At 53.9% G+C, this 54,768-nt stretch carries 58 protein-coding genes and 1 other RNA gene (2 of these 59 running past the window's edge); 38 read left to right on the top strand and 21 right to left on the bottom strand.

Features of this window, described 5'->3' with window-relative positions; translation table 11 throughout:
* Together AB9F26_RS10615 and AB9F26_RS10610 are read left to right on the top strand one after the other, a co-directional pair.
* Nucleotides 1–733 carry the 3' portion of a tRNA1(Val) (adenine(37)-N6)-methyltransferase gene (locus tag AB9F26_RS10615; RefSeq protein ID WP_369754803.1) on the top strand. It extends 20 nt beyond the left edge of the window, so 733 of the gene's 753 nt are visible here — the last part of the coding sequence; the start codon falls outside the window, past its left edge; the stop codon is at nucleotides 731–733.
* A gap of 130 nt (nucleotides 734–863) precedes the next feature.
* A complete protein-coding gene (locus AB9F26_RS10610; RefSeq protein WP_082802223.1) occupies nucleotides 864–1,031 on the top strand; it encodes a YdcH family protein in 168 nt (55 codons plus the stop codon).
* Here AB9F26_RS10610 and AB9F26_RS10605 read toward each other — a convergent pair.
* From AB9F26_RS10605 to AB9F26_RS10590, 4 genes are all read right to left on the bottom strand, one after another.
* A complete protein-coding gene (locus tag AB9F26_RS10605; RefSeq protein WP_369767990.1) occupies nucleotides 1,028–1,879 on the bottom strand; it encodes a DMT family transporter in 852 nt (283 codons plus the stop codon). The genes AB9F26_RS10610 and AB9F26_RS10605 overlap by 4 nt on opposite strands.
* A 225-nt stretch (nucleotides 1,880–2,104) precedes the next feature.
* On the bottom strand, nucleotides 2,105–2,827 hold the full coding sequence (locus tag AB9F26_RS10600) for a beta-ketoacyl-ACP reductase (RefSeq protein ID WP_335583760.1): 723 nt from the start codon (nucleotides 2,825–2,827) through the stop codon (nucleotides 2,105–2,107).
* 76 nt (nucleotides 2,828–2,903) lie between these two features.
* On the bottom strand, nucleotides 2,904–4,079 hold the full coding sequence (locus AB9F26_RS10595) for an acetyl-CoA C-acetyltransferase (RefSeq protein ID WP_335583759.1): 1,176 nt from the start codon (nucleotides 4,077–4,079) through the stop codon (nucleotides 2,904–2,906).
* Nucleotides 4,080–4,225: 146 nt separating this feature from the next.
* Entirely contained in the window at nucleotides 4,226–5,065 is an 840-nt protein-coding gene (locus AB9F26_RS10590; RefSeq protein WP_335583758.1) for an EAL domain-containing protein, read from the bottom strand.
* Between the two features lie 116 nt (nucleotides 5,066–5,181).
* Here AB9F26_RS10590 and AB9F26_RS10585 point away from each other — a divergent pair, with 116 nt between their 5' ends.
* Complete coding sequence (locus tag AB9F26_RS10585) at nucleotides 5,182–5,751, top strand: DNA-3-methyladenine glycosylase I (RefSeq protein ID WP_369754798.1); 570 nt, start codon at nucleotides 5,182–5,184, stop codon at nucleotides 5,749–5,751.
* 5 nt (nucleotides 5,752–5,756) lie between these two features.
* Here the strand turns inward: AB9F26_RS10585 and AB9F26_RS10580 are convergent, their stop codons facing one another.
* Nucleotides 5,757–6,305 carry a TlpA family protein disulfide reductase gene (locus tag AB9F26_RS10580; protein WP_369767989.1) on the bottom strand — a complete coding sequence of 183 codons (549 nt, stop codon included), beginning with the start codon at nucleotides 6,303–6,305 and terminating at the stop codon, nucleotides 5,757–5,759.
* Between the two features lie 27 nt (nucleotides 6,306–6,332).
* Here AB9F26_RS10580 and argH point away from each other — a divergent pair, with 27 nt between their 5' ends.
* Genes argH through AB9F26_RS10560 form a run of 4 tightly spaced genes read left to right on the top strand, consistent with a single transcriptional unit; the run spans nucleotide 6,333 to nucleotide 8,399 of the window.
* On the top strand, nucleotides 6,333–7,748 hold the full coding sequence (gene argH / locus AB9F26_RS10575; RefSeq protein ID WP_369767988.1) for an argininosuccinate lyase: 1,416 nt from the start codon (nucleotides 6,333–6,335) through the stop codon (nucleotides 7,746–7,748).
* Nucleotides 7,749–7,892, top strand: a complete 144-nt coding sequence (locus AB9F26_RS10570; protein WP_335583754.1) for an argininosuccinate lyase — start codon at nucleotides 7,749–7,751, stop codon at nucleotides 7,890–7,892.
* A 25-nt stretch (nucleotides 7,893–7,917) separates the two neighbouring features.
* Nucleotides 7,918–8,082 carry a hypothetical protein gene (locus AB9F26_RS10565; protein ID WP_369767987.1) on the top strand — a complete coding sequence of 55 codons (165 nt, stop codon included), beginning with the start codon at nucleotides 7,918–7,920 and terminating at the stop codon, nucleotides 8,080–8,082.
* Nucleotides 8,082–8,399, top strand: coding sequence for a DUF2834 domain-containing protein (locus AB9F26_RS10560; RefSeq protein ID WP_369754795.1), 318 nt, complete (start codon nucleotides 8,082–8,084; stop codon nucleotides 8,397–8,399). The genes AB9F26_RS10565 and AB9F26_RS10560 overlap by 1 nt, the downstream gene beginning before the upstream one ends.
* A 3-nt stretch (nucleotides 8,400–8,402) precedes the next feature.
* On the opposite strand, the gene AB9F26_RS10555 is transcribed toward AB9F26_RS10560, so the two are convergent.
* Entirely contained in the window at nucleotides 8,403–8,774 is a 372-nt protein-coding gene (locus AB9F26_RS10555; protein WP_369754794.1) for a VOC family protein, read from the bottom strand.
* Between the two features lie 146 nt (nucleotides 8,775–8,920).
* Between AB9F26_RS10555 and lysA the strand changes: the two genes are divergently transcribed.
* Nucleotides 8,921–10,186: a diaminopimelate decarboxylase gene (gene lysA, locus AB9F26_RS10550; RefSeq protein WP_335583750.1), complete on the top strand. Its 1,266-nt coding sequence runs from the start codon at nucleotides 8,921–8,923 to the stop codon at nucleotides 10,184–10,186.
* A 37-nt stretch (nucleotides 10,187–10,223) separates the two neighbouring features.
* Entirely contained in the window at nucleotides 10,224–12,806 is a 2,583-nt protein-coding gene (locus tag AB9F26_RS10545; protein WP_369767986.1) for a TIGR02302 family protein, read from the top strand.
* Nucleotides 12,807–12,823: 17 nt separating this feature from the next.
* Here the strand turns inward: AB9F26_RS10545 and AB9F26_RS10540 are convergent, their stop codons facing one another.
* Nucleotides 12,824–13,672: a zinc-ribbon domain-containing protein gene (locus tag AB9F26_RS10540; protein WP_335583748.1), complete on the bottom strand. Its 849-nt coding sequence runs from the start codon at nucleotides 13,670–13,672 to the stop codon at nucleotides 12,824–12,826.
* A gap of 163 nt (nucleotides 13,673–13,835) precedes the next feature.
* On the opposite strand from AB9F26_RS10540, the gene AB9F26_RS10535 reads away from it, so the two are divergent.
* The 4 genes from AB9F26_RS10535 to AB9F26_RS10520 are packed head-to-tail and all read left to right on the top strand — an operon-like array spanning nucleotide 13,836 to nucleotide 16,763.
* A complete protein-coding gene (locus tag AB9F26_RS10535; RefSeq protein WP_335583747.1) occupies nucleotides 13,836–14,507 on the top strand; it encodes an ATP-binding cassette domain-containing protein in 672 nt (223 codons plus the stop codon).
* Nucleotides 14,504–15,409, top strand: coding sequence for an ABC transporter permease (locus AB9F26_RS10530; protein WP_039001854.1), 906 nt, complete (start codon nucleotides 14,504–14,506; stop codon nucleotides 15,407–15,409). Before AB9F26_RS10535 ends, AB9F26_RS10530 begins: the two co-directional genes overlap by 4 nt.
* Nucleotides 15,406–16,146, top strand: a complete 741-nt coding sequence (locus AB9F26_RS10525) for a lysophospholipid acyltransferase family protein (protein ID WP_335583746.1) — start codon at nucleotides 15,406–15,408, stop codon at nucleotides 16,144–16,146. The genes AB9F26_RS10530 and AB9F26_RS10525 overlap by 4 nt, the downstream gene beginning before the upstream one ends.
* A gap of 11 nt (nucleotides 16,147–16,157) precedes the next feature.
* Entirely contained in the window at nucleotides 16,158–16,763 is a 606-nt protein-coding gene (locus AB9F26_RS10520) for a pyridoxamine 5'-phosphate oxidase family protein (protein ID WP_335583745.1), read from the top strand.
* A 5-nt stretch (nucleotides 16,764–16,768) separates the two neighbouring features.
* Here AB9F26_RS10520 and AB9F26_RS10515 read toward each other — a convergent pair whose 3' ends face one another.
* The gene (locus AB9F26_RS10515; protein ID WP_335583744.1) at nucleotides 16,769–17,731 is read right to left on the bottom strand and encodes an acetyl-CoA carboxylase carboxyltransferase subunit alpha; all 963 of its coding nucleotides are present in this window, start codon (nucleotides 17,729–17,731) and stop codon (nucleotides 16,769–16,771) included.
* Between the two features lie 173 nt (nucleotides 17,732–17,904).
* On the bottom strand, nucleotides 17,905–18,864 hold the full coding sequence (locus AB9F26_RS10510; protein WP_369767985.1) for an L-malyl-CoA/beta-methylmalyl-CoA lyase: 960 nt from the start codon (nucleotides 18,862–18,864) through the stop codon (nucleotides 17,905–17,907).
* A 266-nt stretch (nucleotides 18,865–19,130) separates the two neighbouring features.
* On the opposite strand from AB9F26_RS10510, the gene dgcN reads away from it, so the two are divergent.
* The 3 genes from dgcN to AB9F26_RS10495 are packed head-to-tail and all read left to right on the top strand — an operon-like array spanning nucleotide 19,131 to nucleotide 21,981.
* Nucleotides 19,131–20,132 carry an N-acetyltransferase DgcN gene (dgcN, locus tag AB9F26_RS10505; RefSeq protein ID WP_335583742.1) on the top strand — a complete coding sequence of 334 codons (1,002 nt, stop codon included), beginning with the start codon at nucleotides 19,131–19,133 and terminating at the stop codon, nucleotides 20,130–20,132.
* A 9-nt stretch (nucleotides 20,133–20,141) separates the two neighbouring features.
* The gene (gene dgcA / locus AB9F26_RS10500; RefSeq protein WP_335583741.1) at nucleotides 20,142–21,107 is read left to right on the top strand and encodes an N-acetyl-D-Glu racemase DgcA; all 966 of its coding nucleotides are present in this window, start codon (nucleotides 20,142–20,144) and stop codon (nucleotides 21,105–21,107) included.
* A gap of 10 nt (nucleotides 21,108–21,117) precedes the next feature.
* A complete protein-coding gene (locus tag AB9F26_RS10495; RefSeq protein ID WP_369767984.1) occupies nucleotides 21,118–21,981 on the top strand; it encodes a D-amino-acid transaminase in 864 nt (287 codons plus the stop codon).
* A gap of 37 nt (nucleotides 21,982–22,018) precedes the next feature.
* Here the strand turns inward: AB9F26_RS10495 and AB9F26_RS10490 are convergent, their stop codons facing one another.
* The gene (locus AB9F26_RS10490; protein ID WP_369754786.1) at nucleotides 22,019–22,351 is read right to left on the bottom strand and encodes a DUF1244 domain-containing protein; all 333 of its coding nucleotides are present in this window, start codon (nucleotides 22,349–22,351) and stop codon (nucleotides 22,019–22,021) included.
* Between the two features lie 211 nt (nucleotides 22,352–22,562).
* Between AB9F26_RS10490 and pyk the strand changes: the two genes are divergently transcribed.
* The 9 genes from pyk to mscL all read left to right on the top strand — a co-directional run bounded on the left by pyk (nucleotide 22,563) and on the right by mscL (nucleotide 30,006).
* Nucleotides 22,563–24,011, top strand: a complete 1,449-nt coding sequence (pyk, locus tag AB9F26_RS10485) for a pyruvate kinase (protein WP_369767983.1) — start codon at nucleotides 22,563–22,565, stop codon at nucleotides 24,009–24,011.
* Between the two features lie 32 nt (nucleotides 24,012–24,043).
* On the top strand, nucleotides 24,044–24,265 hold the full coding sequence (locus AB9F26_RS10480) for a hypothetical protein (protein WP_039001862.1): 222 nt from the start codon (nucleotides 24,044–24,046) through the stop codon (nucleotides 24,263–24,265).
* A gap of 119 nt (nucleotides 24,266–24,384) precedes the next feature.
* Complete coding sequence (gene rpmI / locus AB9F26_RS10475; protein ID WP_039001863.1) at nucleotides 24,385–24,585, top strand: 50S ribosomal protein L35; 201 nt, start codon at nucleotides 24,385–24,387, stop codon at nucleotides 24,583–24,585.
* Nucleotides 24,586–24,597: 12 nt separating this feature from the next.
* Nucleotides 24,598–24,960 carry a 50S ribosomal protein L20 gene (gene rplT / locus AB9F26_RS10470; protein ID WP_039001864.1) on the top strand — a complete coding sequence of 121 codons (363 nt, stop codon included), beginning with the start codon at nucleotides 24,598–24,600 and terminating at the stop codon, nucleotides 24,958–24,960.
* 130 nt (nucleotides 24,961–25,090) lie between these two features.
* Nucleotides 25,091–26,164 (top strand): phenylalanine--tRNA ligase subunit alpha, encoded by a 1,074-nt coding sequence (pheS, locus tag AB9F26_RS10465; RefSeq protein WP_335583737.1) that lies wholly within the window; start codon nucleotides 25,091–25,093, stop codon nucleotides 26,162–26,164.
* Nucleotides 26,161–26,604 (top strand): ASCH domain-containing protein, encoded by a 444-nt coding sequence (locus tag AB9F26_RS10460; protein ID WP_369767982.1) that lies wholly within the window; start codon nucleotides 26,161–26,163, stop codon nucleotides 26,602–26,604. The genes pheS and AB9F26_RS10460 overlap by 4 nt, the downstream gene beginning before the upstream one ends.
* 2 nt (nucleotides 26,605–26,606) lie before the next feature.
* Nucleotides 26,607–29,018 (top strand): phenylalanine--tRNA ligase subunit beta, encoded by a 2,412-nt coding sequence (pheT, locus tag AB9F26_RS10455; RefSeq protein WP_369767981.1) that lies wholly within the window; start codon nucleotides 26,607–26,609, stop codon nucleotides 29,016–29,018.
* Nucleotides 29,019–29,035: 17 nt separating this feature from the next.
* Nucleotides 29,036–29,485: a YtoQ family protein gene (locus AB9F26_RS10450; protein WP_335583735.1), complete on the top strand. Its 450-nt coding sequence runs from the start codon at nucleotides 29,036–29,038 to the stop codon at nucleotides 29,483–29,485.
* Between the two features lie 83 nt (nucleotides 29,486–29,568).
* Nucleotides 29,569–30,006 carry a large conductance mechanosensitive channel protein MscL gene (mscL, locus tag AB9F26_RS10445; protein ID WP_335583734.1) on the top strand — a complete coding sequence of 146 codons (438 nt, stop codon included), beginning with the start codon at nucleotides 29,569–29,571 and terminating at the stop codon, nucleotides 30,004–30,006.
* A gap of 51 nt (nucleotides 30,007–30,057) precedes the next feature.
* On the opposite strand, the gene ald is transcribed toward mscL, so the two are convergent.
* Nucleotides 30,058–31,173 carry an alanine dehydrogenase gene (gene ald, locus AB9F26_RS10440; RefSeq protein ID WP_335583733.1) on the bottom strand — a complete coding sequence of 372 codons (1,116 nt, stop codon included), beginning with the start codon at nucleotides 31,171–31,173 and terminating at the stop codon, nucleotides 30,058–30,060.
* A gap of 134 nt (nucleotides 31,174–31,307) precedes the next feature.
* On the opposite strand from ald, the gene AB9F26_RS10435 reads away from it, so the two are divergent.
* The 3 genes from AB9F26_RS10435 (at nucleotide 31,308) to AB9F26_RS10425 (ending at nucleotide 33,644) form a co-directional block, all read left to right on the top strand.
* Nucleotides 31,308–31,766 carry an Lrp/AsnC family transcriptional regulator gene (locus AB9F26_RS10435; RefSeq protein ID WP_039001871.1) on the top strand — a complete coding sequence of 153 codons (459 nt, stop codon included), beginning with the start codon at nucleotides 31,308–31,310 and terminating at the stop codon, nucleotides 31,764–31,766.
* Nucleotides 31,767–31,936: 170 nt separating this feature from the next.
* Nucleotides 31,937–32,641: a COQ9 family protein gene (locus AB9F26_RS10430; protein WP_369767980.1), complete on the top strand. Its 705-nt coding sequence runs from the start codon at nucleotides 31,937–31,939 to the stop codon at nucleotides 32,639–32,641.
* 10 nt (nucleotides 32,642–32,651) lie between these two features.
* Entirely contained in the window at nucleotides 32,652–33,644 is a 993-nt protein-coding gene (locus AB9F26_RS10425) for an NAD(P)H-quinone oxidoreductase (protein WP_369767979.1), read from the top strand.
* A gap of 25 nt (nucleotides 33,645–33,669) precedes the next feature.
* Here the strand turns inward: AB9F26_RS10425 and AB9F26_RS10420 are convergent, their stop codons facing one another.
* Nucleotides 33,670–34,320 (bottom strand): ribonuclease T, encoded by a 651-nt coding sequence (locus AB9F26_RS10420; RefSeq protein ID WP_369767978.1) that lies wholly within the window; start codon nucleotides 34,318–34,320, stop codon nucleotides 33,670–33,672.
* Nucleotides 34,321–34,455: 135 nt separating this feature from the next.
* Here AB9F26_RS10420 and AB9F26_RS10415 point away from each other — a divergent pair, with 135 nt between their 5' ends.
* Complete coding sequence (locus AB9F26_RS10415) at nucleotides 34,456–35,202, top strand: cell cycle transcriptional regulator TrcR (RefSeq protein WP_335583729.1); 747 nt, start codon at nucleotides 34,456–34,458, stop codon at nucleotides 35,200–35,202.
* A gap of 73 nt (nucleotides 35,203–35,275) precedes the next feature.
* Here AB9F26_RS10415 and recR read toward each other — a convergent pair whose 3' ends face one another.
* The 6 genes from recR to AB9F26_RS10385 form a co-directional block, all read right to left on the bottom strand.
* Nucleotides 35,276–35,869: a recombination mediator RecR gene (recR, locus tag AB9F26_RS10410; protein ID WP_335583728.1), complete on the bottom strand. Its 594-nt coding sequence runs from the start codon at nucleotides 35,867–35,869 to the stop codon at nucleotides 35,276–35,278.
* A gap of 6 nt (nucleotides 35,870–35,875) precedes the next feature.
* Nucleotides 35,876–36,220, bottom strand: coding sequence for a YbaB/EbfC family nucleoid-associated protein (locus AB9F26_RS10405; protein ID WP_369767977.1), 345 nt, complete (start codon nucleotides 36,218–36,220; stop codon nucleotides 35,876–35,878).
* Between the two features lie 57 nt (nucleotides 36,221–36,277).
* Nucleotides 36,278–38,056, bottom strand: a complete 1,779-nt coding sequence (locus AB9F26_RS10400; RefSeq protein WP_369767976.1) for a DNA polymerase III subunit gamma/tau — start codon at nucleotides 38,054–38,056, stop codon at nucleotides 36,278–36,280.
* Nucleotides 38,057–38,171: 115 nt separating this feature from the next.
* A complete protein-coding gene (gene rsgA, locus AB9F26_RS10395; protein WP_369767975.1) occupies nucleotides 38,172–39,218 on the bottom strand; it encodes a ribosome small subunit-dependent GTPase A in 1,047 nt (348 codons plus the stop codon).
* A gap of 167 nt (nucleotides 39,219–39,385) precedes the next feature.
* Nucleotides 39,386–39,484: signal recognition particle sRNA small type (ffs, locus tag AB9F26_RS10390), an RNA gene on the bottom strand.
* Between the two features lie 91 nt (nucleotides 39,485–39,575).
* Nucleotides 39,576–41,555 (bottom strand): bifunctional 2',3'-cyclic-nucleotide 2'-phosphodiesterase/3'-nucleotidase, encoded by a 1,980-nt coding sequence (locus AB9F26_RS10385; RefSeq protein ID WP_369767974.1) that lies wholly within the window; start codon nucleotides 41,553–41,555, stop codon nucleotides 39,576–39,578.
* 153 nt (nucleotides 41,556–41,708) lie between these two features.
* Between AB9F26_RS10385 and nudC the strand changes: the two genes are divergently transcribed.
* Complete coding sequence (gene nudC, locus AB9F26_RS10380) at nucleotides 41,709–42,671, top strand: NAD(+) diphosphatase (RefSeq protein WP_335583723.1); 963 nt, start codon at nucleotides 41,709–41,711, stop codon at nucleotides 42,669–42,671.
* A 33-nt stretch (nucleotides 42,672–42,704) separates the two neighbouring features.
* Complete coding sequence (locus tag AB9F26_RS10375; protein ID WP_335583722.1) at nucleotides 42,705–43,178, top strand: SRPBCC family protein; 474 nt, start codon at nucleotides 42,705–42,707, stop codon at nucleotides 43,176–43,178.
* 21 nt (nucleotides 43,179–43,199) lie between these two features.
* Here the strand turns inward: AB9F26_RS10375 and AB9F26_RS10370 are convergent, their stop codons facing one another.
* Nucleotides 43,200–44,039, bottom strand: coding sequence for a prephenate dehydratase (locus AB9F26_RS10370; protein ID WP_335583721.1), 840 nt, complete (start codon nucleotides 44,037–44,039; stop codon nucleotides 43,200–43,202).
* Between AB9F26_RS10370 and AB9F26_RS10365 the strand changes: the two genes are divergently transcribed.
* From AB9F26_RS10365 to AB9F26_RS10345, 5 genes are all read left to right on the top strand, one after another.
* Nucleotides 44,033–44,683: a cytochrome c family protein gene (locus AB9F26_RS10365; protein ID WP_335583720.1), complete on the top strand. Its 651-nt coding sequence runs from the start codon at nucleotides 44,033–44,035 to the stop codon at nucleotides 44,681–44,683. The two genes, AB9F26_RS10370 and AB9F26_RS10365, sit on opposite strands and share 7 nt — an antisense overlap.
* A gap of 176 nt (nucleotides 44,684–44,859) precedes the next feature.
* Nucleotides 44,860–46,791, top strand: a complete 1,932-nt coding sequence (locus AB9F26_RS10360) for an extracellular solute-binding protein (protein ID WP_369767973.1) — start codon at nucleotides 44,860–44,862, stop codon at nucleotides 46,789–46,791.
* A gap of 15 nt (nucleotides 46,792–46,806) precedes the next feature.
* Nucleotides 46,807–47,898, top strand: coding sequence for a microcin C ABC transporter permease YejB (locus tag AB9F26_RS10355; RefSeq protein ID WP_039001886.1), 1,092 nt, complete (start codon nucleotides 46,807–46,809; stop codon nucleotides 47,896–47,898).
* 2 nt (nucleotides 47,899–47,900) lie between these two features.
* A complete protein-coding gene (locus tag AB9F26_RS10350; RefSeq protein WP_335583718.1) occupies nucleotides 47,901–49,007 on the top strand; it encodes an ABC transporter permease in 1,107 nt (368 codons plus the stop codon).
* Complete coding sequence (locus AB9F26_RS10345) at nucleotides 49,004–50,605, top strand: ABC transporter ATP-binding protein (RefSeq protein ID WP_369767972.1); 1,602 nt, start codon at nucleotides 49,004–49,006, stop codon at nucleotides 50,603–50,605. Before AB9F26_RS10350 ends, AB9F26_RS10345 begins: the two co-directional genes overlap by 4 nt.
* Here the strand turns inward: AB9F26_RS10345 and hemN are convergent.
* On the bottom strand, nucleotides 50,602–51,957 hold the full coding sequence (gene hemN / locus AB9F26_RS10340; RefSeq protein WP_369767971.1) for an oxygen-independent coproporphyrinogen III oxidase: 1,356 nt from the start codon (nucleotides 51,955–51,957) through the stop codon (nucleotides 50,602–50,604). The genes AB9F26_RS10345 and hemN overlap by 4 nt on opposite strands.
* Nucleotides 51,958–52,020: 63 nt before the next feature.
* On the opposite strand from hemN, the gene fnrL reads away from it, so the two are divergent.
* Nucleotides 52,021–52,767, top strand: a complete 747-nt coding sequence (gene fnrL, locus AB9F26_RS10335) for a transcriptional regulator FnrL (protein WP_369754771.1) — start codon at nucleotides 52,021–52,023, stop codon at nucleotides 52,765–52,767.
* Between the two features lie 38 nt (nucleotides 52,768–52,805).
* Here the strand turns inward: fnrL and AB9F26_RS10330 are convergent, their stop codons facing one another.
* A complete protein-coding gene (locus AB9F26_RS10330) occupies nucleotides 52,806–53,645 on the bottom strand; it encodes a universal stress protein (RefSeq protein ID WP_335583714.1) in 840 nt (279 codons plus the stop codon).
* A gap of 193 nt (nucleotides 53,646–53,838) precedes the next feature.
* On the opposite strand from AB9F26_RS10330, the gene ccoN reads away from it, so the two are divergent.
* Nucleotides 53,839–54,768 carry the 5' portion of a cytochrome-c oxidase, cbb3-type subunit I gene (gene ccoN, locus AB9F26_RS10325; RefSeq protein ID WP_335583713.1) on the top strand. Its footprint extends 663 nt past the window's final position, so only the first 930 of its 1,593 coding nucleotides appear in the window; its start codon is at nucleotides 53,839–53,841; the stop codon falls past the right edge of the window.

Raw genomic sequence — 54,768 nt, 5'->3', positions numbered from 1 at the left:
CGATGACTCTTTCTTGGGGGGGCGCGTCACGCTTCGACAACCTGCACAGGGCTACCGCGCGGGGCCGGACGCGGTGTTGCTTGCGGCTGCGATTCCTGCGATCTCGGGCGAGTCGGTGTTGGAGCTTGGCTGCGGTGTTGGCGCGGTGTCGCTCTGCCTAAATGCGCGGGTCTCAGGATTGGATTTGGTGGGAGTCGAAATTCAGCCAGACTATGCCGACTTGGCTCGTGAAAATGCTCAGGGTGCGCTTGAAGTTGTTACGGCTGACCTCTCCGAAATGCCATTATCAATCAGGGATCGTCAGTTTCACCACGTCGTGGCAAACCCGCCGTATTACCTTGAGAAAAGGCGTAAAAAATCCGAAGATGTGGGGCGAGAAACGGCTTTCACGGAGGACACACCGCTTTCCCTTTGGGTGGAAGTCGCGGCGAAAAGATTACGTCCCAGAGGGGTCTTTTCCTTGATCCAAGATATCGAGCGATTGCCCGAAATTATGGCCGCCGCCTTGCCCGTTTTGGGTAGTCTGGAAGTCTTGCCGATCTCTGCGCGCGAAGGTCGTCGGCCAAGACGATTTTTGCTGCGGGCCCGCAAAGGAGGGCGTGCGGAATTTATTTTACATCCTGCGCTCGTTCTTCATATGGGGGACGCGCACTCGGTGGATCAAGATAGCTACTTGCCGGAAGTTAAATCCGTGTTGCGAGATGGCGTCGCCCTTAATTTTCCAAGCCGTTAAGTGTTTGTTAATGTTTGTGCTCTTTTCTCACAGTAGGCAAGGGTCGGCCAACGGTTGTTTAAGATGCGTGACAAAGAGTCGATCCTGTGTTTTTCTGAAGACCTAGCTAATCTTATTTAGGAGGACGACTATGAACATGAGTTCGCATTTGAATGAGCTCCGTAGAAAACATCAAACTCTTTCCACTAAAGTCGAGACGGCGCAGAAGAGCCCCTCAGCAGATGAGCTTACCATTGCAAATATGAAGAAACAGAAATTGTTGCTAAAAGAGCAGATTAACCGATTGTCCGAAGCTTAGGACGCTTCGTCAGACTCGCGAGCACTGGCGCGTGACGCCAGTGCAGCACCCGCAATGATGAGGCAGGCAGAGAGTGCCAGAGACCAACTGGCCGTTGTTACGCCAAAAAATACAAGAATTGCGGTTGAAAACACGGGTGCAGCATATGAGGTGACGCCCAACAATTGGATGTCGCCTTTTTTCATGCCGAAATCCCACGTGTAAAACGCGATTCCGACAGGACCAACGCCCAGCGCAACGATGGATGCCCAAGCTATGGGATCCTGAGGCCAATAGGTCGTTTCAAACACAAGGTGGGCCAGAAGCGAGAGCAAAGACGTAAAGACGCAGAAAATTGCGACCGTCTCAGTCGGGGCCGTGCCTAAGCGTCGAGAAATAACTGAATAGCTTGCCCAAGTGACCGCACACATGAGTGCGAGGGCGTAACCTAGAATGAACCCCGACTTCAACGCCCCTCCATTCCCCATAAGGATGGCTGCCCCAACAAACCCTAGAATCGCACCGATAATGTGGGTGGGCTTAAGGCGTTCCTCTGGAAGGAAGCCACTGAAAAGGACAATGAGAAGGGGCCAGAGATACGCGATCAATCCCGCCTCAGCAGGGGGAGCCAGTCGCAGGGCTGAAAAATACAGAAAATGGTACCCAAATAATCCAAGAGTTCCGAACGCGTAGATTTTCCAATTTACGTGGAGCAGGGCGGAAAAACCGATACCTCGGGCTACCCAAACGAGCCCGATGACACCAGAAATAGCGAAACACATCGCGTTGAGTTGCAGGGGAGGTATTGGCGAGCTGCCAACTGTCAAAACGGCCAAAAAAGACCAGAGTAAAATTGCCGAAGCTCCCACGGCTGTTGCTTTTCGCCTCTTCACTTGAAGCGATCGGCGTCGTCACGGTGGGTTTTGAAAACTTCCATCGTTGCCTCTACCTTTAAAATCCAAGCTTCAATTTTAGTTAAATGCGGTTCTTCTTGGCGGCTAATCGGACGGATATTTCGGTAGAGATTGGGAATGAGGATAGCAAGAAAAAAGGGGCCGGTTTGCGCCGGCCCCAAGCAATAATCTTACGATTGTTTAAACGAAATACTGGCCGCCATTTGCCGTAATCGTTGATCCGGTCACAAAACCCGCATCATCAGATGCGAGGAAAACGACGCAACGTGCGATTTCGCTCGCTTCACCCAAACGTCCCACTGGGATCTGGGCGATGATGCTCTCGCGAACTTTTTCCGGAACAGCCATAACCATTTCTGTTCCGATATATCCTGGGCAAATCGCGTTTACGGTAATGCCTTTGAAGGCGCCTTCTTGAGCAAGAGCTTTGGTGAAACCGAGATCACCTGCTTTTGCCGCTGAATAGTTGGCCTGGCCCATTTGGCCTTTTTGACCGTTGATTGAGCTAATATTGATTACCCGGCCAAATTTCCGGTCTCGCATTCCATTCCAAATTGGATGGGTCATGTTGAAAACACCAGAGAGATTTGTGTCGATGACTTCTTGCCACTGATCGCGGGTCATTTTGTGGAACATACCGTCGCGCGTGATCCCCGCGTTGTTGACCAACACCTCAACGGGGCCAAGGTCGGCTTCGACTTTTGCTATTCCCGCAACACATGCGTCATAGTCGGCGACAGACCATTTATAAGTAGCGATTCCAGTTTCGGCCGTGAACTTCGCGGCGGCTTCTTCATTGCCTGCAAAGTTTGCTGCGACCGTATAGCCTTCAGCTTTGAGGGCTGTAGCAATGGCTGCGCCGATCCCGCGTGTTCCGCCCGTAACGAGTGCTACTCTTGACATGTTGTTCTCCTCCAGAAGTATTAATAGATAAAAATATCAGACGTGCGCGCAATTTTGTTGCGCGCACGGTTTGAAATTAGTCGCGTTCAACACAAAGTGCAACGCCCATTCCACCGCCAATACAAAGAGTCACCAGACCCTTTTTTGCGTCGCGGCGCTTCATTTCGAACAGAAGAGTGTTTAGCACGCGCGCGCCAGAAGCACCGATTGGGTGGCCAATGGCGATCGCACCGCCGTTTACGTTCACGATCTCAGGATCCCAGCCCATCTCTTTGTTAACGGCACAGGCTTGTGCAGCGAAAGCTTCATTGGCCTCAATCAAGTCCAAATCGCTTGCTTTCCAGCCAGCTTTTTCGAGTGCCTTCTTGCTGGCGTAAACGGGTCCAACGCCCATAATTGAGGGGTCGAGGCCAGCTGTCGCATAGCTTGCAATGCGGCCTAAAGGTTCGATTCCCCGTTTTTCTGCATTCGCGGCGCTCATAAGAAGCGCTCCGGCGGCACCATCGTTGAGGCCAGAAGCGTTGGCTGCGGTGACTGTGCCTTCACGATCAAATGCGGGGCGCAATTTTTGCATCGCTTCCATTGTTACGCCATGACGAATGTATTCATCCGCGTCGACCACGGTATCACCGCGCCGTGATTTTACGATAAAGGGCATAATTTCGTCGACAAACTTGCCAGCCTTCTGTGCGGCTTCAGCTTTGTTTTGGCTGCCAACCGCAAAGAGGTCCTGCATTTCGCGGGTGATTTCCCACTGTTTTGCAACGTTTTCTGCGGTTGTACCCATGTGGTAATTATTAAATGCATCCCACAGGCCGTCGCGGATCATCGAGTCAATGAACTGCATGTCGCCCATTTTGTGTCCCTGACGCAGGTTTGCGACATGGGGGGACATGGACATGTTTTCTTGACCACCAGCGGTGACAATCTCGGCGTCGCCCAGTAAAATATGCTGTGTTCCCAAAGCAACGGCACGCAGGCCAGATCCGCAAACTTGGTTAATTCCCCAAGCGGCCGCTTCTTTTGGAAGGCCCGCGTTGATATGCGCTTGGCGAGCTGGGTTTTGCCCTTGGCCGGCCGTTAAAACTTGCCCAAGGATGGTTTCTGAAACTTCGGCTTTGTCAATTCCGGCGCGCTCAACAAGACATTCGAGCACAGCGGCGCCGAGGTCGTGGGCGGGGGTGTTGGCAAACGAACCATTAAAGCTGCCCACAGCGGTTCGCGCTGCAGATGCGATGACAACATGAGTCATTAGGCTTTTCCTCTCCCGAGACTGAAAAAGGTCCGTGACGCTTCGGGACAGCGGCACATCCCGTCAATTGCGTAAAGTTCAACGTTGAATCTACGTGAAGTACAATTGACAGGGTGTTCCCGTCTTACGCAAGGAAAACCGTGATATTATCCAGTTTTCTCCACGAGTTCTTTTTGCCATGGAGGACGAATTGTTGGCGCGCCAAAATAATACCCCTGAAGGCAATCGATACCAATGGATTGAAGGAAAGCAACATCCTCCTTGTTTTCAACACTTTCAGCGACGGTAAACATTTCAAATTGTGAAGCGATAGAGCAGAGCGCTTTGGTCAGGACTTGGTTGTCGGGATCTGTGGCTATTCCACGAATGAATTGTCCGTCAATTTTGATAATGTCGAAGAAAAAATCCTTGAGATAGCGGAACGCGGTATAGCCCGCCCCGAAATCATCGAGCGCAAACGAAATTCCACGCAGATTTAGATCTTTCATGAATGAAGTCACGAGTTCCGGCATGAGCATAGCGGAGCCTTCGGTGATTTCTAGAATCAAGCGTTCGGCAATAGTAGGGTCTCGATCCAGCCCATATTCCAAAGTGCGCATCCAGCGTTGATACCCGATCGATCGCGCGGACATGTTGATAGACAGGCGTAAGCTCGGCTGATCGAGAAGGGTTTGTAGACCCATTTCCAAAGCAAGACAGTCCACCTTGCGACCAAGCTCTTTGTTTTCGATGGCATCAATAAATTCGTGGGCTGGAATGACGCGCCCATTATCGTCGAGCAACCGCACGAGGCCTTCATAAAAAGCAACACGACCTGGGCGCGATGCCTGAACAACAGGTTGAAAGGCTAAGATTGCCCTTTTATTGTCGAGCGCATGCTGCACAAGGGAAAGCACATTTAATTCCTGTTCCGCTTGAGCAAAAGAAAAAGGGTTTTCTGGGCCCTCAATCGCCTCTGTGACATATCCATTCTTTGTTAAACGCATTTTTTTCTCCCTCACCAACAGGTTTAGAATGCCTCCTGATAGTTTAATAGCTGGTGAAAGTTCGTATTTGGTTCTAATTTACGACGAAATGTAGGGAGTCCGGTTTAGGGGGGAATATGCAGGAAAGATGCGGTTGGGTTGGGCAGGAAGACATATACATTGCTTACCACGACACCGAGTGGGGCGTCCCTGTTTATGACAGCCGCGCTCTCTGGGAAAAACTGGTTCTAGACGGGTTCCAAGCGGGGTTGAGTTGGATCACCATTCTCAAGAAGCGTCAGAACTTTATTGAGGCCTTTCATGGTTTTGACCCAAATGTGATTGCCACATGGGGCGAGCCAGAAATCGAAACGCTTTTGCAAAACCCGGGCATTATTCGCCACCGTGGCAAGATCGCTGCGACCATTTCAAATGCGCGTGTTTGGCAGGCTATTGAGCAAGAGCAGGGATTTGATACCTATCTTTGGAATTTTGTTGATGGAAAACCACTTCAAAATAACTTCAAATTATTAGCCGATGTTCCGCCGTCAACACCGCTCTCAACCGAAATATCCAAGGATCTTAAAAAACGCGGGTTTAAGTTCTGTGGGCCGACGATTGTCTATGCCTTTATGGAGGCGGTGGGCATGGCCAATGACCACATTGTAACCTGTCCTCGGCATAGCCATTTGAGCGAAACCCGTTGAAAGCATCATTTTTGCGCGATTAATTCTGCGAAAATGGCCTTGGCGCTTTCGCTATCCCATTCTGCTTCGCCAACGAGGCGCGCGACTTCTTGGCCTTGTCGGTCTAGGAGTATCGTTGCGGGCAGGCCTTCGACATTCATTTCACGCGCGAGGGCGCTTTTGGGATCCAACAGGATCGGGAGGTTCTGGATGTTTTCGGTGGCAAACAATTTCTCAATCGCCGCCATTTTGTTGCGCCCTGTGGCGACAGTGACAACGGCGAAGTCCTCGCTCTCCATTTGCGCTGCTAGGCGGTCAAGGGAGGGCATTTCTTTGCGGCAGGGCGCGCACCATGTCGCCCAAAAATTCACCAGCGTAATTTTGCCTTCATAGTCGGACAGAGTTCGCTCGTTTCCCTCGGGATCAAAAAAAATAGCCTCTGCACCTGCCACAGGCGCCGAATGTATTTGCAATTTTTCGAGCGAGCCTACGCGTAGATCCGCCAAATCGGCAAAGGCAGCGTTTGCGCTAAGCGCGAGGCCCGCGTATAGGGGGGCTAACCAAAGATTTCGCATTTTTTCTTCCCTCCAAAGGGCATTAACATGACCAAAAACGATACACCCAAGACTTCTTCCAACCAAATGTGGGGCGGACGCTTTGCCGCCGGACCCGATGCGATCATGGAGGCTATCAACGCCTCGATCAGTTTCGATAAACGCATGGCCGCTCAAGACATTGAGGGTTCTCGCGCCCACGCCGCAATGTTAGCAAGCGCAGGCATCATTACAGATACAGACGCGGTTGCCATTCGGGAAGGCCTTCTCACGGTATTGTCAGAAATCGACAACGGAGAGTTTCAGTATTCAGCCGCCTTAGAAGACATCCACATGAACGTGGAAAGCCGTCTCAAGGACCTGATCGGTGAGCCCGCAGGCCGCCTCCACACAGGTCGCAGCCGCAATGACCAAGTCGCAACCGATTTCCGCCTCTGGGTGCGCGATCAAACGGACGCTGTGATTGTCGGCCTTGAGGCCCTCATCCGCGCGCTTTTGGCGCAGGCCGAGGCGGGCGCTGATTGGGTGATGCCCGGGTTTACCCACCTTCAAGTTGCCCAACCTGTCACTTGGGGCCACCATATGATGGCCTATGTCGAGATGTTTGGCCGCGACATGTCGCGCTTTCGCGATGCGCGGGTGCGGATGAATGAGTCTCCCCTCGGTGCGGCGGCCCTTGCCGGAACCAGCTTCCCGATTGATCGCCACATGACGGCCGAGGCGCTGGGCTTTGATCGGCCTGCCGCAAACTCGCTGGATGCCGTGGCCGACCGCGATTTCGCGCTCGAATTCCTTGCTGCGTCCACAATCACCGCGATGCACCTTAGTCGTTTTGCCGAGGAACTCGTGATTTGGTCCTCTGCGCAGTTCCGTTTCGTGGCGCTTTCGGATCGGTTCTCAACCGGTTCCTCAATCATGCCGCAAAAGAAAAACCCAGATGCCGCCGAACTTATTCGCGCCAAAATTGGCCGGATCATGGGCGCGATGGTTGGGCTGTTTACGGTGATGAAAGGCCTTCCGCTGACCTATTCCAAGGACATGCAGGAAGACAAAGAGCAAGTCTTTGATGCCGCCGACAACCTGATGCTTGCCCTTGCTGCGATGACGGGAATGGTGGCCGATATGACCGCAAACACCAAAAACCTCGAGATCGCAGCGGCCAGTGGGTTTTCAACCGCGACCGACCTTGCCGACTGGTTGGTGCGCGCCCTCAATATGCCTTTCCGCGAGGCACATCACGTCACGGGAACCCTTGTGGCATTGGCGGAAAGTAAAGAATGCGATTTGCCGGACCTTACCTTGTCAGACATGCAATCCGTGCACGAACACATTACTCAAGACGTCTTTGATGTGCTCGGTGTCCATAATTCCGTGGCCTCGCGCGTGTCCTATGGCGGCACCGCTCCGAGCCAAGTGCGCAGCCAGATCGCGCGTTGGACCAAAAAAATCAATAAGGACACCTAAATGAAAAAGCTTGTTTTTCTCGGACTTTTTGCCACTCTTGCCGCTTGTGGTGTCGACGGCGCTCCAACCCCGCCCGAAACCACGACCCCCACGGGGATTACGGTCTCTGGCGAGGCCCGCATGGGTGTCGTAACGAAGTTTTAAGACCCAAGAGGTGTGAAGGTGAAGCATGAAAAAGGTAATCACTGTCATTTTGGTAACGACGCTGTTGGGGGCCTGTGCTGGCCCGCAACACCCACCCGTCGTGAACGGCACCGTCTATGCGGGGACAGGCGGCACCTATAGTCGTGTAGGCATAAGTACGGGTAATTTTGGCATAAATTTAGGGTTCTGATGTCTCCTCTACGTGCAATATATCTTGGATTGGCAATCGTCGGAGCTTTGCTTCCGATGTATCATATCGGGCTTTGGGTCTGGGGAAATGGACCTGCGCCGAAATTGCTGTTTGCCGCGTGGCAGGCCAATTCAGCGACAACGGGCCTCATGTGGGACCTCGTTATTTCAGCCATCGCTTTGAGCGTTTGGATCTTGGCCGAGACTTATGTCCGACGCAATTGGATGGCGCTTGTGGCCTTGCCCGCGACCTTCTTGGTTGGCGTTTCGTGTGGGTTGCCGCTCTACCTTTACTTCCGTTCCCGCCCGATTGAGTAGTGCTTAAACGTGCTGATCAATTAGAATTGGATTGCCATCCGGATCCACAATCATAAAACTCGCGGGGCCTTGCGAGTCGGGATCAATCGGTTGTCCCGCATCCAACCCGCGCTCCGCGAAAGCCTTTTGAAGCACCCTAACGTCGTCAAAGTCGTCCAACGGCTTTGCTTGCGAGTCCCAGCCTGGATTGAATGTCAGGATATTGCGCGGGAACATGCCTTGGAAAAGGCCAATCGTCGTCGTGCCGAGTTGCAGGATGAGCCAACCCTGCGCCACGTCTCCGTGAAAAATCTCAAAGCCCAGTTTTTCATAAAATGCGAGCGAGACCTGAATGTCTTTCACATTGAGGCTGACTGAAAATGCACCTAGTTCCATTGCTTCCTCCCGTTTTGTTAAAGTTTAGCATTTTTTCCCTTTCATGCCTAACCTGCGTTTTTATCGCGGGTTTCGTTTGAAATAGTTGCACGGTCTGGTATGAGCGAAAAAACCCCTTTTGGGGGAGGCATTTGAAAGGCGCGGCAATGGACCATTTTCTGTATCGTAACGGCGAACTTTACGCTGAAGATGTGCGCGTTTCTGAGATTGCAAAGGCGGTCGGCACCCCGTTTTATCTCTATTCCTCGGCAACCTTCCGTCGGCATTTTAAACTGTTTGATGATGCGCTTTCAGGGATGGAGCACCTTGTTTGTTTCGCCATGAAATCCAATTCCAACCAAGCGATCCTAACCCTTTTGGCCAAAGAAGGTGCGGGTATGGATGTGGTTTCGGGTGGCGAATATGCGCGGGCCAAAGCGGCGGGCGTTCCGGGCGACCGGATTGTTTTTTCCGGTGTGGGCAAGACCCGCGAGGAAATGGACGCGGCTCTAATCGGCGGTATTCGCCAGTTTAATGTCGAATCCGAACCCGAGATGATTGTGCTGAATAAAGCAGCGCTGGCGCTGAATGTTATCGCGCCGATTGCAATTCGGGTGAACCCCGACGTTGACGCTAAAACCCATGAGAAAATTGCGACCGGAAAAAGCGAGAATAAATTCGGCATTCCGATTTCACGGGCACGGGAAGTCTATGCGCTGGCCGCTAGTCTTAAAGGGCTGAAAATTATGGGCATTGATGTTCATATTGGTAGCCAGTTGGTTGAACTTGAGCCATTTGAGCAAGCCTACAAAAAGGTACGTGAACTCACCGAAGTCCTGCGCAAAGACGGCCACGAAATCACCCGCTTGGATTTGGGCGGCGGCTTGGGCATTCCTTACGAACGCTCCAACGAAGCCCCTCCCTTGCCCAAGGAATACGGCGCCCTCATTCAGGACGTTTTGGGCGATTTGGGATGCGAAATCGAGATTGAACCGGGGCGTCTGATTTCGGGGAATGCAGGCATTTTGGTCAGCGAAGTAATCTATGTGAAGTCGGGAGAGGACCGCGAATTCCTCATTATCGACGGCGCGATGAATGATCTTGTCCGCCCGTCCATGTATGGCGCGCATCACGACATTATTCCTGTGATTGAGGCCGTACCTGGGGTTGAGCAGGCGAAATACGATATCGTTGGGCCCGTTTGTGAAAGTGGCGACACCTTTGCCAAGGGGCGCAATATGCCGCCATTGACTGCGGGCGACCTAGTGGCATTTCGCTCGGCAGGGGCTTATGGCGCGGTTATGGCCAGTGAATACAATTCGCGGCCCCTTATTCCAGAGGTTTTGGTCGATGGTGATCAATTCGCTGTCATTCGGGCACGTCCGACCTTCCAAGATATGATTGATCGCGATACGGTTCCTTCATGGCTTTAGGTTAGTCCTTGGCCAAAATCACTGCGGAGATGTGCTCTTGAAGTCGGCCGATGCGCAAAATAATCTGTCGAAACGCCTTCGTTGGCCCCTTCGGTTTACGTGGGCCGGACTTGTGGCCGAACGGTTCTTGCGCGCGTTTTGGCCCGTATATAGCCTTGTTTTTACACTCGTAGCGGCGTTTCTTTTCGGTGTGCAGGAGCGCCTGCCGTTTGTCGTGGTCGTGGGGTTGCTTGCGGCTGTCAGTGTTCTTCTCCTCGCGACTCTTGTACGGGCTGTTGCTCGTTTTCGGTTCCCGCATCGCTCCGAATCCTTGGCGCGGTTGGATTCAACCCTTGTGGGCCAGCCCCTTGCGGCTTTGACTGATGCGCAAACTGTGGGCCTTGACGATCCGGCCTCGCGCGCGGTTTGGGAGGCGCATTTGCGCAGGATGGAAGCGAAAACGGCGAGTGCGCAGGCCCCTTGGCCCGATTTGCGCCTCGCGGATCGCGATCCAAACGGGCTGCGCTTGATGGCCGTTACCGCTCTATTGGCCGCCGTGATTTTCGGCGCGCCTAAGTATTTTGGTTCCGTGACAATCCTTTCGGACAACCTCCTCGCGGGACAGGGAGAAGCTGGGGCCCAATGGGAAGGCTGGATTCAACCGCCAAGCTATACGGGCAAACCCACGCTTTATTTAAACGACCTGATCGCACGTTCGGACCTTCAAGTCCCTGAGGGCAGTGTTATTGCCCTTCGGTTCTATGACGAATCCAGTGCAAACTCCCTGAAACAAAACATTGGAACGCTGCCAACAACCGCTCAAGCCTCTGCCGATTTTGGCGGCACAACCTCGCTTTCCCTTTCGGTTGAACGGTCGGGTGATCTCTCCATCAAGGGCGCATATGGAGGCGATTGGAGTATTGAAATGCTCGCGGATGCGGCACCGGAAGTGCGGCTTTCCGCGCCCCCTGTGGCCACGTTGGACGGCGAGTTGCGCCAAGAATTTCGGGCCAGTGACGACTATGGTGTGGCGGCTGGAACTCTGCACGTCACGCTCGATTTAAACGCAGTTGACCGGCGCTATGGCCTGCAGGCCGAACCTGATCCGCAGGAGGATTTGGTGTTGGACCTTCCCCTTGCTTTTTCAGCGGAGTCGGCCGATTTTACCGAAACGGCTGTTGAAGATTTCGCGCCAAATCTTTGGGCGGGGTTGCCGGTAACCTTAGCGCTGCAAGTCGAGGATGATTTAGAGCAAACGAGCGCAATTGAGATTGTGGAAACGACCCTTCCAAAACGCAAGTTTTTTCACCCGCTTGCGGCAAGTGTTGTCGAAGCCCGACGCGACATTTTATGGGCGCGCAGCAATGGGCTCCGTGCCGAGCAGGTTTTGCGGGCCGTGATGCATGTTCCCCAAGATATGAACCTCGACGAGAGTGGCTTTCTTATGCTGCGTGTCGCCCTGCAACGCCTCACAATGGCAAATATCGACGGGCTAAATCCTCAAGAGCAAACGATGATTGCCGATGCGCTGTGGGAGATTGCGCTGCGCATTGAAGAAGGCGGTCTTGAGGATGCAAAGGCGCGTCTGGAACGCGCGCAAGATCGTCTCGCAGAAGCGATGGAACGCGGGGCCAGTGACGAAGAAATCGCCGAGTTGATGGACGAATTGCGCGAAGCGATGGACGATTATGTCAAACAACTCGCCCAGAATTCAGAGCCAAATCCAGATCAACAGAATGCCCAAAATCAAGACTCCACGGATGTGACGCAAGACGAGATTGACGCGTTGATGGATCAAATTCAAGACTTGATGGAGCAGGGTCGGATGGCTGAAGCTCAGCAACTTCTTGAGATGTTGCGCGAGATGATGGAAAATATGCAAGTCACGCAGGGTGGCGAAGGCAACGGCCCACAAACACCTGCCGAACGTGCGATGGAAGACCTGCAAGAGACCCTTCGCGATCAGCAAGACCTCTCGGATGAAGCTTTTCGCAACCTCCAAGAACGCTACAACCCGTCCACCCCACAGGGCCAAGATCCTTCGGCGCAGCCAAGCGAGGACGGCCAAGAAGGGGAGGGCGCAACAGGCGAACAACAGCTTGGTGAGGGGGGCGGCAACGGCGACGAGGAAACCGATCAAGGCCAACCTGGTGGGAGCGAGTCGTTGGCGCAACGGCAGCAAGCCCTTCGGGATGAATTGAGCCGCCAAGAGCAGGCTTTAGGCGAGGGAAACGATGGCGGGTCCCGCGAAGCGCTTGACCGCGCGGGGCGGGCAATGGAAGAGGCCGAAAATGCGCTGGAAGACGAAGACATTCCGCTCGCTTTGGACCGTCAATCAGAGGCGATAGAAGAATTGCGCGAAGGGATGCGTGCCCTTGGTCAGGCCATGGCGGAAGACACCAATAGCGCTGAGGGCGAGAATGGCCAAACCGCACAGGGCGAAGGGCGTGACGGTGGCGACCCCCTCGGACGCGCGCCCGGAACAAGCGGGGCGTCCCGCAGTGACAGCCCCTTTGCCGATGGCGAAAACCCCTATGGTCGTGCACGCGAATTGCTAGACGAATTGCGCCGCCGCGAAGGGGACAAAACCCGCCCAGACCAAGAATTGGAATACCTCCGCCGCCTAATCGATCAATTCTAAATGGCCGAAAAGCCCGCCTACTGGCTGGGGGCTTCGTCGGTGTTGATTTTGGCGATGAGCGTTTCCATAAGGGTATCGATCTTTACGCGACCTTGATCCGCACTCCGCACAAACGATTTCAACGCTGAATCAATTGCGGGCACTTTGGCCCCGATTTGCGGAGCAAAAGTGTAAACCAGAAGCAAGGCTGCCACGAGAACAATAATCAGGCTAAAACCTGTGCGAAAACCACTTCGCTTGTTTGGGGCCTCTTCGTCAGTCTCTTTTGAAACGCCGGTTTTACGATCGGATGTGGCGCGCAATGTGGAATTGATTTCTTCAATGTCTGGCAATAAATCGCGGCGCGAACTCGGAGAGCCATCGGACACATCCTCGGGCTCTATGCCGCGCAACCGCGCTGTACGCTCGCGAACAGCTTCTTCAACATCGGGTTCGTCTGGAAAACTCTTTGAGCGTTGCTCTGGCGCTTCCAAGCCCATATCGGTTTGGGTTTCAAGGTTTGCACCACCTTCGCTAAGGCGCGCTTGGGTTTCCCGCTCCGCTTCCTCGCGCAAGACCTGCATGAGGGTCGAATCAAGGCTCGCACGTTCCGGTCCCTGTGCCGTCGTTGTCTCAGACTCCGCTTGCGCTGCAGGCTCAGCCTCCACAATCTCTTCTATTTCAGGGGCATCTTGGTCACCCGTTTGATCCGCATTCTCGGCAAAAATGTCGTCTTCGAGGTCGGATTTTATGTTGTCATCTTGCGTTGCTGCGGCTTGAAACCACGTGTCACCACAGCTTGAACATTGCACATCGCGCCCGTTTTCGGGGATGAGACGGCTTTCGACCTCATAATGGGCATCGCAATTAGGGCAAATCAGCCTCATCGCTACTCCTTCCTGTCGTGCGGATTTTCCGCGTTTATTGTTTCCACTCTTGCGAGAAACATTAACAGGCGGAAAAGAAAACACAAAGGTTTTGGCCACAGCCATTGCAACCTTTCGCGCGCTTGGGCAAAACTGTGGCAGATTAACCGATAAGGACTCGCTGGTGATTGAACTTCAAAATGTTTCCTATGGCTATGGCGGAGGAGACTTACTCTCTGGTTTGTCGCTCAAACTTGCACCGGGTTCATTCCACTTTCTGACGGGTCCTTCGGGGGCCGGAAAGACAACGTTTCTGAAACTCTGCTACATGCAATTGCGCGCCACCTCGGGGCAGGTTCAGGTGTTTGGCAAAGATGTCAGCACCATGAGTCGCGATGACATCGCCCATAATCGAAGCCGCATTGGGGTGGTTCATCAGGATTGTAATTTCCTCGACCACCTGTCGTTGACCGAAAATGTGGCGTTGCCTCTGGCGGTGACGGGGCGCCAAGTGAACATGGAAGACATGAATGACCTCTTGCAATGGGTCGGGTTGGATAAGCGTAAAACCTTCCGGCCACCGGAACTTTCTGGCGGCGAACGGCAACGCGCTGCACTCGCGCGGGCGGTCATTCAATCGCCCGATGTGATCCTTGCGGATGAACCCACGGGGAATGTCGATTGGGAAATGTCCCAACGCCTGCTGTCGCTCTTGGTGGAACTTAATCGGATGGGCAAAACGATTATGATTGCAACGCATGATCTCAATCTGATCCGGACGGCCAAAAAGCAAGTAAATGCAAGGGTTTTGCGCATCTCAGACAAAACGCTACACCTTGCAGGAGCCGACCTATGAGGGCCCTTCTTGAGCGGGTGACGCGGTTTCTTGACGGTGGCGAAGCTTCACATAACGTCGTTCCACCCGCAGGTTTTACGGCGACGCTGACGTTGTTTACCGCGGGGGCTATGGGGTTTCTCGCGGTGTTTGCGCTGGCGCTTTCGTTGGCGACGGATCGGCTGGCAAACCGCTGGGCCTCTGAATTGGCCCGCACCGCCACCGTCCGTATTTCGGCCCCGTTAGGACAAGTCGAGGCACAGACGCAAGCCGCGCTTCGGGTGTTGGAAACGACCCCAGGCGTTGCTTCTGCGCGGGCCTTTGACCTTGAGGAACAAAAGGCGCTCCTTGCCCCATGGTTTGGGCCTGATTTACCCATCGAAACCCTGCCGATCCCCCAATTGATCGAGGTTTTGGAAGACGAGGAGGGCTACGATGCTGAAGGGTTGAGCCTTCGACTGCGCGCGGAAGCTCCGGGAGCCGTTCTTGACGATCATACGCGCTGGCGGCGACCCCTTGTGAAAGCTGCGGAGCGGCTTCGGATGCTCGGCCTGATTTCGATTGCTCTTATTACGGCGGCAACGGGCGCGATGATTACCCTCGCGGCAAACTCGGCCCTTGCGGCAAACGCACAAATAATAGGCGTCCTTCGCTTGGTCGGGGCGCGTGACATCTTTATCGCACGCGCTTTCGTGCGCCGCTTCACAATTCGGGCCTTTGTTGGCGCGGCTATTGGCACCCTATTCGCAACAACCGCTATCGCCTTCCTCCCCCGCACCGACGCTGCGGGCGGATTTCTCACAGGGCTTGGCTTTCAAGGTTTCCACTGGCTCTATCCCATGCTTGTGCCCGTTTTATCATCGCTCGTCGCTTATAGCGCGACCCGCTATTCCGCTCTGCGCGTTTTGAAAGGGCTCACATGACTTGCGCCATTCAATGGGTTCGATCCCTTCTGTTTAGCATTCAGATGTATGTGATGATGTTTGTGCTCGCGTTGTATTACACGCCGCGCGCCGTGTTTAATCGCGACTATGCGTTCCACGGCGTGCATGCTTATTGCCGCTATGTACGCTGGAGCGCGGCGTGGATGATTGGATTGAAAACCGAAGTGCGTGGAGAAATTCCGACGGACGAAGTGTTGATTGCTTCCAAGCACCAGAGCTTTCTAGATATCATTATGATTGTCTCCGAAGTGCCGCGTCCGAAGTTCATTATGAAAGCGATCCTAAGGTTTGCGCCGATTTTGGGGTGGTACGGAATGCGTATCGGCTGTGTTCCTGTGGATCGTGGCAAACGGGGCGCGGCGATCAAAAAGATGATTGCGGATGTGAAGTCTGGCGCACAACTTCCCGGTCAATTAATCATTTATCCCCAAGGAACGCGTGTCGCACCGGGCGTGGAGCGCCAGTACAAAGCGGGTGTAGGCATTCTATATACCCAAACGGGTCAAGCCTGCGTCCCTGCCGCCACCAACGTTGGAGTGTTTTGGCCGCGCCACGGGATTTATCGCAAACCGGGTACGGCAGTCGTTGAGTTTTTCCCACCAATTGCCCCAGGTTTGGCGACCAAGGAATTCATGGAGAGACTCGAAAACATCATTGAACCTGCGTCGGATCGCTTGGCAATTGAGGCTGGTTTTTTGGGCAGTCACACAACATAGGATTCTGGGCAATGGATTTCATCACCGACATTGAAGCGCTGGAAGGGCTCTATGGAAAACCGGGGGGCGCATCGCTTGAGAAGGTGGCAGCCTGTATCACACCAGCCTATCGCGCATGGATAGAGCGCTCTAAGTTATGCATCCTCTCGACTGTTGGACCCGAAGGAACGGATGCAAGCCCGCGCGGAGATGACGGCCCCGTTGTGCGCGAGTTGGACCCTGTTACCTTGGCGTTGCCAGATTGGCGCGGCAACAACCGGATGGATTCGCTACGTAATATTGTGCGCGATCCGCGTGTGTCGTTGATGTTTTTCGTGAACGGCAGTCACAACGTTATTCGCGTGAATGGCCTCGCAAAAGTAACGGTTGATGCGCCTTTGCTCGAAACCTTTGTGACAAAAGGCAGTGCGCCGCGCAGTGCGATCATCCATCAGATTTCAGAGATTTACTCGCAATGTGCCCGCGCGTTGATGCGTGCGAACCTTTGGAGCGGTGAAGATGAGACACAAGGGTTGCCCAGCATGGGGGATATTCTGCGCGAGCAAACGGGTGGGGACTTTGACGGCGCAAGCTATGACCGTGATTGGTCTGCTCGCGCCGCAAATACAATGTGGTAGATTGGCTAGGCGGAAAGGCCTTTTGCACCCAAGTCGAGGAACTTTTTGCGGCGTTCCTTGATGAGGACTTCTGGTTTCTTTTTAACCAGCACCTTTAGGTGTTTCTCGATCGCTTTGCCCACCGCCGCGATTGTCGCATGCGGAGCGCGATGTGCGCCGCCGATGGGTTCTGGAATAACTTCGTCCGCCACGCCAAGTGTCAACAAATCCTGTGCTGTAATCCGGAGCGCCTCGGCCGCTTCTCGCATCCGCGCGGCATCTTTCCAAAGGATCGACGCACAGCCTTCCGGGGAAATCACGGAATAAACCGAGTGCTCTAGCATCACGAGCGTATTGCCCGCCGCCAAAGCAACGGCCCCGCCCGATCCGCCTTCCCCGATCACAACCGTGATCATGGGTACGCCGAGTTTGAGGCATTTTTCTGTGCAACGTGCGATGGCTTCGGATTGGCCGCGCTCTTCGGCCCCTTTGCCCGGAAACGCACCGGTTGTATCAACGAGTGTGATGACGGGAAGGTTGAAACGGTCGGCGAGGTCCATCAAACGGATCGCTTTGCGATAGCCTTCGGGCCGCGCCATGCCAAAATTCCGCTCGACGCGGGATTTTGTGTCGGAACCTTTTTCTTGGCCGATAACCACAACGGCTTGGCCGCCCAAACGCGCAAGGCCGCCAATAACCGCGAGATCGTCTGCGAAGTTCCGATCGCCTGCTAGGAGCGTGAAATCGGTGAAAAGTTGCTCAATATAGTCGAGGCAATGTGGGCGATCAGGGTGCCGCGCGACTTGGCATTTGCGCCACGCCGTTAGATTTTTATACAAATCCTTCATAAGAGTCTGCGCCTTGGCATCAAGCGCCTTGGCCTCTGCCTCTACGTCCATCTCTTCATTCTTCCGCGCCATCGCGCGTAGCTCTTCGGCTTTGCCTTCGATTTCCGCCAAGGGTTTTTCAAATTCGAGATAATTGTTCATAGCCGTCTCCACGTCGCTTTGCACAGATATATGACAATCTACAGCGGTATTTGCAATGTCTGTAGTTGGGTTAGGCACAGCTAAATGTCTGTGGATTGGCCAGATTCGATTTAGCTCCACCTTTCTCACAGAAACGGGGGGGCGTATCGGGCCAAGTAATTTGGCAATAGGCTTTAGGTTCCCAGTATCAACTCGGATTGCCGTACAATGACCTGCGCCTGTTTGATGCTGGCAATATCGACCAAACGTCCCTTGAAAACCGTGGCCCCTTCGCCCTTGGCGGTGGCGGCGTCCATCGCGGCGAGGATTTCGCGCGCTTCGGCAACTTGCGCCTCCGACGGGGTGAAAACCTCATTTGCAATGCCGATTTGTTTGGGGTGGATGGCCCATTTCCCAACCATACCGAGGGTCGCCGAGCGCCGCGCCTGTGCGCGATAGCCCTCATCGTCCGAGTAATCGCCAAAAGGGCCATCGACAGGCAAAATCCCATGCGTACGGCACGCTGCAACAATCGCCGCTTGCGCCCAATGCCACGGATCGGACCAATGTTGGACCCCATCGCGCAGCATGTAATAATTTTCCTGCGTGCCACCAATTCCCGTTGTTTGCATCCCCATCGACGCGGCAAAATCGGCGGCGCCAAGGCTCATCGCTTGCAACCGTGGGCTGGAGGCAGCGATTTCTTCGACATGAGAAAGGCCCGCCGCGCTTTCGATGATAACCTCAAAGGAGATCCGTTTGCTGCGCCCCTTTGCGGCTTCAATGGCACTCACGAGGGCGTCGACGGCATAGACATCGGCGGCGCATCCAACTTTGGGGATCATGATTTGATCCAGCCGATCGCCCGCTTGCTCAAGTAAATCAACAACATCGCGATACCAATAGGGCGTATCAAGGCTGTTGATTCTAACGGATAGTAGCTTATCGCCCCAATCAATGTCCCCAATCGCGGCGATGATATTGGCGCGCGCTACGGCTTTGTCCGCAGGGGCGACGCTGTCTTCAAGATCAAGATTGATCACATCCGCCGCGCTGGCGGCCATTTTTTCAAAGAGCGCGGGCCGCGAGCCGGGGCCGAAAAGCTGACAGCGGTTGGGACGGGCAGGGGCGGTAGGTTGTATGCGAAAACTCATGGGGGCCTCAATGGGTGCGTAAGTTTATTTCAATTGTTGCTTTTGGTTTGGTATATTCTTGCGCGATGGATCGCAAGCCCTTTGTGCAACTGCAGCAATCGCCCGCACATGAAAGGAATCTCCGTAATTCAGATCAGTGTTCGTCATTTCTTTCATACTATTATCACTTGTCGGTGTAATCTTCTAAAATTACGTCGAAATGAGCGAAGCTTGAGAGGAAGTTCTAACCAAAATGAGGGATGCTCCCCCCAACATAGGAGCGCAACATGATTCCCACACCTTATCTTCTCTTTCTCGGCGATGCGCCGGACCAACTCGCCACAAAAGTTGCCCAAGGCATAAAAGATTGGCGTCCCGATCACGCCATCGGCCAACTCCGGTTGCCAACGTGTAAAGCGGACTTGGGTCTGACGGATATGACATTGGCCGAGGCAAAAGCCTCTGGCGCCAAAACTTTGGTTATTGGTGTGGCCAATCGTGGCGGAGTTATTTCCCCCGCATGGAAAGAGATTCTCATTGCCGCTATTGAGGCGGGCTTTGATATTGCGAGTGGTTTGCACAACTTGCTGCGCCATGAGGCCGATTTGGTGGCCAGTTCTATGGCGCATGGAACAAGTCTCCACGATGTGCGCGTTCCGGGAATCGACTATCCCATTGCAAACGGGGTCAAACGGACGGGCAAACGTGTGCTCGCCGTGGGGACCGATTGCTCGGTTGGGAAAATGTATACGGGTCTTGCGATTGATGCTGAAATGCAAAAGCGCGGGATGAAATCGACATTTCGCGCCACGGGCCAAACCGGTATTTTGATTACGGGACAAGGTATTCCGCTGGACGCCGTTATCGCCGACTTCATGGCGGGGGCCGTTGAATATGTTTCCCCTGACAATGATCCGGACCATTGGGATGTGATTGAGGGGCAGGGCAGTCTGTTTCACGCCTCTTACTCCGGTGTCACAATGGCGCTTATTCATGGCGGCCAGCCAGATGCGATTATCCTTGCACATGAGCCCACCCGTAAACATATGCGCGGCCTTCCAAGCTATACTTTGCCGACGTTGGAAGCCTTGCGCGATATGTGTCTGCCTATTGCACATGTGGTCAACCCCGCTTGCAAAATTGTGGGTATTTCGGTGAACACGGCCAGCATGAGTGAAGACGAAGCGCGGGCTTATCTGTCTGAGCTTGAGGCACGTATGGGCATGCCCGCGGTCGACCCGTTCCGCGACAATGCAGAACGGCTGGTCGATGCGCTTGAAGCTCTATAGGTTGCAAATATGAAAATTACCGTTTCCCCCGATACCTTTGCCTTGGCCGAAGTTTTTACCATTTCGCGCGGCAGTCGCACTCATGCGCATGTTTTGACCGTGCGCATTCAAGATGGCGAGCACGAAGGTTGGGGGGAATGCGTGCCCTATGCGCGGTATGGGGAAACGTTGGAAAACGTCACGGCCCTGATTGAAGGGTTGAAGACTCCCGTTGATCGCAACAGCCTGCAAGAAATGCTGCCCGCAGGCGCGGCGCGAAATGCAGTTGATTGCGCGCTCTGGGACTTGGACGCAAAACGCTCGGGGAAACGGGCATGGGAACTGGCTGGTCTGGACGCACCAAAACCCGAAATTACGGCTTTTACCCTGTCGCTCGCCAGCCCAGAAGAGATGAAGTTGTCGGCGGCGAAACACGCTTTTCGCCCGCTTTTGAAAATTAAACTGGGGACACCAGATGATATGGTGCGCCTTGAGGCCGTACGGGCTGGAGCGCCAAAATCGCGGATTATCGTTGACGCAAATGAAGGGTGGAGCGCCGAAGTTTACAGCGAGCTTGCCCCCCATTTGATCCGTTTGGGCGTTGAGTTGGTTGAACAGCCAATGCCCGCTGGAGAAGACGATATGTTGGCCGAAATTGCGCGCCCCTTACCCGTCTGTGCAGACGAAAGTGCGCATGATTGTGCGAGCCTTGCGCATCTAAAGGGCAAGTACGATGTGGTGAACATCAAACTCGATAAAACCGGTGGTCTGACCGAGGCCCTAAAGCTTAAGCAACAAGCGATTGCAGAGGGTTACCGCGTTATGGTTGGCTGTATGGTCGGGAGTAGTTTGGCAATGGCCCCTGCAGTTCTTGTGGCTCAAGGCGCGATGATAACAGACCTTGACGGGCCGCTTTTGTTATCGCAAGACCGTGAGAACGCATTATTTTATGACGACTCAGGCGTGCATCCGTCAACGGCGGCACTCTGGGGCTAGGGAGAGAACCATGAGTCGCACTGTCTATGTAAATGGCGAGTATCTGCCAGAAGCCGAAGCCAAAATCTCGATTTTCGACCGTGGTTTTTTGATGGCTGACGGCGTTTACGAAGTGACCAGTGTTCTGGACGGCAAATTGCTGGATTTTGCAGGGCACGCAAAGCGTCTTGAACGCTCCCTTGGCGAACTCGATATGGCCCTGCCGATCGAGATGGAGGACCTCCTCGAAGTGCACCGCGAATTGGTGCGCCTGAATGATATCAACGAGGGGATGATCTATTTGCAGGTCACACGCGGCGCGCCGAGCGACCGTGATTTTGCCTTCCCCGATCCCGCTGAGACTCCTTCAACCATCGTGTTGTTTACCCAGAACAAGCCCGGTCTTGCCGACACTCCTGTAGCGAAAAAAGGCATCAAGGTTATCTCGATTGAGGATATCCGCTGGGGACGCCGTGACATCAAAACGATCCAGCTTCTCTATCCCTCTATGGGCAAGATGATGGCCAAAAAAGCTGGCGTTGATGATGCGTGGATGGTTGAGGATGGCATGGTTACCGAGGGCACCTCCAACAACGCCTATATCGTGAAAAACGGCAAGATCATTACGCGCCACCTTGGCACGGAAATCCTCGCAGGGATTACCCGCAACGCCGTTTTGCGGTTTGCCGAAGAGGCGCAAATGACCGTTGAAGAACGTAGTTTTACTATTGCCGAAGCCCAAGGCGCCGATGAAGCTTTTGTGACCTCTGCGAGTACCTTCGTGATGCCAGTTGTCGAGATTGACGGCGCTCAAGTCGGTGCAGGTGTGCCGGGTCCGGTTGCTGTGCGGCTGCGCGAAATCTATCTTGAAGAAAGTCGTAAAGCCGCGATTTAAATCAATAGAAGCCAGCCTGAACCCTCACGCTGGCTTTCTATTTCTTCGCTACATTCTCATCAAATGCTTGTTTGAACGCGGCCTGTTTCTGTGGGGTCGCGTCGGTTTGATGATTGGCTTTCCATTCATCCATCGTCATTCCGTAATATGCCTCGCGGGCCTCGTCTTTGCTCATCTCAATGCCGCGTTCATTGGCGGCTTCTTGCACCCAGCGCGACAGGCAGTTGCGGCAAAAACCCGCCAAATTCATCATGTCGATATTTTGCGCGTCGGTTCTTTGTTCCATAAGATGTGTGCGCAGAGTTCGAAAGGCGGCGGCTTCTAGCTCGAGTTGCGTTTGCGCGTCGATGTCTGGGCGATTGAAATTCATAGAGCACCTATAGTAAAAAATACGGGAACGAAGCCAAATATTAACCGCCTCGAAAGAAAGCGCAACGACACTCACTGTCACAGATGGGTTACAAAAGGCATTTAAAGTGGTCGTGCAGATGGATGTATGGCCCGTTGTGTTTTGAAATAAAATGGGGCATATATCGGGCGGCCCACCGAAATTATTTTTTAACACGAGGAATCGACGCCGAATGACACGCGCTCGCAATGTAAAAATCGTGGCCACTTTGGGCCCCGCATCGAATGACTATAAAATGATACGTGCTTTGTTTGAAGCCGGGGCTGACGTATTCCGCTTGAACATGAGCCATGGCGACCACGAAGAAATTCGTAAGCGCCACGAGATCATTCGTCAAATCGAAGAAGATACTGGCAAACCGATTGCGATTTTGGCTGACCTTCAGGGGCCGAAACTGCGCTGTGGCGTTTTTGCCAACGATGGTGGCGAAGAATTGGCCGTAGGCGCTAAGTTCCGCTTCGATCTTTCAGACGCCCCCGGAACCATTGAGCGCGTTCAACTGCCGCACAAAGAGATTTTCCAAGCGCTTGAAGTGGGCTCGACCCTTCTGGTGAACGACGGCAAAATCCGCGTGCGAGTTGAAGCGCGCGGCGAAGATTTCGCCGATTGTGTGGTCGAAGTTGGTGGTACTATCAGCAACCGCAAGGGTGTGAACGTCCCCGACGTGCTTCTCCCATTGGCGGCCTTGTCTGAAAAAGACCGCCGCGATCTGGAATTTGTCTGTGAATTGGGCGTGGATTGGTTGGCCTTGTCGTTCGTACAGCGCCCCGAAGACGTCTTTGAAGCGCGTGAACTGGCCAAGGGCCGTGCGGCTATTCTGTCAAAAATCGAGAAGCCAGCAGCGGTTACCGCGTTTGACAGCATTCTTGCAGTGTCTGACGGGATTATGGTCGCCCGTGGCGATCTGGGCGTTGAATTGCCCGTTCAAAACGTTCCACCAATTCAGAAACGCCTGATTCGTAAGTGCCGCAATGCCGCGAAACCCGTGATCGTTGCCACCCAGATGCTCGAAAGCATGATCGAGAGCCCCGTGCCAACGCGCGCCGAGGTTTCCGATGTTGCGACCGCGATTTACGAAGGTGCCGACGCCATCATGTTGTCCGCCGAATCCGCGGCTGGGGATTTCCCAATCGAAGCGGTGACAACCATGAACAACGTGGCCGTTGAGGTCGAAAGCGACGCGACATACCGCGAAGTGATTGAAGCAAGCCGCAAGTTCAAAGGCGTCTCTATTGCTGACGGTATCGTTGCTGCAGCCCGCGAGATTGCGGAAACGGCCGACATCAAAGCGATTTGTTGCTTCACGCAATCTGGGAATACGGCCCTGTTGGTGGCGCGTGAACGTCCACGTGTTCCAATCATTGCTTTGTCACCCGTTAAGGAGACCTTGCGTCGCCTTTGCTTGAGCTGGGGCATGAATTGCTTCAACTCTGACAACGTGGATCGCTTCAAAATGGCCGTGATCGCAGCGGCTCGGGCTGCGCGTGCTTCTGGTCTCGCAACTGAGAACGATTCGATCGTGGTGACAGCGGGTGTTCCGTTCAATGTGCGTGGTACGACCAATATTCTACGCGTCGCACCTTGTGATGAACGGTTGATTTTGAACATCGATCCTGAATAGACTACTCTAAAGAGTAGTCTTTGGAGGGGTCTATGGATCCAGATCTTTTTCTAGTCATCGGTCTTTTGATCGGCGGATTTACCATTCCGCCGATCTTAGGTGCCATATTTGATGGGCGCCCCCCTCGGACACCCGCAGTTTTGGTCGTGATCGCGGGCGGCATGATTGCCTTCGCGGTTATTCAAAAGCCCGGAGGGTATGTCATCCAAGACATCCCCGGAGTCTTCTCCCACGTCATCGGAAAATACCTGTAACACGTGTTTTGGGCTTGCCCCTCTGGGGAATGCGTCCTATACGACGCGCTCTTACTGCGTGACCGGCCGAAAGTGGCATGCCGAGTCGCGTTTACACCGAATTCAAATAGGAGACGGAAATGCCCAAGATGAAGACAAAGTCGAGCTGCAAAAAGCGGTTCAAAGTTACGGCCAATGGCCTTGTAGTTGGAGGTCAAGCTGGCAAACGCCACGGCATGATCAAACGTTCCAACAAATTCCTGCGCAATGCGCGCGGTACCACAGTTTTGTCGGCTCCTGATGCGAAAATCATCAAGACGATGATGCCGTACGCTCGTTAAGGAGAATCTGATATGCCCCGCGTAACATCTGGTAAGGTAACTCACCGTCGCCACAAAAAAGTCGTCGACGCCGCTAAAGGTTTTTACGGCCGTCGTAAAAATCTTTTCAAAACAGCCACACAGGCCGTCGACAAAGCAAACCAATACGCCACACGTGACCGTAAAGTCCGTAAGCGTAACTTCCGTGCGCTTTGGATCCAACGGATCAATGCTGCCGTGCGTGCTCACGACGAAACACTAACATATTCGCGCTTCATCAATGGCCTTTCGTTGGCTGGAATCGAAGTGGACCGTAAGGTTCTCGCCGATCTCGCCGTACACGAGCCAGAAGCGTTTACAGCGATCGTTGAAAAAGCCCAAGCCGCTCTGGCTTAAGGCGTAACGCTCGCGAAGACTTCTCGAACCGAGAAGAAAATTTGAAGCCGCGGGCCTGTGATGGGTCGGCGGCTTCTTGCGTTTAACCCCCGATGTGATAGCACGGCGGGGGACAGAATAGGGGTCAGGCATGGACGATCTTCGGCAGAAATTTCTTGAGGCAATCTCCTCGGCAACCAATGAGGCAACCCTCGAAGACTTGCGGGTCTCTGCGGTGGGCAAAAAGGGCGAAATCAGCCTGAAAATGCGCGAATTGGGTAAAATGACACCCGAAGAACGCCAAACAGCTGGCCCCGCGCTCAATGCTCTCAAGGACGAGGTAAATTCGGCACTGGCCGCCAAGAAAGAAGCCTTAGGCGACGCCGCCCTTGATGCGCGCTTGAAGGGCGAATGGCTCGACGTGACTTTGCCCGCACGTGGGCGTCCCGCAGGCACAATTCATCCTGTCTCGCAGGTCACAGAAGAAGTAATCGCGATTTTCGCGGATATGGGGTTTGCCGTGGCCGAAGGCCCGCAGATCGAGAATGATTTTTATAATTTCGATGCCCTCAATATTCCGCCGCACCACCCCGCGCGGCAGGAATTTGATACGTTTTATATGCACCGCGATGCCGATGACGAGCGCGCGCCTCACGTGCTGCGCACGCATACAAGCCCCGTTCAAATCCGCGAGATGGAAAAAACCGGTGCGCCGATCCGCGTGATTGCGCCAGGTCGTGTGTATCGTTCGGATTATGACCAGACCCACACGCCGATGTTCCACCAGATCGAAGGCATGGCCATTGGCAAAGATATTTCTATGGCCAATCTGAAATGGGTGCTTGAGGAATTCTTCGCGGCCTTCTTTGAAATTGACGGAATCAAAACCCGTTTCCGCTCCAGCCATTTTCCCTTCACGGAACCTTCTGCAGAAGTTGATATCCAGTGCAGCTGGGTTGACGGGCAATTGCGCATCGGCGAAGGCGACGGTTGGATGGAAGTGCTGGGTTCTGGCATGATGCACCCTAAAGTTTTGGCAGCAGGCGGCGTCGACCCCGAGAAATATCAGGGGTTTGCCTTTGGTATGGGGATCGACCGCATTGCGATGCTGAAATACGGCATCCCAGACTTGCGCGCCTTCTTTGATAGCGACCTGCGCTGGTTGCGGCACTATGGTTTTAGCGCGTTGGACATGCCGTCACTGGCGGGAGGTTTGAGCAAATGAACGATCACACTGAGAACCTAAACGACACATACCCCGGTGCGGGCACCTATTGTTTTGGCGAGAGTAATGCCGACAGCGAGGCGCAACTAACGCTGGTGCGTGCTGGGACCAAACGTCTGGATTGCGCGGCTTTGGCGGAATTTGGCGGCGACAAAGATGCGCTCCCTAAAGTGGGCCGTTGCGATATCGCGACCGAATGGAATGGCGCGCCAGCCCTCGTCACCAAGACCACAAAGGTCGAACAGCACCGCTTTTGCGATGTGACGTGGGAGTTGGCTATGGACGAGGGCATGGGCAACAGCCTTGCCGATTGGAAAGCCTATCGTTCCGCATATTTTGGCCGCAACGGCGGTTTTGACCCTGAAATGATGTTGGTGTTCGAACGCTTTGACGTCGTTGAAGATTTGGCAGGGCGTGGGATCACGCCGACAAAGGATTAATCATGAAATTCACGCTTTCTTGGCTTAAAACGCATCTCGAAACCGACGCGCCGCTCGATGACATCCTCTATGCTCTGACCGATCTTGGACTTGAAGTTGAAGAGGTGACGGACCCCGCAGCAAAGCTTGCCGACTTTAGATTGGGCAAGGTCGTCAAGGCCGAGAAACACCCCGATGCGGATAAATTGCGCATCTGTACGGTGGCCACCGCCGATGGCGAAACGCAGATCATTTGCGGCGCGCCAAACGCACGCGAAGGCATCACCGTGGTCGTTGCAAAACCGGGCACGTATATTCCGGGGTTGGATATTACAATTCAGGTTGGAAAAATTCGCGGCATCGAGAGCTTTGGCATGATGTGCTCCGAGCGTGAGATGGAACTCTCCGAGGAGCACGACGGCATCATCGAGCTTCCCGAAGGGGACGTTGGCGACCGTTTCATCGATTATTTGGCCAAAGTTGATCCCGCCAAAGTGGACCCGATGATCGAAATTGCAATCACGCCAAACCGCCCTGATGCGCTTGGTATTCGGGGGATCGCCCGCGACCTCGCCGCGCGCGGCCTTGGTGTTTTGAAACCCGCACCTGTAGCAAAAGTTGCGGGGACATTCGACAGCCCGATCACCGTGTCGATTGATGCGGATACGCGCATTGAGGGCTGTGACGTTTTCATGGGTCGTATGATCCGCGGTGTGAAAAATGGCCCGAGTCCGAAGTGGCTGCAGGATCAACTGCTTGCCATCGGGTTGCGCCCAATTTCGATTCTTGTCGATGTTACGAACTTCTTTACCTATGATCAAAACCGTCCGCTTCATGTTTTCGATGCCGATAAAGTACACGGAAATTTACGGGTGCGTCGCGCCAAGGGCGGCGAGACCATCGTGGCCTTGGACGACAAAACTTATGAATTGCAAGCTGGTATGGTTGTGATTTCCGACGACAATCAGATCGAGAGCATCGCCGGAATTATGGGCGGACTTGAGAGTGGTTGCACCGAGGAAACCGTAAATGTTTTCCTAGAGGCAGCTGTCTGGGAAACCATTCAGATCGCCAAAACTGGACGGGCGCTTAAGATTAATTCCGATGCCCGCTATCGTAATGAACGGGGCATTGATCCAGCCTTCAACGCGCCCGCCATTGAGCTAGCGACCCAGATGATTTTGGACCTATGCGGTGGCGAAGTGAGCCATGTTGTGACTGCGGGGGAAGTTCCAGATGTAAGCCGCGCTTACAAATTGGATACGGATCGCGTGCAAAGTTTGGTCGGCATGGAAATCGAGCCCGAAGTGCAACGTGCGAGCCTTGAGGCTCTAGGGTTTGTGCTGGAAGGCGACATGGCTTGGGTGCCCAGCTGGCGGCCCGACGTCCTTGGGAGCGCGGATCTGGTCGAAGAAGTCGCGCGTATTGCGTCGCTTACCAAGCTTGAAGGGCGCCCGATGGCGCGTGCAACCGTTGGTGTTCCCGGCCCGATTCTGACACCGATGCACCGCCGCGAAAGCATGGCGCGTCGCACGGCGGCGGCGCTTGGGTACAACGAATGTGTGACCTATAGTTTTATCGACAAAGCAAGCGCCGAACTCTTTGGCGGCGGGTCGAATGCAACGATGTTGGCCAATCCGATCTCCTCTGAAATGAGCCACATGCGGCCTGACCTTTTAGCGGGCTTGATGCAAGCTGCCGCCCGCAATCAAGCGCGTGGCGTTGCCGATTTGGCCTTGTTTGAGGTCGGTCCGGCGTTCCACGGCGGCGAACCCGAAGAGCAACACATTCAGGTCGCAGGCCTTTTGGTCGGAGCGACAGGGCCCAAAGACGTGCACGGCGAACGCCGCATGGTTGATGTGTTCGACGCAAAAGCCGATGCCGAAGCTATCTTGGCCAGTATTGGCGCTCCAACGCGTGTTCAGATTTTACGCGGAAAAAATAGCTGGTGGCATCCGGGGCGCAACGGAAGCATTTGCCTTGGCCCCAAGAAAATTATGGCCAGCTTTGGTCAGGTTCACCCAAAAACGCTTGAGAAAATGGGGATCAACGGCACGGCCGTAGCATTCACAGTCTACCTTGAACAGCCGCCGTTCCCGCGCAAAACCAAGGCCACACGTGCGGCGCTTGTTGCCAGTGACCTGCAAGCGGTTGAGCGCGATTTTGCTTTCGTTGTGGACACATCGGTTGAGGCCCTGACATTGGTCAATGCTGCGGCCAGCGCGGATAAGGTGCTGATCTCGGACGTCATATTGTTTGATGAATTCACCGGCGAAAAAGCTGAATCCCAAATGGGCGCGGATAAAAAATCGCTTGCGATTACGGTGCGCTTGCAACCGACCGACGCGACATTGAAGGTGAAGGAAATCGAAGAAATTTCGGCCAAAATATTGGAAAAGGTCGAAAAAGCGACGGGCGGCGTTCTGCGCAGCTAGCTTAAGGGAGCGTTGACATGAGTTTTAAAGTCTATCTTTCGGGGGAAATCCATTCGGATTGGCGCGCGGAAATCATTGCGGGGGCTGAGGGTTTGAACATTGAGTTCTCCTCCCCTGTGACGGACCACGGCGCCAGCGACGATTGCGGTGTGGCAATTATGGGCGCGGAAACTGACAAGTTTTGGCACGACCATAAGGGCGCAAAACTCAACGCTATTCGGACCCGCAAGGCCATCTCAGAAGCCGACGTTGTTGTGGTGCGGTTTGGTGAGAATTATCGCCAGTGGAATGCTGCCTTTGATGCGGGTTTTGCCGCGGCCCTCGGAAAATCCTTGGTCGTGATGCATGGCGCGGACCACCAACATGCGCTCAAAGAAGTGGATGCTGCGGCTCTTGCTGTGATCGAAACGCCTCAGCAAGTGATCGAAATTCTGCGCTATGTTCTGACCGGCAGCTTGCCGAAGTAAACTGTCGTTACTGATCTAGAACGGAACCGAAAAATCTTAGTGCTCGAGCTGAGGCACAAATGTTTAAACTTAGGGGAAATAAAATGTTTAAAGAATTTAAAGATTTCATCGCCAAGGGCAACGTCATGGACATGGCGGTCGGGATTATAATTGGGGCGGCGTTCACGGCGATTGTAAAATCACTTGTGACCGATTTGATCAATCCAATCATCGGATTGTTCACTGGCGGGGTGGATTTCACCAACAAATTTTTCGTGCTTTCGGGCGGCGCTGAGGGCGCGAGTTATGCGACGCTCGAAGCCGCGCGTGAAGCGGGCGCGGGTACATTTGCATACGGGGCCTTCGTCATGGCCGTGATCAATTTCCTGATTATTGCCTATGTTGTCTTTTTACTGGTGCGCAGCGTTAACAAGATCAAGGATGCTAGCGTGAAGGCGGAGGCGGCGGCGGAAGAAGCGCCCGCAGGCCCAACAGATATCGAACTCTTGGTAGAAATTCGCGACGCACTCGTCAAAAAATAGGTTCGTCGAAATTAAAAAATGGCCCGCATAAATTTAGCGGGCCATTTCTGTCTATTTGATCGCCAAAGCTGGCGACAAAACATCAATCCCAAGCGCTTTGCCGACCGCGTAATAGGTCAATTGTCCGGCGTGGACGTTCAGGCCATTCAGCAAGTGCGGATCATCGGTACAGGCCTGTTTCCAGCCTTTGTCAGCCAAGGCGAGAAGGAACGGTAACGTCGCATTCCCAAGGGCGATAGTGGACGTGCGCGCCACAGCTCCTGGCATGTTGGCAACGCAGTAGTGCATGATGCCATCGACTTCATAAATCGGGTCTTGGTGGGTCGTTGCGTGACTTGTTTCAAAACAACCGCCTTGGTCAATCGCAACATCCACGATAGCAGCGCCGGGTTTCATCGTCGAAAGCTGAGCGCGGCTGATAAGTTTTGGTGCTGCGGCACCGGGAACGAGGACGGCACCGATGACCATGTCAGCATGGGTCACCAAGTCAGCAGTATTCCCAGCTGTCGCGTAGGCGTTTTTGAAGGTGCCACCAAAGACGTCATCAAGATAGCGCAGGCGTGGCAGGGAGCGGTCCAGAACCGTCACATCCGCGCCCATTCCAGCAGCAATCCGCGCCGCGTGGGTGCCAACGACACCGCCGCCAATGACCACAACGCGGGCGGGCGAAACTCCCGGAACACCACCCATCAACACGCCGCGCCCGCCATTTGCTTTTTGCAGAGTCCATGCGCCGACTTGCGGGGCCAAGCGACCCGCGACTTCGGACATTGGCGCAAGCAGGGGCAACCCGCCCGCGGCGTCTGTGACGGTCTCATAGGCGATGGCTGTGCAGCCACTGGCCAAGAGGTCACGCGTTTGTTCGGGGTCGGGGGCAAGGTGAAGGTATGTAAAGAGAACTTGGCCTTCGCGCAGCATTTTACGCTCAACGGATTGGGGCTCTTTGACCTTTACGATCATATCAGAAAGGGCGAAAATTTCGGCGGCGGTGTCTTTTATTTCGACACCAGCATCGACATAATCTGTATCGGTGAAACCGGACCCAATGCCAGCGTCGGTTTCCACCAAAACACGATGGCCGTGTTGGATCGCTTCGCGCGCGGCGTTTGGGGTTATTCCAACCCTAAATTCTTGGGGTTTGATCTCTTTTGGGCATCCGATTAGCATGGGTTCTCCTCCGTTTGAAGTTAGAGTTTGCGCCTTTCTCAACGCAATTGTTTTGAATTCTCTTCGTTGATCGGATAAGTTTTGGGATAATTCTACGGAAATGGCCGATAAAATTCGAAGGAATCTGCGGAATAATGAAATTAGACAGTATAGATCGTCGAATTTTGGAGGTGCTCCAAAAGCAAGGTCGTATAACGAATGCTGAGTTGTCAGAGCGGATCAATCTCTCCCCCTCGGCATGCCATCGGCGGGTTCAGCACCTCGAGGCGGAGGGGTACATTCGGGATTACGTCGCGCTTCTTGATCCGCGTAAAGTTGGGCGGCAGACTACCGTTTTTGTGGAAATTACTCTCTCTGGGCAGACCGACGAAGTTTTGGATGCATTTGAGAAAGCCGTGACGCGGATTCCCGATGTTTTGGAATGCCATTTGATGGCAGGGACGGCGGATTACATGCTGAAGGTTGTTGCCCACGACACCGAAGATTTTGCGCAAATCCATCGTCGTCATTTGGCGCGCTTGCCGGGTGTGGCGCAAATGCAGAGTAACTTTGCGCTTCGAACGGTATTTAAAACCACGGCGCTTCCGGTTTAACTCCAATCGGTTACGTGCACTGGGGAGGAAACGGGGTGTCCGCCTCTTCGCTTTCGTTGAATCAGGTGGTATCGTTTTAACCAGCTATCTGGTTTTGGGTTTGCATAAAGGCCCAAGACCTTGCCTAATTGTATGGCGCGAGCACAGGGCAAGACTGCAAGGAGTGTGTGATGTCGGAACAGTTATTGAAAACCAAAGAGGCTCTGCTGGAAGCAGCTTTGCCGCATGTTGTCTTCGACGGTTGGAGCACGGCGACGCTGGCTGAAGCGGCGTTGGACGCGGGCATTTCGCCCGAAGACGCACAGGCCGCCTATCCGCGTGGCGGGGTTGATTTGGCGATTGCGTTTCACAAAGCGGGCGACGCGATGATGCTGGAGCGGCTGGCCGCTGCGGATATGTCGAACCTACGTTTTCGCGACAAAATTACCGCCGCCGTTCGCTATCGCATTGAAGCCGTCACGGACAAGGAGGCGGTACGCAAAGGTAGCGCGCTTTTTGCACTTCCCCAGAATGCAGCCGATGGGTCGAAACTTGTTTGGGGCACGTGTGATGCAATTTGGAACGCCCTTGGCGACACGTCGGACGATGTGAATTGGTACACAAAACGCGCAACACTATCAGGTGTTTATGCGTCGACCGTGCTGTATTGGTTGGGTGATGACGGCGAGGGAAATACCGCGACATGGGAGTTCTTGGATCGTCGGATCGACAATGTGATGCAGATCGAAAAGTTTAAAGCTTCGGTGCGAAAAAACCCGATTTTTAGCAAGCTTATGGCCGGGCCTGCGAAAGTTCTCTCGGGTATTCGCGCGCCGCATGCTGCGGTGAAGCGCGATGATTTTCCGGGGCACTGGTCACCCAAAGACGTAACCTAAGTGAGACAGAATGAATGAAGTAAACACGATGCGGGCGATGGAAATATCTACGCCTGGCGGTCCGGAAGTTCTGCGCGAAACACGTCGGCCAATGCCGATTGCGCGCGCGGGAGAGGTTGTCATTCGGCTGGCCTATGCGGGGGTCAATCGCCCCGATGCGCTGCAACGGGCAGGGCTCTATAATCCGCCAGCGACCGCCAGCGATTTACCCGGGCTTGAGGGGTCAGGCGAGGTCGTCGCACTTGGGGCTGGAGTGACTTCAGTTGCGCTGGGTGATTCTGTTTGTGCGCTTTTACCGGGGGGAGGGTATGCGGAATACGCCACTTGCCCTGCAGCGCATTGCCTCCCTGTTCCGGCGGGTTTGACCCTTAAACAGGCGGCCTGTTTGCCCGAAACGTTTTTTACGGTTTGGAGCAATGTGTTTTTACGTGGAGGCCTCAAGGCGGGCGAGCGGTTTTTGGTCCACGGCGGCAGCTCGGGTATCGGGACGGTCGCAATCCAACTTGCCAAGGCGCGGGGCGCGCGGGTGTTTACGACTGCTGGATCCGCCGAGAAATGCGCTGCCTGTACTGCCTTAGGGGCTGAGCGTGCGATGAACTATCGCGAGGTCGATTTTGCCAAAGAGATACGGGAGATTGGCGGCGCGGATGTCATTTTGGACATGGTCGGAGGCGACTACCTTCAACGCAACATCAACGCGCTGGCGGATGATGGGCGCTTGGTTCAGATCGCGTTCCTGCAAGGCTTCAAGCAGGAGGTGAACTTCATGCAAATCATGACGCGCCGCCTGACGTTGACGGGCAGCACGTTGCGACCCCAAAGTGACCGCGCAAAGGCGCGGATCGCAGAGGATTTAAAGGCCGAAGTTTGGCCGCTTTTGGCGGCAGGAGCGATTTTCCCCGTTATGGACCAAGAATTCGATCTGGTGGACGCCGCCAAGGCGCATATGCGAATGGAGGCTTCCCAACATATTGGAAAGATTGTTTTAAAAGTAACCGGTTAACATCACATTCCATTCCTGAATATCTCTAGCGGATTGGTGCAATTCCTGCGTCTTCATGGCGGCAGTCAAGGATAACATCCGCACCACAGAGACGTGGGCTAAGAGCTTTATCAAGGCAAACCCGCGCCTCTTGAAGGTGGTTTTTTTTGCAAGTGATCGTAATTTGATCGGCGGTAAGCTGAGGATTGGATTGTAAAAACGCGCCCTCAATTTCCCGTGCGGGCAGGCTTACTGTTTCCTTGATTTCTCGAAAGATCGGCGGCTTTACAACGGCCTCGAAAGCCTCTCTGGAAGCCAAGAAATAGTCTTCAGGGGAGAGGTTGGAGCAGGTGCCGTGTTTTTCCCATTCATGCTTGGCAAGTCCTGACGATCCCATAATATCAATCATCGATGTGGCGAGGGCATTGGACGGGCGTTTGTAAGATGTTGGGCAGTCTCTAGGCCATCCATTCTCAAATTGCGGCCAGAGCCCGTGCAGGGTCCAGCCATAGTCATGGCTGGAGTCGCATTGTTCACTTCCTTTGGCGTCCCCTTCAAGTTTGCACCAATTGGGTGACCAGCTTAGCGCTAGCACATAGTAATCAAAATCAACAGAAGACTCGTTTTTTGTGACGACTTGAGCCCATAAATAGGCACTGATAGCAGCCACAATCAGCGCAAAACCAATCTTTCGCATTTTCTCTTTCCTCTTTTGGTTGCGCACAGTATATACAGCTTAAGTTCCCCTTCAATGAGAGCCCGCCCGAATGAGGGTCGCCCCTTCCAGGGCTTAGGGAAGATATGTTCTGGGGATGTTGTATAGGAGAAGATCATGGCCAAACCAATTATGGCACGCGCAACCGCAGTATGGTTGGTAGACAACACAACGCTGACCTTTAAACAGGTTGCAGATTTTTGCGAATTCCACGAGTTGGAAGTTCAGGGCATTGCCGATGGCGATGTTGCGACCGGCGTAAAAGGGTTCGACCCGATTGCCAATAATCAGCTGACCGCCGAAGAAATCCAACGCGGCGAGGGCAACCCTCTCTATAAGCTAAAATTGAAATTCCTTGCCTCCGCTGTTGGCGAAGAAAAGCGTCGCGGTCCGCGTTATACGCCTTTGTCCAAACGCCAAGATCGTCCGGCGTCAATCCTTTGGCTGGTGAAGTTCCACCCCGAATTGACCGACGGTCAGGTGAGCAAGCTTGTTGGTACAACCAAGCCAACAATTCAGGCAATCCGCGAGCGCACACACTGGAACATCGGGAATATTCAACCAATCGATCCCGTTGCTCTTGGCTTGTGTAAACAAGTTGAACTCGACTTCGAAGTTCAGAAAGCTGCCGCAAAACGCGCCAAAGAAGGCGATGTCATGAGTGACGATGAGCGCCGCAAATTGGTGTCCACCGAACAGAGCCTCGGCGTCGCGAACGCCCCGCGCGTTTCCTCTGCAATCGAAGAGCTGTCAACATTCAGCTTCTCTACCGATCCACGTGATGAGGAAGAAGCTGAGGCGGTTCCGGATAAGGATACTTTCTTTAATCTTCCCGAAAGCGGTACGGACGACGAGCAGCCATAAGCCTAGATATCATTACAGAAAAAGGCCCCTGCACCGATGGTGTGGGGGCCTTTTTTGTATTCAGGTCATAAATTTAAAACTGTTTGCGCGCTTTGAACGCGGCCTGAATCGTACCATCGTCGAGATAGTCCAATTCACCACCAATCGGAACGCCCTGTGCCAGCGATGTGACCGATACGTGCGTTAAATGCTCCGCGATATAATGCGCCGTGGTTTGCCCGTCGACCGTCACATTGAGCGCCAGCACGACTTCTGTAATACCCTCGGCTCGAATGCGTTCCAAAAGCTTGGGAATCCGAAGCTCTTCCGGCCCAACGGCATCAAGGGCCGAAAGCGTTCCGCCCAAAACATGATAGCGCCCACCAAAGGCCTGCCCGCGTTCCATTGCCCAAAGATCAGCGACGTCTTCGACGATACAAAGTTGACCTGTGGCCCGCTTTTCGTTCGCGCAAATGTCACAGCGGTCCTGCGTGCCGATATTGCCGCAATTCACGCATTCCCGCGCTGTTGCCGCCACATTCTGGAGGGCGTTCGCGAGGGGCGTCATAACCAGCGCGCGTTTTTTAATGAGATGCAAAACCGCACGTCGCGCCGAACGCGGGCCAAGCCCGGGGAGCTTGGCCATAAGGTTAATCAGGTGTTCTATTTCGCGCGTGCTGTCGTCCATTTAGGATTAAAACGGCAGTTTCATGCCCTCGGGCAGCCCAAGGCCCTCGGTCAATTTTGCCATCTCGCTTTGGCTGCGTTCGCGGGCTTTTGCTTGTGCGTCTTTGATGGCTGCAAGGATCAAATCTTCAACAACCTCTTTCTCGCTCGGATCGAAAATCTTAGGGTCAATGTCGAGACCGGTAAGTTCGCCCTTTGCCGTCGCCGTTGCCTTCACAAGCCCTGCGCCACTCTCGCCAACAACGGTGATGCTCGCTAAACCGTCTTGCATTTCGGCCATTTTCGACTGCATTTCTTGTGCGGCCTTCATCATTTTAGCCATGTCGCCCATTTGGCCTAAACCTTTGAACATTTTGATATCTCCTTGGTGTGTTCTCTGTAGATGGGGCTCTTTAGAGCTGTGTACAACCTAGCTGTCCTCAAAGGGATCCCATTCGTCCTCAACCTCTGGGAGCGCGCTAGAAGCGGCCTCCGCGGCGAGTTCCTTCAAGGTGCGAATGCTGGTAATTTTTGCGCCCGGAAATTGGGTGACCACGGCTTGCACCAACGGGTGCGCTTGCGCCTCCGTGCGAACGGCAAGCATCTCGGCGTCGCGAATTTCGGCAATCGTCGCCGCGCCACCTTCGTTCACGAGCGTCACCGTCCAGCGCGCACCCGTCCAAAGTTGCAATTGTTGTCCAAGCCGTTGCGCGAGGTCACTCGGCGAGTTTTCGGTGGGTTGGAACTCGATCCGACCCGGCGCGTAGTTTGCCAAGCGCATGGTGGTTTCGATTTCGATCAGGAGCTTTACATCGCGGTGGCTTCGGATGAGTTCAAGGATGGTTTCGAATTGGCCAAAACGGGCGAGAACCGCATCAGGCGCGCCAAGCGCCGTCGCACCGCCGCCTGCCACTATTTGCGTGGTGTTGCCACCATGAGTTGCCGTGGGTTGGCTGGCAATTGTGGCCGTCGAGGATGCCTGATGGCCACCGCCTGACGGGCCGCCATTGGGAGGCATCGGAGGCGGCGTGGCATCTTGCAAACGTTTGACTAGATCGCCAGGGCTGGGAAGGTCGGCAACATGTGTAAGGCGGATGACAGCCATTTCGGCGGCCATCATCGCGTTGGGCGCGGCGGCAACTTCTTCGAGCGCTTTAAGGAGCATTTGCCACATACGGGTCATTACCCGCATCGGCAGTTTTTCCGCCATTGCTTGACCGCGCATCCGCTCGTCGGGGGAAACTGTAGGGTCTTCGGCGGCCTCGGGGGTGATTTTTATCACCGAAACCCAATGGGTAATCTCTGCCAGATCGCGCAAAACGGCCATCGGATCGGCTCCGTCGCCATATTGCCCAGAAAGCTCAGTCATCGCTGCGGCGGCATCGCCCCGCACGATCATGTCAAACAGATCAAGGACGCGTCCACGATCGGCAAGGCCCAACATCGCACGGACTTGGTCGGCGGTGGTTTCGCCCGCACCGTGGGCAATCGCCTGATCAAGGAGTGAGGTAGCGTCGCGCGCCGACCCTTCGGATGCCCGTGTGATCAAAGCTAGCGCGTCATCGGAAATCTCGGCATTCTCGGCCTTGGCGATTTTGCGCATCAGGGCGATCATCACTTCAGGCTCAATTCGGCGCAGGTCAAACCGTTGGCAGCGCGAAAGCACCGTGACGGGAACCTTGCGAATTTCGGTAGTGGCGAAGATGAATTTGACGTGCGCGGGCGGCTCTTCGAGGGTCTTGAGCAACGCGTTAAACGCGCTGGTCGAGAGCATGTGCACCTCATCGATGATATAGATTTTGTAGCGGGCAGAGGCGGCGCGATAGGCAACACTTTCGATGATTTCGCGGATGTCGTTTACGCCCGTCCGACTCGCCGCATCCATTTCCATGACGTCCACGTGACGCCCTTCCATGATCGCGATGCAGTTTTCGCAAACGCCACAGGGCTCGGTGGTTGGGCCGCCATCGCCTTTGGGGCCGATGCAATTCATGCCCTTGGCTATAATCCGCGCCGTGGTGGTTTTACCCGTTCCTCGAATGCCGGTCATCACAAAGGCTTGCGCGATGCGGTTGGCCTCAAAGGCGTTTTTGAGGGTACGCACCATGGGCTCTTGGCCCACGAGATCGGCAAAAACTTCGGGGCGATACTTGCGCGCTAAAACTTGATAGCCGCTGTCTTTTGCAGAACCGGATTCTGTTTCGCTCATGTCACCCTCATTTCGTTATGCGTAGGTTAATGGCAGGCTTGCCCGACGTCCAGCGCCGCGCCGTCATTTGTTTGAAATTACGGGCGAGGGTGCGTTGTCGGGCAAGCCTTAAGAGCTAGTCGCCGTCAACCTTCCGATTGCGCAACTGTTTGGCGGTTTTGTGCATTTTCACCATTGTGCGCGAGCGTTTGCGGGTTTGGGCCACGGTTTCCACCTGCAACGAGTCTTCGCGTTGTAGCTTTTGCCAGCGTTTCAAACGATCTGGGTCCAATTCGCCTGACTTGACTGCCTTTTGAACAGCACAGCCCGGCTCGCCTTCATGGGCACAATCGCGGAACTTACAGGAGTCAGCATACTGCATAACGTCCTGAAATACCGTGTTAATGCCCTCGGAGGCGTCAAACAGCCCGAATTCCCGCATGCCGGGTGTATCCAGCAACCATCCGCCACCTTGAATGCGATGCAATGCGCGCGAGGTTGTGGTGTGACGGCCACGCGCATCGTCTTCGCGGATTTCTGCGGTCGCTTGGGTTGTGCCCGCGATGCCGTTGGTGATTGTGGTTTTCCCAACGCCTGAGGACCCCAGAAGCGCGATCGTTTGCCGCGGTCCGCACCATGGCGCGAGGCGTTTCAGGTCTTCTGGATCATGGGCGTTGATCGCGAGTGCGACTTGTCCCAACGACAGTTTTTCCGCCCGCGCCACATAGTCCGCCGCATCTTCGGCGTTATCGGCCTTGGTCGCGATGATGACGGGCGTTGTTCCCGCCTCGAACGCCATGGAAATAAAGCGTTCAATGCGCGCCTCATTAAAATCGGCGTTGCAGGAGGTGACGATAAAAAGCGTGTCCACATTTGCGGCCACAAGCTGTTTGCGTAGGTCGGGCCCCGCCGCGCGCCGTGTCAGGCATGAACGTCGGTCAAGCAAACGGACGATCCGCGCGATATCACCTTCCACCAATATCCAGTCGCCCACCGCCACGTCGCCGGACGTAATGTGGGAGGGAAACACAAGCAGGTGCGCATCCGTTGTCGAAAGCGCACGGATTTTGCTACGGTGGACTTCGGAAATGCGCATCGGCGTCAAGCCAGCGTCTTCATCGGTAAGTTGAGATTGAAAATCCTCGGCCCAGCCGAGATCTTCGAGAGTAGTTTCAAGGGTCATTGTTTTGCTCTTTGCAAAGAATTGGGGCGTCCGGAGCCGCGTTGGCTGGGACGTATGCAAGGGCAAATCTGGATCACAGAGGGAACTGCGTCAGAGCAGGCTTGCCCGAAGGACAGCAACGACAATCATAAAATCCTCCTCAGCAAGTGCGTCATGCGCGTTAAATTAGGTGAGAGATTGGACATCGACCCAAACAATTCTCGTTACGGCTGCTTCCTTCCGGATCTGACCGAGTTGGCGAGGCGCTCGCCCGCGCCAACCTCTCAATGCAGTAAATAGGCCGAGTCGGCGACGGTTTCAAGTCTAGTTTAGGGTATCGGGGCCGGGTTTCTGCGCCCCCGATGGGATTTTGCAAGTTTAAAGCTGGATACGGAAGCGGGCAAAGCCGTCTGGCCCGTCGCCAGCTTCCTCGATTGTGATGTTTTCCAGATCGCCCATATAGTCTTTGGCCTTGGGGCCTGTGTCGAAAAGCACCGACGTGTCAGGTAGGGATGTGAACGCCCAATTTCCATCGGCGGAGGGATTGATTGTGCCCTGCTCAACGATGTAGCGCACGATGACATCGCGGTTTGTGTCTGGTCCCTCAAAGATGATGGTGTCGCCCATTGCGCCTGGGAAATCCCCACCGCCCGAGGCGCGATAGTTGTTTGTGGCAACGATGAATTCCTGATCGGGCGTGACGGGCGCGCCGTTATAGGTAAGGTTCACGATGCGATTTGCGGTCTCGTCGGCCAGCTCACCTTTTGCGGTGAATCGCGACGGTTGAGACAGGTCGATTTCATAACTGACTCCGTCAATAACGTCGAAATTATAGCTTGGGAAATCTGGGTTGAGCAGGACCTGATCGGCTTTGCCTGCTTCGACCTGATTGAACATACCCGCTGAACGTTCCAACCAACCTTTGAGTTGTTCGCCGGTAACTTTTACCGCGCGCGCCGTGTTGGGATAGAGATACAGGTCGGCCACGTTTTTGATCGCCACGTCGCCTGCGGGAACATCGGTGTAATATTCCGCGCCGCCGCGCCCACCCGCTTTGAACGGGGCCGCCGCCGAGAGGATTGGCAGGTCCGCGTATTCCGTTCCTGCAAGCATTTCGCCGATGTACCATTTCTGGGCGATTGAGACGATTTGCACGGAGGGGTCATCGGCGACGAGGGCAAAATAGCTGTGCAAGGGTGCGGAGGTTTTACCCACGGCACGGCGCACATAGGCCAGCGTTTCGTCGTGTTCCTTTTGCGCGGCGGCGAGGACAAAGTCTTGGCTTTCCACCAGCGCCGAGATGGAGCGATCTTCGTTGCGTTGGGAAATCGGGCGTGCCTCGGACGTGTGGGCCGAGACTTTCCACGTTCCACCGTCATTTTCTAGCATGAGGTCAATCACCCCCAAATGGCTACCCCAGAACCCGCCCATCGCGGCGGGTTTACCGTGAATGGTGCCTTTTTCGGCATCCACTCCGGCGAAATCGGCGTATTGTGTTCCGGGGAAAACGAGGTGGCTGTGGCCTGTCATGATGGCGTCAATGCCGTCAACCGTGGCCAAGGGCACGGAGGCATTTTCCATGAACTCGGTTTCATTGGCCGATCCGATTCCCGAGTGGGACAGGGCGATGATGATGTCCGCGCCAGCTTCCTTCATTTCGGGAACATAGGCGCGGGCAGTCTCGACAATATCGCGTGTTGTCACGTTGCCTTCGAGGTGGCGGCGATCCCAATTCATCACTTGCGGCGGCACAAACCCAATCAGGCCGATTTTGATCGGATGTTCGGTGCCTGTGCCGTCTGTGATCATGCGGTCGAGAATGACATAGGGCTTGAGGAGGGTTTTATCGTCGCGTGGATTGGCTCCACGTTCAACGACAACATTGGCGGACACCACGGGGAAATTCGCGCCTGCGATGGATTTCATCAGGAAATCGAGGCCATAGTTGAATTCGTGGTTGCCCAACGTCGACGCGTCAAAACCAACGGCGTTCATCGCGGCGATTACGGGATGCATATCGCCGTCCTTCATGCCGCGTTCATAGGCGATGTAGTCGCCCATCGGGTTGCCTTGAAGGAAGTCGCCGTTGTCGAGCAAGATCGAGTTTGTGGCTTCGGCGCGCACATCGAAAATGTGGCTTGCGGTGCGGGCAAGGCCGACGGTGTCGATGGGTTTGTCGGAATAATAGTCATACGGGAAAACATGCACGTGCAGGTCCGTTGTTTCCATAATACGCAAATGCGCTTGGTTGGCGGCGGCACGCGCCGAGAACGGATGCATGGCAAGCAATGTCGTTCCAAAAGCTGCTCCAGCGACGAATTCGCGGCGGCTGATCAATGTTGAATTCCTAAGTCCCATGACGTTCTCCGATTCTGTTTTGTGCAGCTTTAGAAATCTACGGTGACACAGTTATGACAAAAAACGAAATTCTCTGTGCTGTAGGTTTGCTCTGGCCCTTGCGGTAGAAGGCCAAAAAGTTGAAGTTGTGCCAAAAGAAAAAGAGGGTGTGCAGTGAAGATAGCTGAAACGGTAACATTTGGTGGTTCGGGCTTGGACCGCGCGGCGCAACTCCGTGGCGATGCCACCCTCATGCACAAGCACCTGACCACAGGCGATATTCTACCGCTTTGGCGCGGCAAGGTTTTGGTGCAGGGCGAGACACGCGAAAGTTTGGTGCGTTTGCCGCAGGGACATCCCGCGCTAAAAGAGTCAACGGGGGAGTATATCTTCCTCGGCCTTGATGATGGGCAGGCAGTTTTCGCTTGTGACATCTCATCTTGGGAGCCGCCCGATCAGGATTTGGAACTCGTTGGCCAGTTTTTTGACCCCTCAGAGCAAATCCACCCCGAATTCGCACAAGGCATTGTTTTTGCCGAGCTTCGCTCCGTTATGGCGCAATTGTCGCCACGAGATGCGGAGTTAGTCGCAACCGCGAAGGCATTATTCAATTGGCATGATAGCCATGGCTACTGCGCCAAATGTGGCGGCAAAAGTGCGATGACCATGGCGGGGTGGCAACGCAATTGTACGCTCTGCGATAGCTCGCATTTTCCGCGCACCGATCCTGTCGTGATCATGCTCATCACGCATGGCAATCAGTTGCTTTTGGGTCGCAGTCCGGGGTGGCCGGAGGGAATGTATTCGACGCTCGCGGGATTTGTGGAGCCCGGTGAAACGTTGGAAGCGGCGGTACGGCGCGAAGTTTTTGAGGAATCCGGCATTGAGGTCGGTGCCGTGACCTATTTGGCCAGCCAGCCGTGGGCTTTCCCGTCGTCCCTTATGTTTGGGTGCCATGGCGAAGCCTTGAACACAGATATTACGATTGATCCCGTTGAAATCGAAGATGCGTTTTGGATAAGTCGCGAGGATCTTATGCAGGTGATGGCCGGTGAGCATCCGAAAATTAGGGCCGCAAGACGTGGCTCGATCGCACAATTTTTAATGACAAACTGGCTTGCAGATCGACTCAATTGAGGCAAGAAGGTACCATCCAAGGAAAGCGGACCCATGATATTTGTATCCACCGAAGACATCGAAGCGCCTATCGAGGTCGTGTATCGTGCGGTTTCCGACTTCGATAGCTTTGAGCGATCCGCTTTGCGCCGTGGGCTAGAAGTGAAACCTTTAGACGAAAACGCTCTCGACGGCGCAGTCCAAGGGTGGAACGTTGTCTTTCAATATCGTGGTAAAAAGCGCGAGTCTGTCGCCCGCTTGATTGATGTTGTTCCGGACCAAGGTTTTACCATCAACGGTGGAACGGGCGGACTTCACGGGGCGATGGTTGTCGACTTGGTTGCGCTCTCAAAAATGCACACCCGTCTAAAAGTGACGGTGGAATTGAGTGCGAAAACATTGTCGAGTCGCCTGCTCCTGCAATCGATGAAATTGGCAAAAACGAAACTTAGGCAGCGATTCGAAAAGCGTGTGAGCACTATGGCCCAAGACATTGAAGACAGATTTAAGCCGGGGACCAAAACCTAAATTCGGCAATAGCTGTTCGTATTAAGGTTTGTGACGCCGTGGATCGGCCGGATAAACACCCAAAATATCGAGGTGATCCGTGAAGTATTCGAGCTCTTCCAGCGCGAGTTGTACGCTTCTATCGTCGGGATGGCCTTCAATTTCGGCATAGAATTGTGTCGCCGTGAAGTGGCCGCCTACCATATAACTCTCAAGTTTCGTCATGTTGACGCCATTGGTCGCAAATCCGCCCATTGCTTTGTACAGCGCCGCGGGGATATTGCGAACTCGGAAAACCAAACTTGTAATCATTCCGTCTTCGCCACGGCGCGAGAGATCAGGGGTGCCCGACATCACAAGAAACCGCGTGGTGTTGTTGCCTTGGTCTTCGATATGACGCGCGACAACTTCAAGGCCATAGATTTCGCCGGCCAATTCGCTGGCAAGGGCCGCTTCGCTTGGGTCGCCAAGGGCCGCCACGTCGCGGGCGGCCGCGGCATTGTCCGACCAGTTCAGGGTGTCGAGGTTGTTGGCTTGCAAGAACTCGCGGCATTGTCCCAGTAGAATAGACATGCTTCGGGCTCGCTTGATGTCCGCAAGTTTGGTGCCGGGAATCGCCAAAAGATTGATGTGCACCCGCACAAATGCTTCGCCAACGATATGCAAACCACTTGTCGGCAAAAGCGAGTGAACGGGCGCAACGCGGCCATATGTTGAATTCTCAACACCAATCATTCCCAGTTGCGCATCACCACGCCGTACCGCGGCCACCGCCGATTCAAAGGTTTCGCAGGGCAATGGTTCGAAGTCTGGATGCGCTTCACGGCAGGCTTGGTGTGAATACGAGCCTGCTTCACCTTGATATGAGATCATTTTTGGCATTTTTCGGCTCTCCGAGAGTTTTTTTCGCAAAAGGGCGTTTCGTCGCGGTAACTACATCTTGCTCTTTGGTTATGGAAGAGGCTACACATCCTCAACCTTCTACCAAGATGGAACGAGACATGTTCGACACAATGACAATGACTAAAATAGTTGGTGCCTTTTGCGGGGCACTCCTGGTATTTCTTTTTGGCACTTGGGCTGCTGATGTTCTGTATCATACAGGCGGCGGCTCTCATGGTGATGAAGCCGCTGAGCAAGGCTACCTGATCGAGACGGTATCTGCTGAAACCACCGAAGTTGATGAAGAAGAAATTTCCTTCGAAGAACTTCTAGCCGGTGCAGACATCGACAAGGGCTCGAAAGTCTTTGGCAAGTGTAAAGCTTGTCACAAAGTTGAACCTGGGGCGAACGGAGTTGGTCCCACATTGTTCAACGTTGTCGACCGCGATATCGGGTCTGAAGCGGAGTTTAGCTATTCTGATGTGATCGCAGCTATGGACGGAAACTGGGATGGCGAGAACCTCAACGGTTTCCTTGAAAACCCAAAATCTTTCGCTCCAGGTACAAAAATGGGCTTCGCTGGATTGAAAAAACCAGAAGATCGCGCCAACGTGATTGCGTATCTTGCAACCATCGGCGGCTAACAGCCTAACAATAATACTGTTTTACAGGCCGCACTGCAAAGGTGCGGCCTTTTTTGTGGATTTTTGCCAAAATTCACAGGTGTTCACGGAATCTCAACTTGTATGTTTAACCCTTGGGTAATTAGGCTGGTTTTAATAAAAATGTCTCAATCGCAGAACGCGTCCGGAGGATAACAATGTCTCAGAGTTTTGGTTCCGCCCAAGCTATCGATCAGGCCCATGTCAATTTAAGAAACTCACGGGTCCGCTTCCCGAACCTCGCCATGCTTGGATTGGCGGTTTCAGTTCTATTTTGCAGCACCCTCGCGGGGCGTGCTGAACAAGAAGTGATACAGTCCCATGGGATTTCAACGTTTGGAAATCTGAACTACGACGCGGATTTTGAGAATCTTTCCTATGTGAATCCGGAAGCCCCCAAAGGCGGGGAAATGTCTCTCGCGATCGTCGGATCATTTGATTCGATGAATCCATTTTCGCGCAAGGGTGATCCTGGTGCTTTGGCAACGATCATGTATGAATCCCTCCTTTCAGGCGTTTCTGATCAAATCGGCTCAAGCTATGGCTTGCTCGCCGAAACCATTGAGTATCCGGTGGATAAATCGTGGGTGATTTTCCACATGCGCCCCGAGGCCACGTTTTCTGACGGTTCGCCTGTAACGGCCAAAGACGTTGAATTCACCTACGAGTTGTTTCTGAAAGAGGGGCTGACATCGTATCGCGCGGTACTCTCTCAGCAGGTTGAGAGCGCGGAAATCATTGACGACCACACAATTAAATTCAATTTCAAGCCGGACGCCGTGAAGCGCGAAATCATTCAGGCCGTCGGTGGTTTGCCGATTTTTCAGAGCAGCTGGTTTGCAGAAACGGGCGCTATACTGGATGAAACGCGCCTCGCCACAGCGCTTGGATCGGGGCCTTACATGCGTGGTGAGACCGAAGTCGGCCGCCGCTTGACCTTCGTCCGCAACCCAGAATATTGGGGTCGCGATTTGCCGATCAACATCGGGCGCTCCAACTTTGATTCAATCCGCATAGAGTATTTTGGCGATGATACTGCGGCCTTTGAAGCCCTCAAATCTGGCGTTGTCCATTTTAGGGTTGAAAACTCGTCCAAAACTTGGGCGACGGGATACAACTTTCCAGCGATTGAAGACGGGACCGTCATTCAGGAAACCGTTTTTGACGGCACGATTGCTTCTGGGCAAGCGTTTGTTTTCAATCAACGCGGTGAGCGCGCCGAGCGTTTTGGCGACATTCGTGTTCGCGAGGCCTTGGCTCTAATGTTCAATTTTGAATGGTCAAATGAAACCCTATTTTATGGCCTGTATGAACGGGTGGATTCGTTGTGGGAAAACTCCGATTTAGAAGCGACAGGATTGCCCGAAGGCGAAGAATTGGTCTTGCTGGAAAGTATCCGAGACAAATTGCGACCCGAAATCTTTACGGAGCCTGCTGTCATGGCGCCGGTGTCGGGGCAGCGTCGTTTGGATCGCAAAAACCTGCGCAAGGCCTCCGGACTTTTGGATGATGCTGGCTGGATTGTTGGCGATGATGGTTTGCGGCGCAACGCCGCGGGTGACACGCTTGATGTCGAATTCCTTGAGCGTTCGCCAGCTTTTGACCGCGTGATTTCACCCTATGTCGAGAATTTGCTTGCCCTTGGGGTGAACGCCAAACTGAACCGCGTTGATCCTGCGCAATTTAGTGAGCGTCGTCAAAGTTTCGACTATGACGTGATTACGGCGCACGAAGGGGGCGGGAATGAACCGGGTGATGAGTTGCTACAGCAATTTGGTAGCGAAACAGCGCTAGAAAGCATTTTCAACCCCGCAGGGATCAGCAGCCCTGCCATCGACGCCCTTATTGACGTCATTCGCAACGCCGAAACCCTTGAAGAGCTGCACGTGGCGACACGCGCATTGGATCGCGTATTGCGGGCCGAAAAATACTTGGTTCCACAATGGTATAAGGATGTTCACACGTTTGCGTATTTCGATTTTTACCGCCATCCAGAGGAAATCGCCCCGTTTGATTCGGGGTATCTAGATTACTGGTGGGTGGACGCAGAAAGATATGACGCGCTCAAAGCATCTGGCGCAATTAAGTAGAGCTGGGAGCAAGTCATGGGTGCGTATATTCTTCGTCGGCTTTTGCTGATCATTCCAACATTGTTCGGCATTATGGTCGTGAATTTCACGCTGACGCAATTCGTACCCGGCGGGCCGATTGAACAAATCCTTGCCGAGCTTGAGGGCGAAGGGGATGTGTTTAAGTCTATCTCCGGCTCTGGTGGTGATGCTGGAATATCGGATTCCTCGCTTGATGTTGGTAGCAAATATATCGGCGCCCGTGGCCTTCCCCCCGAAGCGATTGCGGAGTTGGAGCGCCAGTTTGGGTTTGATAAACCACCGCTTGAGCGTTTCTTCACCATGATGTGGAATTATATCCGGCTTGATTTTGGCGAAAGCTATAACCACGATCAAAAAGTGCTGGATTTAGTGTGGGAAAAACTACCGGTTTCGATTTCACTTGGGCTTTGGTCGACGCTCATTGCCTATGCAATCTCGATTCCGCTGGGCATCAAAAAGGCCGTTTCCGACGGAAGCCGTTTTGATACCTTCACCAGCGGCATTATCATTGTTGCCTATGCATTGCCCGGTTTCCTGATCGCCATCCTGCTGATCGTGCTTTTTGCGGGGGGCTCCTATTGGCAGATTTTCCCGCTTCGGGGGCTGACTTCGGATAATTTTGATAGTCTAAGTCTGGGCGGCAAAGTCCTTGATTATTTCTGGCACATCGCGTTACCAACGATTGCCATGTCTATTGCATCCTTTGCTGGCCTGACGCTTCTGACAAAAAACAGTTTTCTTGACGAGGTGCGCAAACAATACGTCGTGACTGCGCGCGCAAAAGGCCTGTCGGAGTCGCGCGTTCTATATGGCCATATTTTCCGCAATGCGATGCTCATCGTGATCTCCGGATTTCCCGCGCTTTTCCTCTCGGTTTTTCTAACGGGGTCGGTGATTATCGAAACGATTTTCTCGCTCGACGGGTTAGGCCGTCTAGGGTTTGAAGCCGCCGTAAAACGCGACTTTGCCCTCGTGTTCGGAACGTTGTTTTTCTTTGGATTGATCGGGCTAATCATCGGAATTATTTCGGATTTGATGTATGTGTACGTGGACCCAAGGATCGATTTTGAAAGCAGGGGAGACTAAAGATGAAGCTCTCACCGCTGAACCAACGCCGCTGGTCAAACTTCCGCAAAAATCGCCGCGCGTTCTATTCGTTGATTATTTTCGCCGTGCTTTTTGGACTGTCCTTGTTCGCAGAATTTATCGCGAATGATAAGCCAATTTTGGTCAAGTATCGGGGTGAGTTTTACGTCCCAATATTCAACGTTTACTCGGAAGAGACATTCGGAGGGGACTTACCCGTCGCCGCCGATTACGCTTGGGTTAGTCAGGAATGTCTAATCAAGACAGGCGGCAATCTCGACTGTTATGATACGCCTGAAGAAACAATGTTAGACGCGGAAGACGGCGAAATTGCGGGTGAAAAGATCGACAGGGGCTGGATGATTTGGCCTCTCATTCCAAACAATTACCGCAACCAAGTGAATCGCCCCGGTGCCGCTCCTTCGCCGCCCGATCGCTACAATTGGCTCGGTACCGATGACACGAAACGCGATGTTTTGGCGCGGGTGATTTACGGGTTCCGCCTGTCGATCCTCTTTACCCTTGTCGTTACGGGCATTTCTTCGGTTCTTGGGATCGTCGCGGGTGCGGTACAGGGGTATTTTGGTGGACGCGTAGACCTCATTTTTCAAAGGCTCCTTGAGATTTGGGGCTCAACCCCAAGCCTCTACGTCATCATCATCCTGTTCGCCGTTTTAGGGCGAAGTTTTTGGCTCTTGGTCTTTGTGATGATCCTCTTTGGCTGGCCCGCCCTTGTGGGCGTTGTTAGAGCCGAATTCTTGCGGGCACGCAACTTTGAATACGTGCGCGCGGCGCGGGCTTTGGGCGTTTCCAATCGCGTGATTATGTTCCGCCATATGCTGCCGAACGCTATGGTCGCGACCCTGACGTTAATGCCATTCATCATTACCGGCACAATCGGAAGCCTCGCGGGCCTCGATTTCCTCGGATATGGATTGCCGTCTTCGTCGCCGTCCCTCGGCGAGTTGACTCAGCAAGCCAAGCAAAACCTTCAAGCTCCGTGGCTGGCCTTCTCGGCGTTTTTCACCTTCACTATCATGCTGTCACTCCTCGTCTTTATTTTCGAGGGAATCCGCGACGCATTTGACCCCCGAAAGGTGTTCCAATGAAGACCGCACTTCAAGTCCGTAACCTCCACATCGGCTTCATGCAGGACGGCGTTTTAAATGAGGCCGTCAAAGGGGTTTCCTTTGAGGTCGGTGAAGGCGAAACCGTCGCGTTGGTTGGCGAGTCAGGATCGGGAAAGTCGATCACTGCGTTGTCCACTGTGTCGCTTCTGCCAGAAAGTGCTCGGATTTCAGGCTCCGTTATCTATCAAGGGACGGAAATGATCGGCGCCCCCGATAAAGATCTGCGACGTGTGCGGGGAAATGATATTAGCTTTATTTTCCAAGAGCCTATGACTTCGCTTAATCCTCTACATACCATCGAAAAACAGTTGGTTGAGGGCATCGCCTTGCATCAGGGACTGACGGGAAAGGCTGCGCGAGATCGCGTTGTTGAACTGCTTGAAAAAGTTGGAATCCCAGACCCGCGCAGTCGACTTGATGCGTACCCGCATCAACTTTCTGGTGGCCAACGGCAGCGTGTGATGATCGCAATGGCCCTCGCGAACGGACCGGAGCTTCTGATTGCGGATGAGCCAACAACGGCTTTGGATGTGACCATTCAAGCACAAATCCTTGAGCTTTTATCGGAGCTTAAAAAGAGTGAGAACATGAGCCTTTTGTTCATCACCCACGATCTGGGGATTGTGCGCAAAATCGCGGATCGGGTAGTGGTGATGCGCAATGGCGAGGTCGTAGAGACGGGGCCAACAGCCGAGATATTTGACGCACCCAAGCATCCCTACACAAAACAATTGCTCGATGCGGAGCCCGCGGGGCGGCCAGAACCTGTACCTTCGGATGCTAAGCCATTGATTAAAACCACGGACTTGCGGATTTGGTTCCCGATTCACAAAGGGTTCCTCAAGCGCACTGTTGGGCACATCAAAGCTGTCAATCAGGCGAGCCTTTCGGTGCGTTCGGGGGAAACCCTCGGGATCGTTGGCGAGTCGGGGTCGGGTAAAACGACCCTCGCGCTCGCTATCATGCGGCTCATTCAATCACAGGGTCAAATTGAGTTTGATGGGCGGGCGATTGACTCCCTTAAAAATCGCGACATGACTCCGTTGCGCCGCGATATGCAGATTGTGTTTCAGGACCCGTTCGGCTCCCTATCACCACGCATGACCGCAGGTCAGATTATTGCCGAAGGTTTGGCGATCCACGACGTGGCGCAAGGCCGCGCGCCCTTGGATTTGGTCAAAGAAATGATGCTGGAAACGGGGCTCGATCCGGCCACCATTGATCGCTATCCGCACGAGTTCTCGGGTGGGCAACGCCAACGTATTGCCATCGCGCGTGCGATGATTTTGCGACCAAAACTTGTGGTGCTCGATGAGCCAACTTCGGCCTTAGACCGGACTGTTCAGCAGCAAATCATTGCGCTTCTGCGAGATCTTCAGAAGAAATATCAACTGGGATATTTGTTCATCAGCCATGACCTTAAAGTTGTTCGCACCCTCAGTCATAAAGTGATTGTTATGAAAGATGGCGATGTGGTCGAAGCAGGGACGAGCGAACAGATATTCGAAAACCCGACAACGGAATACACCCGCGCTCTTATTGCTGCTGCTCTAGATCTGAACGTAACCTCGGCCTAAACGGCCGAGCTATGGCCTGTTTTAGAGAGGGCGTAGGCGTCAAAGGCGCGTGAGATGACTCGTGTGAGAGGCCGGAATGCAGGCGGTATTTTAAGCACGCCATTCGATAGAGAGACCACGTCGGAAAACTGTGAGGCCACGGGTTCTATTAGGAGCAATATTTCCGCTTTTGGCAGCCCAAATTCCTTGGCAATCTGACCCGTATCTATTTTAAAGTCGCACATCAGAACTTCAATCAACCGACCGCGCAGCTTATCGTTGGCAGAAAAACTGTGCCCCTTTTTCGTTGAAAAATTCCCACCACGGATGGCCGCGATATGTTGCGAAGTCGCCGCAGCGTTCTGAGTATATCCCTGAGGAAAGCGGGAGATCGATGATGCCCCAAGCCCGATCAGCACATCCGACGTGTCCTCGGTATACCCTTGAAAATTCCGCCGCAGTCTACCCGCTTTTTGGGCGATACTGAGACCGTCGGAGGGCAGGGCGAAATGGTCGATCCCTACGGCGGTATACCCGTCCCATTCAAACAATTTCCGAGCAACTTCAAATAAGGCCAAACGTTCTTGAGGGGAAGGGAGGGCCTCCTCGGGGATCATATTTTGACGACGCGCCATCCAGGGAACATGGGCGTAGCCATAGAGCGCTACTCGGTCCGGTGAAAGCGAGAGTAACTTTTGCACGCTTTGGGTGATTTTTTCGGGTGTTTGGTGCGGCAAACCATAGAGAATATCGGCATTGAGCGATGCGATGCCGCGTGCGCGGATTGCAGTGATGGCGGATTCTGTGAGCTCGTAGCTTTGCTCACGGCCAATTGTTTTTTGGATTTCGGGGTCGAAGTCCTGAACGCCAATTGAGGCCCGATTCATACCCGCTTTTGCAAGGGCATCTAAACGCGCGTCGTCAATTTCGTTAGGGTCGATTTCAACTGAAAACTCCCCATCCGGCGCGAGGGGGGCGACGCTGTAAATTGCCTCCGCCAGTTCCGTCATCATGTCGGGAGCGAGGAGAGTGGGCGTACCACCGCCCCAGTGAAGCCGCTCGAGGGTAACGCCTTTTGGCAACGTCGCCCGCAGCAATTCGATCTCGGCTTTCAGGACCTCAAGGTAGGCGCGGACCGGCGCATCCGATGTTGTTCCTTGGGTGCGACAGGCGCAAAACCAACACAGGCGTCGGCAAAACGGCACATGCACATAAAGCGAAATCTGCCGCCCTTCCGGGATCGCGGAAATCCAGTTCACGAAAGTCTCGTGCCCAACGTCAGCGGAAAAATGTGGCGAGGTCGGATAACTGGTGTAACGCGGCACGCGCGCGTCGAAAAGTCCGTGACGGGCAAGTTGTATATTTTGTTCCATCCGGATACCCTAATTGTAGTCTCGGCGGCATGGCTTTGACACAAATCAAATCGAGAGACCATAATGAGACCAGCGGACATAAATTTAGGCTTTAGTTCCTGCGGTGACTGCCCAATTCGCGAACGCGCTGTCTGTGCGCGGTGCGAGCCAGACGAGTTGGATGTGCTTGAGAAAATTAAATATTACCGGAGCTATGAGGCGGGTCAGACGGTTGTTTGGGCGGGGGATCGCATGGATTTTGTGGCGTCTGTTGTGTCTGGAATCGCCTGTTTAAGCCAGACAATGGAAGATGGCCGCACGCAGATGGTTGGCCTTTTGCTTCCCTCAGATTTTGTCGGACGTCCCGGGCGCGCGATTGCCGCCTATGAGGTAACAGCGACCACGGATCTTGTAATGTGCTGTTTTCGCAAGAAACCATTTGAGGACTTGGTGGCGTCCACCCCTGCGATTTCCCGCCGTTTGCTGGAAATGACGCTGGATGAATTGGACGCTGCGCGCGAATGGATGCTGCTTTTGGGGCGCAAAACGGCCCGCGAAAAAATCTCGAGTCTCTTTGCCATCATTGGCCAGCGCAGCACGCCGCTTTCGGGCGAGGGCATGCGGACAACCTTGGAATTTGATTTGCCGCTCACCCGTGAAGCGATGGGTGATTATCTTGGTTTGACGATTGAAACCGTGAGTCGCCAAATTACAGCGCTCAAGAAAAGCGGTGTCATCGAACTCGACGGTAAGCGCCACGTTCGGATTCCGGACTTTCAACGATTGCTAGCGGAAGCCGGAGATGATTCGGATGGAGGAATGCCCTCGTAGGCAAATTGGGCGGAAAAAAACTCCCGCCCAAAGCGTTCCTAGTGCGCCATAAATACTGGTACTTCAGTTCGTTCAAGCATGTGACGTGTGGCGCCGCCTAAGATGGCTTCGCGGAAACGTGAATGCCCATAGGCCCCCATGACCAACATGTCCGCATCGGTGTCCACGATATGGCGGGTTAAAACATCCGCGACGCGCGGTAGGGATTTTGCGAGCACGGAAATCTCGGCCTTCACGCCATGACGAGCCAGCATTTGCGACAACGGACCACCGGGGTCTGAGCGATTGGCCCCATGGGCTGGCGGGTCAATTATCGTGATATTTACTAAATCCGCAGAGATCATAAGGGGCAGAGCGGCGCGAATTGCGTTCAGGGCTTCTAGGCTCTCATTCCACGCAACCACGATCCGCTTGGGTTTAACAGCCGATTTGGCTTTGTCTGGCACAATAATGGTTGGCGCGTGCCCCTCAAACAAGGCCGCCTCTAGGAGAGCTTCGTCTTGACCGCCGCGGCCTTCACCATAGGGTTTTGGAAGAACAACAATGTCAGAGAAGCGCGCGTGAATTGAGACGAGACGGGCAAGGCTGGGCAAAGCGACGGTGGCTTTGTCGACTGCCCAAGTAAATGGCGACCCTTCTAGAGTTTTGCGCGTCCATGCTTCGCTTTTTTCTGCGTCCTCATGGGCGTGCGCAAAGGCTTCTTGCTGGATCAGTGCATTGGCGCCTGCGTAATAATACCCGACCTGAGTGCGGTCGATCCCAAGGCAAAACGCATCCAAGTGACCGTTTTGCTCGGTTGTCATATTTGCCGCATAGCTAAGAGCGGCAGCGCTGGTTATTGAATCCGTCATAAACGTAAGAATTGACTTATAGGCCATGGAGGGTCTCCCTTTATGTTGTATGTGGATACTAGGAGGATGTGCATTGTTGTTCTTTGACCTCGATCAACCTTTTGATGGCATGAATTGACATGGATCAAAGCGCGGTATTAGTCTGAAAAGTTACCTGAAAAATTATAAGAACGCACTCGCGTGATTAGAATCACGACGGGAATGGACGAAGGGACAAAAAATGTGGGATTATTTTAAGCTGCTCTTGCTTGCATTGGTGGCGGTTTTCGCCGCCATTGCTGCAAATTACGCAAGAGATTTAGCTTATCAGGTGCACGCCTTATTGGTTATGGCTGTGTCTGCTGGGCTTTTTGTTTGGACATTGCGCCAAACAGGGGAGCCCAAAAAGGCAGCTCCAACTGGATATATGGACGATGTCATTCGCGCGGGGGCGGTTGCCACTGTGGCGTGGGGCATTGTTGGGTTTTTAGTAGGGACGTTTATCGCGTTCCAGCTGGCTTTCCCTGTCCTGAACTTTGAGTGGGCCGAAGGGTATGCCAATTTTGGGCGACTTCGTCCTTTGCATACCTCGGCGGTTATTTTTGCCTTTGGTGGTAACGCACTGATCTGTACCAGCTTTTATGTTGTTCAACGTACCTCTGCGGTGCGCCTTTGGGGCGGCAATCTCGCGTGGTTTGTATTCTGGGGTTACAACCTCTTTATCGTTCTTGCTGCGACGGGGTATCTGCTCGGGTCAACACAGTCCAAAGAATACGCCGAACCTGAATGGTACGTCGATATATGGCTAACGATTGTTTGGGTCGCCTATTTACTGGTTTTCATGGGCACCATTATGAAGCGCAAAGAAAAGCACATCTATGTGGCCAACTGGTTCTACCTTTCGTTCATTGTTACCGTGGCGATGCTACATATCGTCAACAACCTCAGCCTTCCGGTGTCGATCTTTGGGTCACGCTCGGTGCAGCTCTTCTCTGGGGTTCAGGATGCGATGACGCAGTGGTGGTACGGCCATAACGCAGTGGGCTTCTTCCTCACGGCGGGTTTCTTGGGAATGATGTACTACTTCGTGCCTAAGCAAGCCGAACGTCCAGTGTATTCCTACAAGCTGTCGATCATCCACTTTTGGGCGCTGATTTTCCTTTATATCTGG

The sequence above is a fragment of the Falsihalocynthiibacter sp. BN13B15 genome, from assembly GCF_041205415.1.
Lineage (GTDB): Bacteria > Pseudomonadota > Alphaproteobacteria > Rhodobacterales > Rhodobacteraceae > Falsihalocynthiibacter > Falsihalocynthiibacter arcticus.
This window is presented reverse-complemented; position numbering and strand designations above follow the sequence as displayed.

Excerpts from the sequence above, each read along its gene's own strand:
- AB9F26_RS10610 (WP_082802223.1), top strand. The coding sequence starts at position 864 with ATGAACATGAGTTCGCATTTGAATGAGCTCCGTAGAAAACATCAAACT.
- recR (WP_335583728.1), bottom strand. The coding sequence starts at position 35,869 with ATGGACGACAGCACGCGCGAAATAGAACACCTGATTAACCTTATGGCC.
- AB9F26_RS10570 (WP_335583754.1), top strand. The coding sequence starts at position 7,749 with ATGAAAAAGCTTGTTTTTCTCGGACTTTTTGCCACTCTTGCCGCTTGT.
- ald (WP_335583733.1), bottom strand. The coding sequence starts at position 31,173 with ATGCTAATCGGATGCCCAAAAGAGATCAAACCCCAAGAATTTAGGGTT.
- AB9F26_RS10355 (WP_039001886.1), top strand. The coding sequence starts at position 46,807 with ATGGGTGCGTATATTCTTCGTCGGCTTTTGCTGATCATTCCAACATTG.
- AB9F26_RS10360 (WP_369767973.1), top strand. The coding sequence starts at position 44,860 with ATGTCTCAGAGTTTTGGTTCCGCCCAAGCTATCGATCAGGCCCATGTC.
- AB9F26_RS10345 (WP_369767972.1), top strand. The coding sequence starts at position 49,004 with ATGAAGACCGCACTTCAAGTCCGTAACCTCCACATCGGCTTCATGCAG.
- dgcA (WP_335583741.1), top strand. The coding sequence starts at position 20,142 with ATGAAAATTACCGTTTCCCCCGATACCTTTGCCTTGGCCGAAGTTTTT.
- argH (WP_369767988.1), top strand. The coding sequence starts at position 6,333 with ATGACCAAAAACGATACACCCAAGACTTCTTCCAACCAAATGTGGGGC.
- AB9F26_RS10415 (WP_335583729.1), top strand. The coding sequence starts at position 34,456 with ATGGCCAAACCAATTATGGCACGCGCAACCGCAGTATGGTTGGTAGAC.
- pheS (WP_335583737.1), top strand. The coding sequence starts at position 25,091 with ATGGACGATCTTCGGCAGAAATTTCTTGAGGCAATCTCCTCGGCAACC.
- pyk (WP_369767983.1), top strand. The coding sequence starts at position 22,563 with ATGACACGCGCTCGCAATGTAAAAATCGTGGCCACTTTGGGCCCCGCA.
- AB9F26_RS10520 (WP_335583745.1), top strand. The coding sequence starts at position 16,158 with ATGGATTTCATCACCGACATTGAAGCGCTGGAAGGGCTCTATGGAAAA.
- AB9F26_RS10430 (WP_369767980.1), top strand. The coding sequence starts at position 31,937 with ATGTCGGAACAGTTATTGAAAACCAAAGAGGCTCTGCTGGAAGCAGCT.
- AB9F26_RS10350 (WP_335583718.1), top strand. The coding sequence starts at position 47,901 with ATGAAGCTCTCACCGCTGAACCAACGCCGCTGGTCAAACTTCCGCAAA.
- AB9F26_RS10425 (WP_369767979.1), top strand. The coding sequence starts at position 32,652 with ATGAATGAAGTAAACACGATGCGGGCGATGGAAATATCTACGCCTGGC.
- AB9F26_RS10450 (WP_335583735.1), top strand. The coding sequence starts at position 29,036 with ATGAGTTTTAAAGTCTATCTTTCGGGGGAAATCCATTCGGATTGGCGC.
- rsgA (WP_369767975.1), bottom strand. The coding sequence starts at position 39,218 with ATGACCCTTGAAACTACTCTCGAAGATCTCGGCTGGGCCGAGGATTTT.
- rpmI (WP_039001863.1), top strand. The coding sequence starts at position 24,385 with ATGCCCAAGATGAAGACAAAGTCGAGCTGCAAAAAGCGGTTCAAAGTT.
- AB9F26_RS10420 (WP_369767978.1), bottom strand. The coding sequence starts at position 34,320 with ATGCGAAAGATTGGTTTTGCGCTGATTGTGGCTGCTATCAGTGCCTAT.
- AB9F26_RS10590 (WP_335583758.1), bottom strand. The coding sequence starts at position 5,065 with ATGCGTTTAACAAAGAATGGATATGTCACAGAGGCGATTGAGGGCCCA.
- AB9F26_RS10540 (WP_335583748.1), bottom strand. The coding sequence starts at position 13,672 with ATGAGGCTGATTTGCCCTAATTGCGATGCCCATTATGAGGTCGAAAGC.
- AB9F26_RS10330 (WP_335583714.1), bottom strand. The coding sequence starts at position 53,645 with ATGGCCTATAAGTCAATTCTTACGTTTATGACGGATTCAATAACCAGC.
- AB9F26_RS10565 (WP_369767987.1), top strand. The coding sequence starts at position 7,918 with ATGAAAAAGGTAATCACTGTCATTTTGGTAACGACGCTGTTGGGGGCC.
- AB9F26_RS10585 (WP_369754798.1), top strand. The coding sequence starts at position 5,182 with ATGCAGGAAAGATGCGGTTGGGTTGGGCAGGAAGACATATACATTGCT.
- AB9F26_RS10595 (WP_335583759.1), bottom strand. The coding sequence starts at position 4,079 with ATGACTCATGTTGTCATCGCATCTGCAGCGCGAACCGCTGTGGGCAGC.
- AB9F26_RS10600 (WP_335583760.1), bottom strand. The coding sequence starts at position 2,827 with ATGTCAAGAGTAGCACTCGTTACGGGCGGAACACGCGGGATCGGCGCA.
- AB9F26_RS10375 (WP_335583722.1), top strand. The coding sequence starts at position 42,705 with ATGATATTTGTATCCACCGAAGACATCGAAGCGCCTATCGAGGTCGTG.
- hemN (WP_369767971.1), bottom strand. The coding sequence starts at position 51,957 with ATGGAACAAAATATACAACTTGCCCGTCACGGACTTTTCGACGCGCGC.
- lysA (WP_335583750.1), top strand. The coding sequence starts at position 8,921 with ATGGACCATTTTCTGTATCGTAACGGCGAACTTTACGCTGAAGATGTG.
- AB9F26_RS10385 (WP_369767974.1), bottom strand. The coding sequence starts at position 41,555 with ATGGGACTTAGGAATTCAACATTGATCAGCCGCCGCGAATTCGTCGCT.
- AB9F26_RS10405 (WP_369767977.1), bottom strand. The coding sequence starts at position 36,220 with ATGTTCAAAGGTTTAGGCCAAATGGGCGACATGGCTAAAATGATGAAG.
- AB9F26_RS10580 (WP_369767989.1), bottom strand. The coding sequence starts at position 6,305 with ATGCGAAATCTTTGGTTAGCCCCCCTATACGCGGGCCTCGCGCTTAGC.
- AB9F26_RS10510 (WP_369767985.1), bottom strand. The coding sequence starts at position 18,864 with ATGAGTTTTCGCATACAACCTACCGCCCCTGCCCGTCCCAACCGCTGT.
- rplT (WP_039001864.1), top strand. The coding sequence starts at position 24,598 with ATGCCCCGCGTAACATCTGGTAAGGTAACTCACCGTCGCCACAAAAAA.
- AB9F26_RS10530 (WP_039001854.1), top strand. The coding sequence starts at position 14,504 with ATGAGGGCCCTTCTTGAGCGGGTGACGCGGTTTCTTGACGGTGGCGAA.
- AB9F26_RS10560 (WP_369754795.1), top strand. The coding sequence starts at position 8,082 with ATGTCTCCTCTACGTGCAATATATCTTGGATTGGCAATCGTCGGAGCT.
- AB9F26_RS10495 (WP_369767984.1), top strand. The coding sequence starts at position 21,118 with ATGAGTCGCACTGTCTATGTAAATGGCGAGTATCTGCCAGAAGCCGAA.
- AB9F26_RS10460 (WP_369767982.1), top strand. The coding sequence starts at position 26,161 with ATGAACGATCACACTGAGAACCTAAACGACACATACCCCGGTGCGGGC.
- mscL (WP_335583734.1), top strand. The coding sequence starts at position 29,569 with ATGTTTAAAGAATTTAAAGATTTCATCGCCAAGGGCAACGTCATGGAC.
- pheT (WP_369767981.1), top strand. The coding sequence starts at position 26,607 with ATGAAATTCACGCTTTCTTGGCTTAAAACGCATCTCGAAACCGACGCG.
- dgcN (WP_335583742.1), top strand. The coding sequence starts at position 19,131 with ATGATTCCCACACCTTATCTTCTCTTTCTCGGCGATGCGCCGGACCAA.
- AB9F26_RS10490 (WP_369754786.1), bottom strand. The coding sequence starts at position 22,351 with ATGAATTTCAATCGCCCAGACATCGACGCGCAAACGCAACTCGAGCTA.
- AB9F26_RS10525 (WP_335583746.1), top strand. The coding sequence starts at position 15,406 with ATGACTTGCGCCATTCAATGGGTTCGATCCCTTCTGTTTAGCATTCAG.
- AB9F26_RS10370 (WP_335583721.1), bottom strand. The coding sequence starts at position 44,039 with ATGCCAAAAATGATCTCATATCAAGGTGAAGCAGGCTCGTATTCACAC.
- AB9F26_RS10400 (WP_369767976.1), bottom strand. The coding sequence starts at position 38,056 with ATGAGCGAAACAGAATCCGGTTCTGCAAAAGACAGCGGCTATCAAGTT.
- AB9F26_RS10480 (WP_039001862.1), top strand. The coding sequence starts at position 24,044 with ATGGATCCAGATCTTTTTCTAGTCATCGGTCTTTTGATCGGCGGATTT.
- AB9F26_RS10435 (WP_039001871.1), top strand. The coding sequence starts at position 31,308 with ATGAAATTAGACAGTATAGATCGTCGAATTTTGGAGGTGCTCCAAAAG.
- AB9F26_RS10515 (WP_335583744.1), bottom strand. The coding sequence starts at position 17,731 with ATGAACAATTATCTCGAATTTGAAAAACCCTTGGCGGAAATCGAAGGC.
- fnrL (WP_369754771.1), top strand. The coding sequence starts at position 52,021 with ATGAGACCAGCGGACATAAATTTAGGCTTTAGTTCCTGCGGTGACTGC.
- AB9F26_RS10555 (WP_369754794.1), bottom strand. The coding sequence starts at position 8,774 with ATGGAACTAGGTGCATTTTCAGTCAGCCTCAATGTGAAAGACATTCAG.